Annotated in this window: 56 protein-coding genes and 1 rRNA gene; 36 read left to right on the forward strand and 21 right to left on the reverse strand. The window is 38.0% G+C overall.

Translation table 11 applies throughout. The features are described from left to right. Positions 1 to 723: ISL3 family transposase (locus ABE34_RS20275; RefSeq protein WP_197144231.1), on the forward strand; the 723-nt coding region annotated here is incomplete at its 5' end. 137 nt (positions 724 to 860) lie between these two features. Here the strand turns inward: ABE34_RS20275 and ABE34_RS20280 are convergent. Beyond that, positions 861 to 1,196 carry a YuzD family protein gene (locus ABE34_RS20280; RefSeq protein ID WP_197144251.1) on the reverse strand — a complete coding sequence of 112 codons (336 nt, stop codon included), beginning with the start codon at positions 1,194 to 1,196 and terminating at the stop codon, positions 861 to 863. Between the two features lie 83 nt (positions 1,197 to 1,279). Between ABE34_RS20280 and ABE34_RS20285 the strand changes: the two genes are divergently transcribed. Continuing rightward, positions 1,280 to 1,516: a NifU family protein gene (locus tag ABE34_RS20285; protein WP_010857481.1), complete on the forward strand. Its 237-nt coding sequence runs from the start codon at positions 1,280 to 1,282 to the stop codon at positions 1,514 to 1,516. Between the two features lie 49 nt (positions 1,517 to 1,565). Here the strand turns inward: ABE34_RS20285 and ABE34_RS20290 are convergent, their stop codons facing one another. Continuing rightward, positions 1,566 to 2,258, reverse strand: a complete 693-nt coding sequence (locus tag ABE34_RS20290) for a DUF2225 domain-containing protein (protein ID WP_079561503.1) — start codon at positions 2,256 to 2,258, stop codon at positions 1,566 to 1,568. Between the two features lie 328 nt (positions 2,259 to 2,586). Between ABE34_RS20290 and ABE34_RS20295 the strand changes: the two genes are divergently transcribed. After that, the gene (locus ABE34_RS20295; protein WP_197144252.1) at positions 2,587 to 2,961 is read left to right on the forward strand and encodes a HesB/IscA family protein; all 375 of its coding nucleotides are present in this window, start codon (positions 2,587 to 2,589) and stop codon (positions 2,959 to 2,961) included. A 1,300-nt stretch (positions 2,962 to 4,261) separates the two neighbouring features. Further along, positions 4,262 to 4,567 carry an NUDIX hydrolase gene (locus tag ABE34_RS20300; RefSeq protein ID WP_197144253.1) on the forward strand — a complete coding sequence of 102 codons (306 nt, stop codon included), beginning with the start codon at positions 4,262 to 4,264 and terminating at the stop codon, positions 4,565 to 4,567. Between the two features lie 50 nt (positions 4,568 to 4,617). Here the strand turns inward: ABE34_RS20300 and ABE34_RS20305 are convergent, their stop codons facing one another. Next, positions 4,618 to 5,109: a CarD family transcriptional regulator gene (locus tag ABE34_RS20305; protein ID WP_197144254.1), complete on the reverse strand. Its 492-nt coding sequence runs from the start codon at positions 5,107 to 5,109 to the stop codon at positions 4,618 to 4,620. Positions 5,110 to 5,253: 144 nt separating this feature from the next. Between ABE34_RS20305 and ABE34_RS20310 the strand changes: the two genes are divergently transcribed. After that, entirely contained in the window at positions 5,254 to 5,697 is a 444-nt protein-coding gene (locus tag ABE34_RS20310; RefSeq protein WP_197144255.1) for a MarR family winged helix-turn-helix transcriptional regulator, read from the forward strand. Between the two features lie 111 nt (positions 5,698 to 5,808). Here the strand turns inward: ABE34_RS20310 and ABE34_RS20315 are convergent, their stop codons facing one another. Further along, positions 5,809 to 6,294 (reverse strand): hypothetical protein, encoded by a 486-nt coding sequence (locus tag ABE34_RS20315; RefSeq protein WP_197144256.1) that lies wholly within the window; start codon positions 6,292 to 6,294, stop codon positions 5,809 to 5,811. 178 nt (positions 6,295 to 6,472) lie between these two features. On the opposite strand from ABE34_RS20315, the gene ABE34_RS20320 reads away from it, so the two are divergent. From ABE34_RS20320 to ABE34_RS20340, 5 genes are all read left to right on the forward strand, one after another. Continuing rightward, a complete protein-coding gene (locus tag ABE34_RS20320; RefSeq protein ID WP_197144257.1) occupies positions 6,473 to 6,970 on the forward strand; it encodes an NUDIX hydrolase in 498 nt (165 codons plus the stop codon). 23 nt (positions 6,971 to 6,993) lie between these two features. Then, positions 6,994 to 8,745, forward strand: coding sequence for a sensor histidine kinase (locus ABE34_RS20325; protein WP_197144314.1), 1,752 nt, complete (start codon positions 6,994 to 6,996; stop codon positions 8,743 to 8,745). A gap of 4 nt (positions 8,746 to 8,749) precedes the next feature. Continuing rightward, positions 8,750 to 9,496, forward strand: coding sequence for a LytR/AlgR family response regulator transcription factor (locus tag ABE34_RS20330; RefSeq protein ID WP_197144258.1), 747 nt, complete (start codon positions 8,750 to 8,752; stop codon positions 9,494 to 9,496). Positions 9,497 to 9,614: 118 nt separating this feature from the next. Next, positions 9,615 to 11,408 carry a carbon starvation CstA family protein gene (locus ABE34_RS20335; protein ID WP_197144259.1) on the forward strand — a complete coding sequence of 598 codons (1,794 nt, stop codon included), beginning with the start codon at positions 9,615 to 9,617 and terminating at the stop codon, positions 11,406 to 11,408. A gap of 638 nt (positions 11,409 to 12,046) precedes the next feature. Further along, complete coding sequence (locus ABE34_RS20340) at positions 12,047 to 12,376, forward strand: YuiB family protein (protein WP_197144261.1); 330 nt, start codon at positions 12,047 to 12,049, stop codon at positions 12,374 to 12,376. A 313-nt stretch (positions 12,377 to 12,689) separates the two neighbouring features. On the opposite strand, the gene ABE34_RS20345 is transcribed toward ABE34_RS20340, so the two are convergent. Then, positions 12,690 to 13,172, reverse strand: coding sequence for a divergent PAP2 family protein (locus ABE34_RS20345; RefSeq protein WP_197144315.1), 483 nt, complete (start codon positions 13,170 to 13,172; stop codon positions 12,690 to 12,692). A gap of 113 nt (positions 13,173 to 13,285) precedes the next feature. On the opposite strand from ABE34_RS20345, the gene ABE34_RS20350 reads away from it, so the two are divergent. From ABE34_RS20350 to cysI, 7 genes are all read left to right on the forward strand, one after another. Beyond that, positions 13,286 to 14,794, forward strand: coding sequence for a leucyl aminopeptidase (locus ABE34_RS20350; RefSeq protein WP_197144263.1), 1,509 nt, complete (start codon positions 13,286 to 13,288; stop codon positions 14,792 to 14,794). Between the two features lie 67 nt (positions 14,795 to 14,861). Beyond that, on the forward strand, positions 14,862 to 15,068 hold the full coding sequence (locus ABE34_RS20355; RefSeq protein WP_197144264.1) for a uroporphyrin-III methyltransferase: 207 nt from the start codon (positions 14,862 to 14,864) through the stop codon (positions 15,066 to 15,068). A 277-nt stretch (positions 15,069 to 15,345) separates the two neighbouring features. Next, on the forward strand, positions 15,346 to 16,122 hold the full coding sequence (gene cobA / locus ABE34_RS20360; protein ID WP_197144266.1) for a uroporphyrinogen-III C-methyltransferase: 777 nt from the start codon (positions 15,346 to 15,348) through the stop codon (positions 16,120 to 16,122). Between the two features lie 12 nt (positions 16,123 to 16,134). Next, complete coding sequence (locus ABE34_RS20365) at positions 16,135 to 16,875, forward strand: sirohydrochlorin chelatase (protein WP_197144268.1); 741 nt, start codon at positions 16,135 to 16,137, stop codon at positions 16,873 to 16,875. Next, the gene (locus ABE34_RS20370; protein ID WP_079561519.1) at positions 16,875 to 17,024 is read left to right on the forward strand and encodes a YezD family protein; all 150 of its coding nucleotides are present in this window, start codon (positions 16,875 to 16,877) and stop codon (positions 17,022 to 17,024) included. The genes ABE34_RS20365 and ABE34_RS20370 overlap by 1 nt, the downstream gene beginning before the upstream one ends. Before the next feature lie 271 nt (positions 17,025 to 17,295). Continuing rightward, positions 17,296 to 19,083: an assimilatory sulfite reductase (NADPH) flavoprotein subunit gene (locus ABE34_RS20375; RefSeq protein ID WP_197144270.1), complete on the forward strand. Its 1,788-nt coding sequence runs from the start codon at positions 17,296 to 17,298 to the stop codon at positions 19,081 to 19,083. A gap of 75 nt (positions 19,084 to 19,158) precedes the next feature. Further along, positions 19,159 to 20,880: an assimilatory sulfite reductase (NADPH) hemoprotein subunit gene (gene cysI, locus ABE34_RS20380; protein WP_197144275.1), complete on the forward strand. Its 1,722-nt coding sequence runs from the start codon at positions 19,159 to 19,161 to the stop codon at positions 20,878 to 20,880. A gap of 555 nt (positions 20,881 to 21,435) precedes the next feature. On the opposite strand, the gene ABE34_RS20385 is transcribed toward cysI, so the two are convergent. The 4 genes from ABE34_RS20385 to ABE34_RS20400 are packed head-to-tail and all read right to left on the reverse strand — an operon-like array spanning position 21,436 to position 25,302. After that, entirely contained in the window at positions 21,436 to 22,506 is a 1,071-nt protein-coding gene (locus tag ABE34_RS20385) for a sulfate/molybdate ABC transporter ATP-binding protein (RefSeq protein ID WP_197144277.1), read from the reverse strand. A gap of 16 nt (positions 22,507 to 22,522) precedes the next feature. Continuing rightward, the gene (cysW, locus tag ABE34_RS20390) at positions 22,523 to 23,398 is read right to left on the reverse strand and encodes a sulfate ABC transporter permease subunit CysW (protein WP_197144278.1); all 876 of its coding nucleotides are present in this window, start codon (positions 23,396 to 23,398) and stop codon (positions 22,523 to 22,525) included. A 9-nt stretch (positions 23,399 to 23,407) separates the two neighbouring features. Then, entirely contained in the window at positions 23,408 to 24,241 is an 834-nt protein-coding gene (gene cysT / locus ABE34_RS20395; protein ID WP_197144279.1) for a sulfate ABC transporter permease subunit CysT, read from the reverse strand. Between the two features lie 11 nt (positions 24,242 to 24,252). Continuing rightward, positions 24,253 to 25,302, reverse strand: coding sequence for a sulfate ABC transporter substrate-binding protein (locus ABE34_RS20400; protein WP_197144281.1), 1,050 nt, complete (start codon positions 25,300 to 25,302; stop codon positions 24,253 to 24,255). A gap of 472 nt (positions 25,303 to 25,774) precedes the next feature. Between ABE34_RS20400 and ABE34_RS20405 the strand changes: the two genes are divergently transcribed. The 6 genes from ABE34_RS20405 to ABE34_RS20430 all read left to right on the forward strand — a co-directional run bounded on the left by ABE34_RS20405 (position 25,775) and on the right by ABE34_RS20430 (position 30,448). After that, on the forward strand, positions 25,775 to 26,476 hold the full coding sequence (locus tag ABE34_RS20405; protein WP_197144283.1) for a phosphoadenylyl-sulfate reductase: 702 nt from the start codon (positions 25,775 to 25,777) through the stop codon (positions 26,474 to 26,476). 12 nt (positions 26,477 to 26,488) lie between these two features. Continuing rightward, complete coding sequence (locus tag ABE34_RS20410) at positions 26,489 to 27,553, forward strand: inorganic phosphate transporter (protein ID WP_197144284.1); 1,065 nt, start codon at positions 26,489 to 26,491, stop codon at positions 27,551 to 27,553. 49 nt (positions 27,554 to 27,602) lie between these two features. Next, positions 27,603 to 27,851, forward strand: coding sequence for a hypothetical protein (locus ABE34_RS20415; protein ID WP_197144286.1), 249 nt, complete (start codon positions 27,603 to 27,605; stop codon positions 27,849 to 27,851). Between the two features lie 137 nt (positions 27,852 to 27,988). Continuing rightward, entirely contained in the window at positions 27,989 to 29,128 is a 1,140-nt protein-coding gene (gene sat, locus ABE34_RS20420; RefSeq protein ID WP_197144287.1) for a sulfate adenylyltransferase, read from the forward strand. After that, positions 29,125 to 29,718: an adenylyl-sulfate kinase gene (gene cysC, locus ABE34_RS20425; protein ID WP_197144288.1), complete on the forward strand. Its 594-nt coding sequence runs from the start codon at positions 29,125 to 29,127 to the stop codon at positions 29,716 to 29,718. Before sat ends, cysC begins: the two co-directional genes overlap by 4 nt. Positions 29,719 to 29,977: 259 nt before the next feature. After that, entirely contained in the window at positions 29,978 to 30,448 is a 471-nt protein-coding gene (locus tag ABE34_RS20430; protein ID WP_197144290.1) for a GNAT family N-acetyltransferase, read from the forward strand. Positions 30,449 to 30,493: 45 nt separating this feature from the next. Here ABE34_RS20430 and mnhG read toward each other — a convergent pair whose 3' ends face one another. From mnhG to ABE34_RS20465, 7 genes are read right to left on the reverse strand one after another with little or no spacing between them, the layout of a single operon-like run. Continuing rightward, positions 30,494 to 30,862, reverse strand: coding sequence for a monovalent cation/H(+) antiporter subunit G (mnhG, locus tag ABE34_RS20435; RefSeq protein WP_079561531.1), 369 nt, complete (start codon positions 30,860 to 30,862; stop codon positions 30,494 to 30,496). Continuing rightward, the gene (locus ABE34_RS20440; RefSeq protein ID WP_132361711.1) at positions 30,846 to 31,127 is read right to left on the reverse strand and encodes a Na(+)/H(+) antiporter subunit F1; all 282 of its coding nucleotides are present in this window, start codon (positions 31,125 to 31,127) and stop codon (positions 30,846 to 30,848) included. The genes mnhG and ABE34_RS20440 overlap by 17 nt, the downstream gene beginning before the upstream one ends. Then, entirely contained in the window at positions 31,124 to 31,603 is a 480-nt protein-coding gene (locus ABE34_RS20445) for a Na+/H+ antiporter subunit E (protein WP_197144292.1), read from the reverse strand. The genes ABE34_RS20440 and ABE34_RS20445 overlap by 4 nt, the downstream gene beginning before the upstream one ends. A 4-nt stretch (positions 31,604 to 31,607) precedes the next feature. After that, positions 31,608 to 33,095, reverse strand: a complete 1,488-nt coding sequence (locus tag ABE34_RS20450) for a Na+/H+ antiporter subunit D (protein WP_276569521.1) — start codon at positions 33,093 to 33,095, stop codon at positions 31,608 to 31,610. Beyond that, positions 33,088 to 33,429 carry a Na(+)/H(+) antiporter subunit C gene (locus ABE34_RS20455; protein ID WP_053593262.1) on the reverse strand — a complete coding sequence of 114 codons (342 nt, stop codon included), beginning with the start codon at positions 33,427 to 33,429 and terminating at the stop codon, positions 33,088 to 33,090. The genes ABE34_RS20450 and ABE34_RS20455 overlap by 8 nt, the downstream gene beginning before the upstream one ends. Next, positions 33,429 to 33,851: a Na(+)/H(+) antiporter subunit B gene (locus tag ABE34_RS20460; RefSeq protein ID WP_049669152.1), complete on the reverse strand. Its 423-nt coding sequence runs from the start codon at positions 33,849 to 33,851 to the stop codon at positions 33,429 to 33,431. Before ABE34_RS20460 ends, ABE34_RS20455 begins: the two co-directional genes overlap by 1 nt. Continuing rightward, positions 33,838 to 36,252, reverse strand: coding sequence for a Na+/H+ antiporter subunit A (locus ABE34_RS20465; RefSeq protein WP_206700738.1), 2,415 nt, complete (start codon positions 36,250 to 36,252; stop codon positions 33,838 to 33,840). The genes ABE34_RS20460 and ABE34_RS20465 overlap by 14 nt, the downstream gene beginning before the upstream one ends. A gap of 153 nt (positions 36,253 to 36,405) precedes the next feature. Between ABE34_RS20465 and ABE34_RS20470 the strand changes: the two genes are divergently transcribed. Then, positions 36,406 to 36,969, forward strand: coding sequence for a DUF5366 family protein (locus ABE34_RS20470; protein WP_197144295.1), 564 nt, complete (start codon positions 36,406 to 36,408; stop codon positions 36,967 to 36,969). A 122-nt stretch (positions 36,970 to 37,091) separates the two neighbouring features. Here the strand turns inward: ABE34_RS20470 and ABE34_RS20475 are convergent, their stop codons facing one another. Continuing rightward, positions 37,092 to 38,942, reverse strand: a complete 1,851-nt coding sequence (locus ABE34_RS20475) for a transglycosylase domain-containing protein (protein ID WP_197144297.1) — start codon at positions 38,940 to 38,942, stop codon at positions 37,092 to 37,094. A 765-nt stretch (positions 38,943 to 39,707) separates the two neighbouring features. Between ABE34_RS20475 and ABE34_RS20480 the strand changes: the two genes are divergently transcribed. Both ABE34_RS20480 and ABE34_RS20485 read left to right on the forward strand, forming a co-directional pair. Further along, on the forward strand, positions 39,708 to 40,295 hold the full coding sequence (locus ABE34_RS20480) for a peptidylprolyl isomerase (RefSeq protein ID WP_197144298.1): 588 nt from the start codon (positions 39,708 to 39,710) through the stop codon (positions 40,293 to 40,295). Positions 40,296 to 40,317: 22 nt separating this feature from the next. Beyond that, the gene (locus tag ABE34_RS20485; protein WP_053484185.1) at positions 40,318 to 40,530 is read left to right on the forward strand and encodes a hypothetical protein; all 213 of its coding nucleotides are present in this window, start codon (positions 40,318 to 40,320) and stop codon (positions 40,528 to 40,530) included. 253 nt (positions 40,531 to 40,783) lie between these two features. On the opposite strand, the gene ABE34_RS20490 is transcribed toward ABE34_RS20485, so the two are convergent. Next, positions 40,784 to 41,953, reverse strand: a complete 1,170-nt coding sequence (locus tag ABE34_RS20490; RefSeq protein WP_197144300.1) for a MalY/PatB family protein — start codon at positions 41,951 to 41,953, stop codon at positions 40,784 to 40,786. Between the two features lie 72 nt (positions 41,954 to 42,025). On the opposite strand from ABE34_RS20490, the gene ABE34_RS20495 reads away from it, so the two are divergent. From ABE34_RS20495 to yugI, 4 genes are all read left to right on the forward strand, one after another. Then, the gene (locus tag ABE34_RS20495; RefSeq protein ID WP_079561543.1) at positions 42,026 to 42,286 is read left to right on the forward strand and encodes a DUF1871 family protein; all 261 of its coding nucleotides are present in this window, start codon (positions 42,026 to 42,028) and stop codon (positions 42,284 to 42,286) included. 386 nt (positions 42,287 to 42,672) lie between these two features. Further along, complete coding sequence (locus tag ABE34_RS20500; RefSeq protein WP_197144302.1) at positions 42,673 to 43,221, forward strand: sigma-70 family RNA polymerase sigma factor; 549 nt, start codon at positions 42,673 to 42,675, stop codon at positions 43,219 to 43,221. Next, complete coding sequence (locus ABE34_RS20505) at positions 43,214 to 44,863, forward strand: hypothetical protein (RefSeq protein WP_197144303.1); 1,650 nt, start codon at positions 43,214 to 43,216, stop codon at positions 44,861 to 44,863. The genes ABE34_RS20500 and ABE34_RS20505 overlap by 8 nt, the downstream gene beginning before the upstream one ends. Positions 44,864 to 44,948: 85 nt before the next feature. After that, entirely contained in the window at positions 44,949 to 45,326 is a 378-nt protein-coding gene (gene yugI / locus ABE34_RS20510; RefSeq protein WP_197144305.1) for a S1 domain-containing post-transcriptional regulator GSP13, read from the forward strand. A 114-nt stretch (positions 45,327 to 45,440) separates the two neighbouring features. Here yugI and ABE34_RS20515 read toward each other — a convergent pair whose 3' ends face one another. Further along, positions 45,441 to 46,751, reverse strand: a complete 1,311-nt coding sequence (locus ABE34_RS20515; protein ID WP_197144306.1) for a sigma 54-interacting transcriptional regulator — start codon at positions 46,749 to 46,751, stop codon at positions 45,441 to 45,443. Between the two features lie 145 nt (positions 46,752 to 46,896). Here ABE34_RS20515 and pruA point away from each other — a divergent pair, with 145 nt between their 5' ends. The 4 genes from pruA (at position 46,897) to ABE34_RS20535 (ending at position 52,721) form a co-directional block, all read left to right on the forward strand. Beyond that, positions 46,897 to 48,441 (forward strand): L-glutamate gamma-semialdehyde dehydrogenase, encoded by a 1,545-nt coding sequence (pruA, locus tag ABE34_RS20520; protein WP_197144307.1) that lies wholly within the window; start codon positions 46,897 to 46,899, stop codon positions 48,439 to 48,441. Between the two features lie 294 nt (positions 48,442 to 48,735). Further along, positions 48,736 to 49,929: an ornithine--oxo-acid transaminase gene (locus ABE34_RS20525; protein ID WP_197144308.1), complete on the forward strand. Its 1,194-nt coding sequence runs from the start codon at positions 48,736 to 48,738 to the stop codon at positions 49,927 to 49,929. An 83-nt stretch (positions 49,930 to 50,012) separates the two neighbouring features. Then, positions 50,013 to 51,257 carry a Glu/Leu/Phe/Val family dehydrogenase gene (locus ABE34_RS20530; protein ID WP_197144309.1) on the forward strand — a complete coding sequence of 415 codons (1,245 nt, stop codon included), beginning with the start codon at positions 50,013 to 50,015 and terminating at the stop codon, positions 51,255 to 51,257. 300 nt (positions 51,258 to 51,557) lie between these two features. Next, positions 51,558 to 52,721, forward strand: coding sequence for an iron-containing alcohol dehydrogenase (locus ABE34_RS20535; protein WP_197144310.1), 1,164 nt, complete (start codon positions 51,558 to 51,560; stop codon positions 52,719 to 52,721). Positions 52,722 to 52,895: 174 nt separating this feature from the next. Here ABE34_RS20535 and ABE34_RS20540 read toward each other — a convergent pair whose 3' ends face one another. Both ABE34_RS20540 and ABE34_RS20545 read right to left on the reverse strand, forming a co-directional pair. Beyond that, on the reverse strand, positions 52,896 to 53,891 hold the full coding sequence (locus tag ABE34_RS20540; protein ID WP_197144311.1) for a cation diffusion facilitator family transporter: 996 nt from the start codon (positions 53,889 to 53,891) through the stop codon (positions 52,896 to 52,898). Between the two features lie 15 nt (positions 53,892 to 53,906). Beyond that, positions 53,907 to 54,626 carry an MgtC/SapB family protein gene (locus tag ABE34_RS20545; RefSeq protein ID WP_197144312.1) on the reverse strand — a complete coding sequence of 240 codons (720 nt, stop codon included), beginning with the start codon at positions 54,624 to 54,626 and terminating at the stop codon, positions 53,907 to 53,909. 284 nt (positions 54,627 to 54,910) lie between these two features. Here ABE34_RS20545 and ABE34_RS20550 point away from each other — a divergent pair, with 284 nt between their 5' ends. After that, positions 54,911 to 55,810, forward strand: a complete 900-nt coding sequence (locus ABE34_RS20550; RefSeq protein ID WP_197144313.1) for a DMT family transporter — start codon at positions 54,911 to 54,913, stop codon at positions 55,808 to 55,810. A gap of 286 nt (positions 55,811 to 56,096) precedes the next feature. Beyond that, positions 56,097 to 56,379 (forward strand): 16S ribosomal RNA (locus ABE34_RS20555); the annotation flags it as partial.

Here is a 56,379-nt window from a genome sequence, read left to right on the forward strand (position 1 = left end):
ACGTATCAGCTAATAATTGCGAATGCGGATACGCGCGAACCGATTGATATTTTACCGAATCGTAAAAAAGAAACAATAAAAAATTACTTAAGTCAGTATGGAGCAGATGTTGAAATAGTGGTCATGGATATGAATCCAAGTTTTAAAGCAGCTGTTCGTCAAGCGCTATGTCGACCTGTTATTGTGGCAGATCGCTTTCATTTTAGCCGTTATATCTATTGGGCAATGGATGAAGTGCGCCGACAAGTACAAAAAGAATGGGACAAATACAATCGTACAAAGTGTAAACGTATGCGTCATGTGTTTTATAAACGTGCATCTAAATTATCACCGAAACAACAGTGGTACTTACAGCGCTATACAGAAATGTCCGAAACATTAAAAGTAGCTCATGAATTAAAGGAAGCCTATTGTGAATGGTTTGATTGGGCAAAGACAAAGAATGATATCGTAGAAGTGAAGAAGCGATTACTAGCTTTTTACCGTAAGGTAGAAGAGACAAAATTACCAGCTTTCTTAAAAGCAATTCAAACGTTGAAAAACTGGCAAGTAGAAATACTAAATAGCTTTAGCTTTGGTTATTCCAACGGCTTCTTAGAAGGTATTAATAATAAAACAAAAGTGATGAAACGGAATGCATATGGCTTTCGACGCTTCGATCACTTTCGAGCAAAAATCTTATTAAATTTAAAGTATAAAGATATCGGGGTTCATCTGGGTTAACGTGCTAAATGATCACACCACCCCAACATTTGACTTAGAACCTATTTTTTCTATCAATTATGCCTCGGCATAACTGCAGCTTTCGCTACGCTTTCGCGCACATAAACAATGCGGCCAGGATCGGATTTGTGCTTGGATTAAACAGTTTCATCTGGCGTGAAACCTAGCTTTTCAAGTGCAGTAAATACAGGCTTTAGTTGCACATAGCCTTCGCCCACTACTTCATTATTTATAAGGACAAGCGGATAAAAAAATTCATCATCTTGAATGCGTGCAGCATAATCTTGATCGCGCTCATTCTCAATTGGTCCTTCGATATCGATATAGCGAATATCATATCCTTGGTTTGGATATTTTCGATCTATGGCTGCTTGTAGCCATTCATATGTATCTTTTGAAGATGGTGCATTAACACAGCTAGCGCAAATAACCTCTGTTCCGTAAATTTCAATCTGTGGTTTCGTTTGACTCATAGCATTTCCACTCCTCGTGATTCTATATTGGATTTTTTCTGTTGCTAACATTATAATCATTATAAGGAAAGGAGTCGAGACAAATGGCAGAAGCAACAATTAACGATCAAGTTCAAGAGGTATTAGATAAATTACGCCCATTCTTACTACGTGACGGTGGAGACTGTGAATTAGTAGATGTAGAAGACGGCATTGTAAAATTACGTTTATTAGGTGCATGTGGTAGTTGCCCAAGTTCAACAATCACGCTTAAAGCTGGTATCGAACGCGCATTATTAGAAGAAGTACCAGGTATTATTGAAGTAGAGCAAGTATTCTAAAACGACTAAAAAAAGTTCTAGCTGATTCATTCACGCTAGAACTTTTTTCTTATACTTGGCGAGCGTGTTCTTTTTCTTCTCGAATAATCGCCCATTGTTCCTTAGCCATATCAATGATCTTCGCTTCTCCACCAACACTTTGCTTTTCAATGACCTTTGAGAAGAAGCGAGTAGCATTTTCTAAATCACCGATGCGTCGTGATAGTTCAGCGATCATATACATAATTCGTACATCTGACATTTGAGTAGAGCTGTAATCCTCATTTGAATAAGAATCCATATAGTAATCTCGGGCCATTGTCATAAAACGCTGCTCTTGGCCTTCGTTTTTTAGTGAACGATATAGCCATGCAAGACGTAATGTAAGCCCAGCTATAGCAACAAATTTCTCTTTTTTAATCGTACCGCAAAGGAACGCTAATTTATAAGCTTGTATCGCTTGGAATACAGTACGTTCTCCCTTAAAATCATGGTGTACCCATTTTTCTGTAATTTGTATGCGAATTTCATCTTGCGTGCCAGGGGCGAAATATTTTGAAAAGTCTTCTGTAAATGAAAAGCCGCAATGCTCACAAACAAATACATTATAATAAAGGGCGTTTACACCGTCTGCATAAATAGGGTGAAAATCTGTTTCTGTATGATCTACTTTAATGAATTTAGAGCGTACTTTTAATGTTGGAAATTCTTTTTTGCAATGAAGACATTGAATTTTTTTTTCGTAATAAGGTGAAATCTCCATATTTTATACCTCTTTCATCGAGTTATTACAACTATTATACCAATGATTATTTTATAAACATGAATAAAAATTACTATTAATGTGAAAAATATTAGAATTTTTACTAATATCAGCTTTATCACTGACGCTTCGCTATATAATGCTTTTAACCTTCGTTCATCTATAACGCTCATCCCCGAGGAGTAGCCCAGTCTCCAATCCTCAGCATACGTTTTAACAAATGTCATCCTATCTTTTAGTGTTGTGCCAAAAATCCTCTTGGAGCTGAATATTTGTCATACAATAGTCAAAATTGATATGATAATAATTAAGAAGGAAGGTGATTGGGATGACAAGTTTAAAGCAAGTAATTGAAATTACTGAAGCGGCTGTCTTTCATATTAATGAAATGATGGAGCACAATGAAGAGCAAGGTGCGTTTTTACGTGTAGTTGTTAATGGTGGCGGATGCAGTGGCCTATCATACGGTATGCATTTTGATCAAGAGAAAAAAGAAGATGATTTTGAAGATGTACAACATGGTTTAACAATTCTTGTTTCCCGTGAAGATGCGCCGATTATAATGGGGACAAAAATTGACTATAAACAATCGCTAATGGGCGGTGGCTTCACAATCGATAATCCAAATGCTATCGCATCATGCGGCTGTGGCACGTCTTTCAAAACAGCAAAGCGTGAAGGTACACCTGAAATTTGTGATTAAAAAGTAAATGTCTAAATGTTGAAATAGGGTTGTAAATAACAGCAGAAATTGATGTGTACACAATCCTTGAAATGTGTAAACACAACCGTAAAATGACGTATTTAGGATTGTAGATACCAAGCCTTTTTGATTTGTATGTTGCGAAAACATAACGAATTGAGGAGGCTTTTTAATTTGGGTTTAAAAAAGAAGAAACGAACAACTAATGTAAAATGGCAATGGGCAAGGAATACCCATCTATAATAGGTAATAACGAATGCGCACTTTAAAGTAACTCAAAAACATTATATTATTTTATAATCATGAATTATTGTGTGGGGTAGTAATTCCATCAATTCTTCTTTTTTTCTTATGGCTCCTTCAACATTGACAATAAACAAATCTAACACCTTTTTATATAACTGAAAATTCTGTTTATATAAAAATAACATAGTAAAATGTAATTTGGAAGTTAATTAGCAAATGTGTAGAGAAGAGATTAAACCTTACCATAAACTTTTCATTGGAGTGACATTAATTTTTCTACGAGCATGCAATCGTTTTAGGGCATAATAAAAGGACTCGCAAACCTGAAAATAAATCATACAAATGCAAGTCCTATTCTTAAATATCCTGTTAGTTCAATAATATTTCTTTTTTTTCGCTGCGAATGGTAAATCAGCTAAAACAAAAATGAATGATATAAATAATGGTTTAAGTACAATATTGTAAAAAGTTATTTCTGATGGTTCTTTTACATAGTAAAAAATAAAGGCACAACAACTAATTAGAATGAAATGAAAGAGAAGAAAAAAGAACCTCTTTCTTTTATCCTGCTTATTTAACTTTCTAAAATTTATTATTGTTACGGTTACTATATAAATAATGAATAAAACAAGAAAAATTAAATAATACAATATAAACTTAGCTGCAAATACATTTCCAATATCCTTATACGCAATAAATAATGTAATGATCATACCTACAAAAACAACCATATAGATAATGATTGTAAAAATGCTTTTCTTCAATTAATTGATACCTCGAAATTCTTATGTATTACAACTAGTTTCTCAAAAATCTGCAATTTTGTTAACTAGTAAAATAATGAATTTAAGTGCTACCTTCATTCGCTTGTGGCATTTATGATTAAAAACTCGAATTTAGTGATAAGTTTCTTTTATTTTGAGTTGTAGTAAATCCGAATTTTTTTGTATGGACGAGGAACTAAATATTCATTAATGGGGGTGGTCATTTGTGAGACGAAAAGCTGTCGTAGCCATTAGTATTGTGATAGTCATTTTTACTGCAATGGGTTTATATGTATACGAGCGAGACAAGGTTAACATTTAAAGAAACCGCTATTAGGGAAGTAAAAGAGGAAACTGGTATTGATATCGAAATTCTAAAATTTTGTGGTGTTTCACAAGAATTAAAAAATAGTGTTTGTAATATGTGGTGGTTAGGAACTTCTATTGGCGTTGAATTACAAACGAGTTGTGAAAGTTTAGAGGTTGGTTTTTTTGACGTAGAAGAGGCTTTAGTATTAATAGAAAATCAAAATTTAAAAAAGGAATTATTACATTGCTTAAACAATGAGGCAGAACCTTTTTATATTTATTTTTAATAAGAAACAAGCCACGATTATTTCTAATCGTAGCCTTATAAATATCACAATTAGTGAAGCTGTGTTAATACATAATCATAAATCTCATCGGAAGATTTATTAAGAGCTATAGAAAACTCTGAAAAGATAGTATCCTGTAAAGATTGCAATGTTTTTTCTTCCTGGTTAGGGAATTTTTTTTCATTAGTCTTATATTCGAGCTTTTTTCGTAACAATGTGTTTAAAAGCTTTGCTTGTTTTTGGCGATTGCCGGATTTAATGATTTCTAAATGAAATCTCATTCGATGTGTATTTTGTTCAATCCATTCCACACCAGGTGATGTGAATGAATGTAAAATACTAAGGGCTTCTTCTTTTTTAATAATATCTCTAAGTTGTTTTTTAGAATTGTCAATAGGGGTACGAATGATTAATTGCGGTTCATTTAGTGGTTGTAAAACGTAATAAGATTTAGTAATGTCGTTAAAGGTTTGTTCACAGATATCTTCAATAGAACAAAGTCCATGTGATGAGTAAATGACTACATCGCCAACGTTGTACATATATATCCCCTCCAACAAACTTTATTGTCAACTAAGTTGACTAAATTTATTATAAGCAATTAAATGATTTTTGTCAACTAAGTTGACGATTGCCGCTGTTTTTTGTATATTAATAACGAAAAAAATGAAATGAAGGTGAACTAGTTGAAGGACGAATTGCAGAATCGAGATGTCATTGATTTGCTGAGCGAACGTCACGAACTACTTCGAAGACTTGCGGAAGAGAAGTGGAATAAGCATAACGATATTTATATTTCAAATTCAGAATGGTATATTCTGGGGATGATTTATAAAAAACAACTTACGATTTCAGATGTAGCTAAAAATGTTAAATTTTCAAGACAAGCAACCCATAAAATAATAAAGAGTTTGGAAGTTAAAGGGTTGGTGACAGTTACGAGTGTAGAACATAGTAAAAAACATAAAGCTATTCGTATGACTGAATTTGGTGAAGATTGCTTTGAAAAAAATCAATATTGTAAAGCAGAAATAGAAAAACAACTGGTCAATACAATTGGAGAAGATCAGGTCATCCGATTAAAAAAAATATTAAAGCTTAATTGGGATATGGAGCAGCTGGAAGCGTAAGTAGTCGTTGTTTAGGTATGGAAAATGTTTGGAACACAGCTTATAACATGAAAAGGTAGGGTACTGTCTTAAGCCACTTTCGTTCTACTAGAAAGTGGCTTTTTTTTTCTCCTATGGACCAAAACCAAATTGTCCATTTTCTCTAATGGCAAACTTTTCGTTGTTTTTCGCTTGGAAATAATAAGTGCCTACTGTACCTATTTCATACCCATAAATGACTTCCTTAATATCCTGCCATTCATATGTGGTTTTATGGAGATGTTCTTTGAAAACAATTTGTGTATTTTGTATAGCGATATAACTTAAAACAGAAAAATAGCATAAAACCAGACTGCTCACGATTGTTATAATCGTAATCAAATAAGTGTATTTATTTCTTTTGAAACTAAGTATGATCAACGTTAAAATGATTAGTGTAATTGCTAGGAGAAGCATAGTGAAGTTGCTTATTGGATTGATCAGCACGATATTATCACTACTGTAATAAAACGTTTGGGAAGCAGTAAGTGGCAACATGAAAACTATGATGGGCGATAGTAAAAGCAACGCTATCGCAAAAATAAAAAGCTTTCCATTAAGTGATAATTCGTTTAACATAAAAATTCCTCCTTTAAATAGAGTGAATATTCTATGTTTTAACTAGTGTAACATACTTACAAAATTGGCGTACATGTATACTTTATGTTTGAGAATGTAGAATAACCATAAAATTCTGAATTAATACTTCTATATATGGAAAATAGGTCGTTATAATAGTGATATAGAGGTGAAGAATATGAAAAAAGATAGAGGGAAAGTTTGGTTGGGCGTTGCGGGGGTAACTGTAAATGACTTAGGCCAATGGCTAGTTGTTAAAAAGGCATATAGCGGATTAAAGGGAAGATGGTCATTGCCGGCTGGTTTTGTCAATGCTGGTGAAACAGTTGATGAGGCTGTTGTTCGCGAATTAAAAGAAGAAACGGGTATTGATTGCTATGTATCAGGCTTAATTGGTTTTCGGACGGGTGTGATTCGTGGTGATATTAGTGATAATATGGCGATATTTTATTGTCGGATGAAAGATGAGCAACAGAAGATTTGTATTCAGGAAAAAGAATTATTAGAAGCGAAGTGGATGTATCCGAAGGAGCTAGCTCAAGATGAGATGACATCAGTGATGTTAAAGGAAATGGCATCCAACCAATTTGAAAAGCACCAACTAGAGGGGATTGAAGGTATTAATCCAGGAGATGTCTTTGGCTATTCCTCTTATAAATTGTTCTTTAAAAAATAGAGCGACAAAGGAGGGGGCCTATGATGGAGCTTTTTTTGTTTATGTTAGAGCGTGTAGGGCTAATCATTGTGTTTGCCTTTTTAATGTCAAGGTGGCGCCTCTTTCGGGGAGTGCTCTTTCAGGATCAAGGGGTTCAGGAAAAAACTTGGCTCATTGTTATTTTTAGTGCTTTAAGTATAGTGAGCAGCTATACAGGGATAAAAATTGAAAGTGGGTCCATTAATCCTTTAAATCAAATGATACATAGCACTATAAATGCGGAGGAGGCAATTGCGAACACGAGGCTAATTGGTGTAGCAATTGCGGGTATTTTTGGTGGGCCACTTGTTGGCGTTAGTGTGGGGATTATTGCGGGGATTCATCGTATTACCCTTGGGGGTTTTACAGCGGTTGCCTGTGGTGTTTCGACTATACTAGCAGGATTCATAACAGGTGGTTTAAGTAGGCAATTAAAAATACGTCAAACTTTCTCCTATAAAAAGGCTATTATGATCGGAATTTGTGCAGAGACTTTACAAATGATTGTTATTTTAATAATAGCAAAGCCTTTTGAACAGGCTTTACAATTAGTTTCTTTAATCGCGCTACCAATGATTATTATGAATGCCCTTGGGATTTTAATATTTTTCATTATTATCAAAACGTTTATTGATGAGGAAGAGCGCACAAAAGCATTACAAACACATCAAGCATTTTCAATTGCGCAACAAACAATCGAACATTTTCGTAAAGGGTTAAATGAAGAATCATGCCGAACGGTTGCGGAGATTATTAAAAGAGAGATTAAGGTTGAAGCGGTCGCGATTACAGATACAAATGGAATTTTAGCACATGTAGGAGTAGGCGAGGATCATCACGTCATTCATCAAGAAATAATAACAGCTTTAACGAAGCGAGTATTAGTAGAAGGACGCATCATTACAGCGACGTCCGCAAAAGAAATCAATTGTCCACATGAAGATTGTCCGCTAAGTGCTGCGATTGTCTTACCATTAAAAGTACAGCATAAAACGGTAGGTACCTTAAAGCTATATTTTATTAATGTTTCTTCATTAACAGGGGCGAAAAAGGAGCTAGCTGAAGGTCTCAGTCGACTATTTTCCTCGCAGCTTGAATATGCTGAAATTGAGCAGCAAAGAAAGTTATTAAAGGATGCCGAGATTAAAGCGCTACAAGCACAGGTTCACCCTCATTTCTTTTTTAATAGTCTCAATACTATTTCAAGTCTGATCCGAACGGATGCTGATGAGGCTAGAGCTTTATTGATAAAGCTTAGTACGTTTTTCAGAAGTAATTTGCAGGGAGCTCGCCAAATGCTGATTCCGTTAAAAAATGAAATTGATCATGTGGAGGCTTATTTGTCGATTGAACAAAAAAGATTTCCAAACCGCTATGATGTGAAGTTTCACTTGGATGAATCATTGTTTGACGTACAAATCCCCCCGTTTACGTTACAGCCACTTGTTGAAAATGCCATTTATCATGCCTTTAAAAATCGTAAGGAAGGCAAAATTGACGTAAAGGTACAACGAATCAATAATAAGTTATTACTGTTAACAGAGGACAATGGCTGTGGGATGAGAGAAGAGCAGATTAAACAGCTTGGCAAAACGATCATGCAATCTGAACAAGGAACTGGGACAGCCTTATGGAATATTTATCAGCGTATTCATGAAATTTACGGAAGTGATGCAGATTTTCATATTTCAAGTACGTTGGATGTTGGCACGAAAATTATGATACAGCTGCCATTAAAAGCCACAAGATGGGAGTAGAGAAATGTTAAATGTCTATATTGTAGATGATGAGCCGCTAGCAAGGGCTGAATTGCGATATTTATTGGAGCAAACAAAGTTAGTTCAGATCATTGGTGAATCGGATGATCTGGAGGAAATACTGTTGGATCCACAGTTTGAACAGATTGATTGTGTGTTTTTAGATATACAGCTTGGCGCTAACAATGGCCTAGAATTGGCAAAACAATTGCAACTAAGCATACGTAAACCTGAAATTATTTTTGCTACTGCTTATGATGAGTATGCTTTGCAGGCATTTGAAGTAAACGCCTTTGATTATATTTTGAAACCATTTGAACCAGTGCGTGTACAAAGTGCTGTTGAAAAGCTAGTGGCTAAAAGAAGGGCAATACAGGCTAATACGATGGAAAAATTAAAGGATTTACAATTGGACAAGCTTGATAAATTAACAGTTTATGTGAATGATCGGATTTTACTTATTAAAATTCAAGAAATTTTATATTGTACTTCTGAAGATAGTAAGACGATTGTGGTCACTGAGAATGGGAGATATTTTGCTTCAGAGTCCTTAGCTGCTTTGGAGAATAAACTTACTTTAAAAGGTTTTGTGCGTGTCCATCGGGCATTTATCGTCAATCTAGAGCATATTGAAGAGCTTGAGCCTTGGAGTAGCTCAAAGTACAATTTGATTTTGCATAATAGGCATTCGATACCTGTTAGCAGACTTTATATGAAGGATGTGCGAAAGATATTTCAGCTATCAAAATAACTGCATTTCAACAGTAGATAACACCCTTTCAACTTGGAATTCTGACATTTTGGTGAATTTTATGAATAATTGTTCAATTCGTTTGCTATGATGTGGAAAACGTAAAAGGAGTGATAACATGAATGCTATTACAATTGTAATAGGTTCCATTTGTGTACTGATGATTAGCTATCGTTTGTATGGCATATTTTTCACAAAGAAAGTACTGAAGATAAAAGATGATACGCCCACCCCAGCACACGCTATGGAGGATGGTAAAGACTATGTTCCGACGAATAAATGGGTGACATTTGGGCATCATTTTGCTGCGATCGCAGCAGCTGGACCGTTAGTCGGACCTATTTTAGCTGCACAATTTGGCTATTTGCCTGGGCTCCTTTGGCTGTTAATTGGTGCGGTAATCGGTGGTGCAGTACATGATGCAGTAGTGTTATTCGCTTCAATGCGCCATGGTGGAAAGTCTTTATCTGAGGTCATGAAGAAGGAATTAGGACCTATTGCAGGATTCTGTACAGGCCTTGCCATGCTTTTTATTATTACAATTACAATGGCCGGGCTATCGATGGTTGTCCTTGGTGCGCTAGAGCGAAATCCATGGGGAACTTTTGCGGTAGGGATTACTATTCCAATAGCGATGCTTGTTGGTATTGCTTATCGTAAAACAGGAAATTTAATAGTTACATCGACAGTTGGCTTTATTTTGCTGATGATCGGTGTATTTCTTGGACCGATGATTCAAGGAACAGCATTTGGCGATTTTTTAACGTTTGACCGTGATACTTTAGCTATTATTTTACCGATTTATGCATTCTTTGCAGCGGCATTACCTGTTTGGCTCTTATTAGCGCCGCGTGATTATTTAAGTAGTTTCATGAAAATTGGTGTATTTATTGCTTTAATCATCGGGGTCTTTTTCGTTAACCCAGTTATTCAATTCCCGCCAATTACGGAGTTTATTCATGGTGGTGGCCCAGTAATTGCTGGCCCAGTATGGCCATTCGTCTCTATCACAATTGCCTGTGGGGCTATTTCTGGCTTCCATGCTTTTGTAGGCTCTGGGACAACGCCGAAAATGATTGATCGCTGGGAAGATATTCGCATCGTCGGTTTTGGTGCGATGCTCGTAGAATCTTTAGTAGGGGTAATGGCTTTGATTGCAGCAACAGCCCTTCATCCAGCAGATTATTTTGCGATTAATTCAGCCCCAGCAGTCTTTGCTACATTAGGAATGGAGCCTGTTCATTTACATGCTTTAGCTGAAAGTATCGGGATGGATTTAGAAGGACGTACAGGAGGAGCGGTAACGCTTGCAGTTGGGATGACTGATATTTTCACAGGGATTCCTTGGTTTGCTGAACTATCTTCTTATTTCTATCAATTCGTAATCATGTTTGAAGCGGTCTTTATTTTAACAGCTATTGATGCTGGGACACGTGTAGCGCGCTATTTAATCCAAGATTTTGGTGGCAATGTATACAAGCCACTGAAGCGTACAAATTGGATTCCGGGTACAATCTTTGCAAGTGCACTTGCATGCTTTATGTGGGGCTACTTATTGTATTCAGGAGATATAAGTTCAATTTGGGTATTATTCGGCGTTTCGAATCAGTTGATGGCAACAATCGGTTTAGTATGTGGTGTAACAATCGTATTAAAAGTTGCAGATAAGCGAATCTACGCCTTAACATGCTTTATCCCATTAGCCTATTTATATGTCACTGTAAATGTAGCAGGCTTTTGGATGATTAAAAATGTATATTGGAATACAGCGGCGGCTGGTTACAATATGTTAAATGGTATATTGTCAGTCATTATGTTAATGTTAGGCTTTATCATTGTTATTGCTGCTATTAAAAAATGGGCAGAGCTTTGGAAGTCACCAAAGTTTTTATTATCGCAAACAGCTTCATAATGAAAAGCGAGAAACTATTGAAAATTAGTTGTATACTAGTTTTCAATAGTTTTTTATTGGCTGATCATCAAGAGGTGTGGATGACTTTTGTTAAAACGTCTATTATGTAAATAAGTTGATCTTCGTTACGGCTTGGCGACTCCTCGGGGATTAGCGATATAGAGGAACGAAGGCTAAAAGCATCACGTCCTGTGATAACGCCTTCGTGACCAACATCCTGCTGTTGCCGCTGCTGTTGCCGCTGCCGCTTCGCTTTCGCGCAGATAAAACCCTTTTGCTGTCGCTGCGCTTTCGCACAAACAAAACCAAAACCCTATGCTGCCGCTACGTTGCACTCCCGCTTTCGCGCAAAAGACATCTGTTGGCCCGAGACCCTGCAGCGAAGCGGATGTTTTCTGTGCGAAAGCGTAGTGCAACGTAGCGACAGCAACAAAGCGGCTCATCGGAACGCCCCCAGGAAGCTTGCTCTGTGCGAAAGCGAAGCGGCAGCTACAAAGCGCCCAGTCGGAACGGAAATCAACCCCACGTTATGGTGAGGATTCCTAAATATGACGAACAAGCGAAATCAAGGGTATGTTCATTGAAAGCGTTGTAGTAATCATGTAAACTAATGAGAGGAAAACGGAGGTTGTACATACATGGGTGGTTCAGTTTCAATAGTGCAGTTAATCATTTCAATTTTGTTATTTTTCGTTATGTTCTTTGGTATTGGATTTTTATTGAATATGCTTCTGCGAATGACATGGTTAATGGCAATCGTGTATCCAATTGTTGTTATTTTTATTGTCGATGATGTAAGCTTTTTAGATTATATTTTCAAGCCAGGTTCTGCATTTCCAGCACTTTTAGATAAGTTACAAGCATTGCACCTTGTTGATGTGTCCATCTTATCGGGTGGCTTTGCTGGTTCAATTGTTGCGGGAATTGTCATGATTTTTTTACGTAAAAGCGGTTATCGAATGTTTTAACTTCTTTCAGAAGGTGTCTAAACACCAACTGAAAGAAGTTAAAGTCTCCGGTGGATGTCACGGAATCGGAAATGAGTTCGCAAAGGATGTTAGCCTAAAATCATCGCATCCATGAGATAATGGCTAACTGACCTGCATCGTGCAGGCCTAAGCACAAAACCGATTCCGGACGCAATTATGCCGAGGCATAATTGATCTTCTTTCAGCAGATGCTTGGGCATCTGCTGATTTTTTTATTGAATTTTTCTGATAAATCTTGAAAAGCTTCCGATAAATAAAAAAATACAGCCTCGGCATGAGGATGTGTCTATTTTTACAAAATAAACTGGTATGTGATGATGGCGATGAAGATTCCAGTTAATGCCCCAAAAAATACCTCGCTCCGTTTATGGCCTAGTAATGTTTTTAGCTCCTCCATTTTTTCTTGGCCATCCATTTGCGGCCATTTCTTTAAATCATGAAGCAGTGTTTCAAAGTCCTTTCGTAGTTGATTTAATACTGCTGCATGTTGACCTGCCTGGAAACGTACTCCACTCGCATCATACATGACGATAAATGAAAACATAGCGGCTACGGCGAAAATTGGGGAATCTAATCCTGTTTCATAGGCTATAGAGGTTGTTAGTCCTGTTACGGAAGCGGAGTGTGAACTAGGCATACCCCCGGTGGAAGTAAATAATCCCCAGTCAATCTTTCGAGTCATTAAAAAATGAATAGGGATTTTTATAAACTGTGCGAAGAGAACAGCAAAAAGGGCAACGAGTAAAGGGGTATTTTGAAGTAAACTCATGAGCATCACAACCTTCACTTATAATTGCTTTTATTATAACATTCATTATTTTCTAAAAGCCAAATATTACGCGTTTTCTGAAATTTAGGTATAATAGAATACTGAATGGAGGAATGTACATGCATATTGTAAAAGAAGCAAAAACATTTGAAACGATTTCTACGGAAGTGTTAGTAGTAGGCGTCCCTAAACATCGTGAACAAATGCAGGAATGGGCAAGCTTTTCATCATTTTATGGAGAATCCATTGATGCGTGGATTAGTGCAGGGGATGTATCTACTGCGTTAAAAAAAATGACGAAATTGCCATTCCTGAAGAGCCATGCAAATCTTAAACGCATTTTATTTGTTGGTTTAGATGACCGTAAAGACTTAACAGAAGGCGATATTCGTGCAGCATTTGGGTTGCTTGGCAAGGAACTAAGGGCCTTAAAGGTTAAAGAATACTCCATTTGGCTTGAGTCGTTTACGACAGAATCGATTACTGTAACAGATGTTGCATTTTTAGCTGGTGAAGGAACAGGTCTTGGTTATTATGCAATTCCTCATTATAAAACAACATCAAATGAAGTAGATAAACGTATTGACACGGTGCATCTTGTAACTACTGCTAATGATTTAGATGAAGTGGTGGCAAGCTTTGGGGTTGGTGCTATTTATGCAAATGCTGTAAATGAAGCACGTAACTTAATTAATTTACCACCAAACTTACTGACAGCGACAGACTTAGCAAATTACGCAGAGTCCCTTGCAGTCGAGTACAATTTTGAAGTGGAAATTTTAGATAAAGCACAATTAGAGGAGCTTGGAATGGGCGGTATTTTATGTGTCAATCAAGGCTCCCGTGAAGAACCTCGTTTAATAACATTAAAATATAAAGCGACTGAAGATTTTGATGATCCAATTGGTCTTGTCGGCAAAGGGGTTACGTATGATACAGGTGGCTATTCCTTAAAGCCAAAAGATTCAATGGTAGGCATGAAGGGCGATATGGGCGGTGCTGCAGCTGTGCTAGGTGCCATGAAAATTATTGGTGAATTACGTCCTAACAAAAATGTCTTAGCTGTTATTGGCTCTACCGATAATATGGTATCTGAAACAGCATTTAAGCCAGATGATGTTATCACGACATATAGTGGTAAGACGGTCGAAGTGTTAAATACTGATGCGGAAGGACGCTTAGTGTTGGCAGACGCTACTACATATGCTAAACAACAAGGAGCTACTTCCTTGATTGATGTTGCAACGTTAACAGGTGGAGTAATTACAGCACTTGGTATGGATAAAACGGGTGCACTTTCTAATGACGATGAATTCTTTGCAGCTTTCATGGAAGCCGCAAAGGAGACGGATGAATTTGTATGGCGCATGCCTTTAACAGAAAATGATAAGAAACGAATTCGTAAATCAGACGTCGCTGATTTGAATAATTCTCCTGGTCGAGATGGTCACATGATTTTTGGCGGAGGCTTTGTTGGTGAGTTTGTAGGTGATACACCATGGATTCACTTAGATATTGCAGGAACGTCAGATGCGATGGCTGTACATGACTTAGGTCCAAAAGGTGGTACAGGTGTAATGGTACGCACACTTGCAAACTTTGTGCAACGTTTAGGAGAAGAAAAATAGAATAGGCAATGGACGTGTGATATATGCATCCCCCTACATACGATAGAGTAAAAAAGGGAGGAAGCTTATGACATTCTTCGGAGGTTATCCAGGAGGTGGCTTTTGGCCAATCGGTGGGCCGTTTTTGGGAGGGTTTTTAGGAAGTTTTCTTGGATCACAGTTTGGCCCATCTCCATTTTATCCGCCGTTCTATCGCCCATTTCCACCGTTCTACCGACCAGGTCCACCATTTTTCCGACCAGGTCCACCGTTTGGAGGGCATCGTAGATATTAATTCGAATAAAATAGATCTCAAAAAACCAGATGTCAGTAAGCGACGTCTGGTTTTTTCTTAATAGGTTAAATAAATATCATATTCTATGTATTAAATAAAGTGTTGACAGAATATACTAAATTATTTATTATTCTTATTGTATTAGTAAGAATTAAAATTAAATACGTAGCTGACTAGTAAACTAGAGGCTCTTATTATTCACAGGCATTGCTTTTGCCTATGGATAATTTGAGTCTTTTTTTTATCTCTAAGGAAAAACGAAAGGGAGTGAAATCAAATGGGGAAAGTTTTTATAGTGGGTGCTGGACCTGGTGATGTTGATCTTATCACAGTAAAAGGATTAAGGTGTATCGAATGTGCTGATGTCATTCTGTATGACAGACTCATTAATAAGACACTACTGTCCTATGCTAAACGAGAGGCTAAGCTCATATTTTGCGGTAAGCTACCACAGCAGCACGCCATGATTCAAGAGCAAATTAATCAAGCACTTGTCAGCTATGCACAGCAAGGATTGATTGTGACGAGATTAAAGGGAGGAGATCCATTCGTTTTTGGAAGAGGAGCTGAGGAAGCAGAGGTGCTAGCGCAGCATAATATTCCATTTGAAGTAGTACCTGGCATCACTTCAGGGATAGCGGCGCCGGCATATGCGGGAATTCCTGTTACACATCGTGACCTTAGCTCAAGTTTTGCGATGGTCACTGGGCATATGAAAGAGGGCAAGGATGATGGAATCCAATGGGAAAGTCTTGTGAAAGGGATTGATACGATTGCTATTTATATGGGGGTCAGTAACCTTCCTTATATCCGTCAGCAACTGCTTAAGTATGGGCGAGATAAGGAAACCCCAATAGCGCTCATCCATTGGGGTACATTTTCTCAACAAAAAACAGTCACAGGGACTTTAGCTAATATTGAAGAACTATTTCAGCGAGAAAATATTCAAAATCCAAGCATAATTGTAGTAGGAAAAGTTGTTACTTTGAGGGAAACCATTCAATGGTTTGAACAAAACATTCCGCAGCCACAGTTAGCAGAAGTTTCTGTGTAAGGATGTGGGTTCATGCAAGCCATTTTATATATCGCTCATGGAAGTAGAGTAAAGGCGGGAGTGGAGCAAGCTGTTACCTTTCTGAAGGGCGTACAACAAGAGATTGAAATACCGATTCAAGAAATTAGTTTTTTAGAACTCGCTACTCCGACAATTGCTGAAGGTATTGCGAGCTGTATTAACCAAGGCGCTACAGCTATAGCGATCGTGCCTATTTTATTGCTTGCCGCTCAGCATGCAAAGCACGATATTCCAATTGAGATTGATAAAGCAAAAGAACAGCATCCACAAGTGCGATTTACATATGGTGAACCACTTGGGGTCCATGAATTATTAATTGATACATTACAGACTAGAATATTAGAAACAAGATGCGCTACTAACGATGCAAGTGTTTTACTTATAGGTCGTGGGAGTAGTGATCCTGCAGTAAAGAGTGATTTAGCCAAAATTGCAACAAGATTACGTGATAAATACGCTTATGAAGCTGTAGACACGTGCTTTCTATATGGCATGGGTCCTACGTTTGAAGATTGGTTACAACAAGAGAAATATAGGGGCAATCAAGTATTTATAGTGCCGTATTTGTTGTTTACGGGGATTTTACGCCAAAGCATAACAAGGCGATTACAAGATTATGAGAATAAGAACGTTATTTTATGTGAAAGTTTAGGCTATGACGACAATGTAAGGGAAGTTTTAGTGGAACGTATTTATCAATTATTAAAATTTACTAAGAAAGGTGTTTTGTAATGGTAGATAAAAGGACTGAAAATGTAAATCTAGCATTAGATAATGTACGCCAAATTTTAAATACTGTGAACCACGGATCAATTACATTGATTGTGCAAAATTCCTATGTGGTTCAAATTGAAAAGAAGGAAAAAATACGACTCCGATAATTTTAACTTTTAACAGTGGGTGTGCAAACAACTGTACCTGTCGCTACGCTTTCGGTACAAAAGACATCCGCTGAAATAAAGGAACTCAGTCTAAGAACGCCACGTCCAGTTGTGTGAAAACGAAGCGACAGCAATAGGATTATATCTGTGCGAAAGCGAAACAACAACAACATACTGAGTGACCAACATCATGCCGAGGCATAATTGATCTTTTTCTAGCAAGGCAAATTATCAACAGAAGAAAATGATACGAATACGTGAGGTGGCAAGGTTGAAACTACAAGTAGTAAACAGTCCATTTAATGAGGAGCAGGTAAAGCTGTTAAATGAGCTGCTCCCTCAATTAACTGGAGAACAGAGGATTTGGTTAAACGGTTTTTTAAGTGCACCACTAGCAACTAGTAATCCAGTTGTTGAGGAAGTAACACCGATAGTAAAAATAATCACCAAAACAGTAACGATTTTATATGGTTCACAAACAGGCAATAGCCAGGGGTTAGCTGAAAAATATGCCGCAGCCTTGAAAGACAATGATGTGGACGTAACAATTGCATCGTTAGCAACGTTTAAACCAAATAATTTAAAAAAGGTAACAAATCTTTTACTTATTGTTAGTACGCATGGGGAAGGGGATCCGCCTGATCAAGCGATACAGTTCTACGAATTTTTGCATAGCAAGCGAGCTCCAAAGTTAGAGCAACTTCATTATTCGGTGCTAGCCTTAGGCGATAGCTCCTATGAATTTTTCTGTAAAACAGGAAAGGATTTTGATGAACAGTTTGCAAAATTAGGAGCAACTCGAATCGTACCTCGCACAGATTGTGATGTAGATTATGATGACACTGCAGCACAATGGTTCTCAGCTGTTCAGAAGGAGTTGCTTCAACAGACGGATGCAGCTGATATAACGACTACACAAAATAAAATAGCGCAAGGAGACACTACATATTCTCGAAAAAATCCGTTTTATGCAGAAGTACTTGAAAACATTAATTTAAACGGTCGCGGATCAAATAAAGAAACACGTCATATTGAATTATCCATCGAAGGTGCAAATTTTTATTTTGAACCAGGAGATAGTATCGGTATTCAACCGGAAAATGATGAAAAGCTAGTCGATGCTTTAATCACAGCGTTACAGTTTGATCCACAAACTGTGGTAAACGTCTTTGAAGAAACACTGCCATTAAAGGATGTATTGCAAAAAAAACTAGAAATTACAGTGTTATCTAAGCCATTGTTAAAAAAAATTGGTGCCTATACGGTCCATCAGGAATTTACAAAGCTATTAGAAGACTCTAATTCTTGGAAGGACTATGCAAAAGGAAGAGATTTACTTGACGTTGTGGAAGACTTTGCACCATTTATATGGGATGCGCAGCAATTTGTAGATTTACTACGTAAAATACCAGCACGTCTTTATTCCATTGCTAGTAGTCAAAAAGCAAATAGTGAAGAGGTACATTTAACAATTGGGAAAGTAAGCTATGAGACGAATGGACGTCAACGTCTTGGCGTTTGCTCAGGAAGCGTAGCAGAGCGTATTCAAATTGGTGACACATTACCGGTATATGTTCATAAAAATCCAAACTTTAGACTACCAGAGCATGAGGATACACCGATTATTATGATTGGTGCTGGAACAGGTGTTGCCCCGTATCGTTCATTTTTAGAGGAGCGTGAGGAATTAGGAATCGGAGGGAAAGCTTGGCTAATCTATGGTGATCAACACTTTGTCACAGACTTTCTTTATCAAACAGAATGGCAACGTTGGCTTTCTTCAGGCACACTAAGTCAATTGCATGTCGCTTTCTCACGTGATACAGATAGAAAAATATATGTTCAACATAAAATTGAGGAAAATGCTGTTGCTTTTTATGAATGGCTAGAGCAAGGAGCTGTCATTTACGTCTGTGGCGATAAAGAGTCGATGGCGGCTGATGTTGATGCAACAATCCATCGCGTTATTGAACTACAGGGACAAAAAACGCCAGAGGAAGCTAAAGCCTTTGTCAATGAACTAAAACAGCAGAAACGCTATCAACGTGACGTTTATTAACTACCTTCGGCAATGTTTTCTGTAGCGATAGCTTCAATTCTGCCGAGGAATAATTGATTAAAGGAGCGATAACAAATGACAGGAAAAATTATTTTACCTCCACAACCGGGGAAGCCTAGTGATGTAGAGCGTATTAAAAGCGATAGTAATTATCTACGCGGAACATTAGAGCGTACGATGAACAATCCATTAAGTTCAGGTATCCCAGAGGATGATAACCGTCTAATGAAATTCCATGGTAGTTATTTACAAGACGACCGTGATCTTCGGAATGAACGCCAGCGTCAAAAGCTTGAGCCGGCCTACCAATTTATGGTGCGTGTACGTACACCGGGCGGAGCAGCCACTTCAGCACAATGGCTAGTAATGGATGAAATGGCGAGAAAGTATGGTAACGGCTCATTAAAATTAACGACACGTCAGGCATTTCAAGTGCATGGCATATTAAAATGGAATGTTAAAAAATATATGCAGGAAGTCAATGAGGTGTTATTAGATTCTCTTGCTGCCTGCGGAGATGTCAACCGTAATGTGATGTGTAATGTGAATCCAAATCAATCCGCATTACATGAAGAAATCTATAATTGGTCTGCCAAATTAAGTGAGCATTTACTACCTAGAACACGAGCTTACCATGAACTATGGCTAGATGGCGAAAAGGTAGTTGATAGTCAGGATGAAGAAGTTGAACCGATATACGGTGCGCAATATTTGCCACGGAAATTTAAAATTGGTATAGCGATTCCGCCAAGTAATGATGTGGACGTATTCTCACAAGATATAGGGCTGATTGCAATTGTGGATGAGGGTAGGCTAGTAGGCTTTAACGTAGCTGTTGGTGGAGGAATGGGCATGACACATGGTGATCATGAAACATATCCACAGCTCGCTCGCATAATTGGCTTTATCACACCTGATAAACTACTGGAAACAGCGGAGAAAATTATTACGATTCAGCGCGATTATGGGAATCGTTCGGTTCGTAAAAATGCACGTTTTAAATATACAATTGATGCAAGAGGACTTGAATGGTTTAACGAAGAACTAACTCGTCGTCTAGGTTGGACTATCCAAGAGGCCCGTCCATTTACTTTTAATCGCACGGGTGATGAGTTTGGTTGGATTAAAGGTGCAGAAGGTCAATGGCATTATACATTATTTATTCAAAATGGTCGTATTAAGGACTTTGAAAATTATGAGCTGTTAACAGGATTACGTGAAATTGCGAAAGTGCATACAGGTAATTTTCGCTTAACGCCAAACCAAAATTTAATGATTAGTAATGTAACGCCGCAAAAGAAGAAAAAAATTGCTGCTATTATTGAGCAATATAACCTTACAGATGGAGCGCACTATTCTGCATTGCGCCGAAATTCGATTGCTTGCGTATCATTACCAACATGTGGTTTAGCTATGGCAGAAGCCGAGCGTTACCTGCCTTCTCTAATTACAAAAATAGAAACAATTATTGAAGAAGCGGGCTTAAACGATACAGAAATCGTTATTCGCATGTCAGGCTGTCCGAATGGTTGCTCGCGTGCAGCTATGGCTGAGATTGGGTTTATTGGTAAAGGTCCAGGGAAATATAATATGTATTTAGGAGCAAGTTTTACTGGTGATCGTCTCAATAAAATATATCGTGAAAATCTAGGCGAGGAGGAGATATTAGCGGAGCTTCGTCCAATTCTGCTCCACTATGCGAAGGAACGTCTAGATGGCGAGCATTTCGGTGATTTTGTTATTCGTGCGGATTATGTAACAGCTGTTCACGATGGACGAGATTTTCATCATAAATAAAATAATAGCCCTGTAGCAAATTTTCTCTGCTACAGGGCTTATGTTGTGGAAAAACTAGTGTGTTAGAAATTAAGATGTCATATTAAATAAATTAAGTCTCTTCTACAAATGAGGGTTGATACATTGCTGAAGTTCCGTTTTATCACTATAAATTGGAGTGACATGCCAGAAGATACACGCTATGTGAAGTGGTTTCGTTCCGGCTGAGCGACTCCTTGGGATCAGCAATAGAGGAACGAAGGCTAAAACCATCACATCCTGTGATAACGCATTCGTGACCACCATCCTGCTTTTGCCGCTGTCGCTTCGCTTTCGCGCAGATAAAACCCTTTTGCTGTCGCTGCGCTTTCGCACAAACAAAACCAAAACCCTCTGTCGCTACGTTAGCACTACGCTTTCACGCAAAAGCCCCAAGCGGCTCATCGGATGCCCCCAGGAAGCTTTGCTCTGTGCGAAAGCGAAGCGTCAGCCGGAACGGAAATCAACCCCTCGTTTTGCTGAGCCATACTGTATTTAATATGTCACCAACACAAAGAGCCGTGTAGCAGAAATCCTTTATATGGAAAAATCTTCGGGGATAAAGACTTTTAATTGCTTTGGTTTGACAAATACTTGGTCACCAACCTTAAGCAGAAGATTAGTAAATTGTTCTTTAGTCAGTTCTGCCTCTAAAAATTCATCTATATCTTCACGACGTAGCTCAACCTGCACGATAGGTCCGAGTAAATGAATATGGCTTACCTTGACGGGGACAGTACCAGATATATTCATTTTCTCAATTTGAATATCATGGGGACGTACATATCCTACTGCATGATCCTCTGTGTATACCTGTGCGTCAGGTACATCAATCGCAAATTCACCATGCAGGAGCTTACCATTATGTAACCGTCCTTTAAAGAGATTCACATTACCTAAAAAATCATAAACAAAAGGGCTATTTGGATTTGTGTATACGTCGTCTGGGCTACCGATTTGCTCTATCTTGCCGTTGTTCATCACGACAATTCGGTCTGCAACATCAAGTGCCTCTTCCTGATCGTGTGTGACAAAAATACTTGTAATATGAAAATCATCGTGAAGCTTTCGAAGCCAACGACGCAATTCCTTGCGTACCTTAGCATCCAGTGCTCCAAAAGGTTCATCTAATAGAAGCACCTTGGGCTCCACGGCGAGAGCTCTAGCAAGTGCAACTCGCTGACGTTGCCCACCTGAAAGTTGTGTTGGATAGCGATCGGCAAAATTTTCTAGTTTGACGAGTCTTAGAAGTTCCACCACTTTGTTCTGTATTTCTAATTTAGATGGTCTTGTTTTACGAGGACGTACTTTAAGACCGTAAGCGACATTATCAAAAACGGTCATATGGCGAAAAAGTGCATAATGCTGGAATACAAAGCCTACATTGCGCTCCTTTGGGTGGCGATTTATCATCGATTGACCGTCAAATAAAATCTCTCCAACATCTGATGTTTCAAGACCAGCAATAACGCGTAGTAACGAAGTTTTGCCAGAACCAGATGGGCCGAGAAGGGCAACCAGTTCACCTGATTGAATATGAAGAGAAACATCTTCTAAAGCTTGAAAGGAACCGAATTTTTTGGATACATTTTTAATTTGGATGCTCATGCTGACAATACCTCCTTTAAGCAGATTTTGATTTCCAAGCAACAATATCTTTAACGATAAGTGTAATAATAGCGATCACGCTCATAAGTGAAGCAACGGCGAAGGCTGCTGCAAATTGATACTCATTGTATAAAATTTCAATATGAAGAGGCATTGTATTTGTCATTCCACGAATATGCCCTGATACAACAGAAACTGCCCCAAATTCACCGATTGCCCGAGCATTACAAAGTATAAGGCCGTACAATAAGCCCCATTTGATATTCGGCAATGTCACATAGCAAAATGTTTTAAAACCATTAGCACCAAGTGAAATGGACGCCTCCTCCTCGGAAGTACCTTGTGTCTGCATAAGAGGAATGAGCTCCCGCGCCACAAAGGGCAATGTGACAAAGACAGTAGCAAGGACAATACCAGGTAGTGCAAAAACAATTTTTATGTCATGTTCAAATAGCCAATCACCAAATAGTCCCTGTGAGCCAAATAACAAAATAAATACTAAACCTGCAATAACGGGAGATACAGCAAAAGGAAGATCCACAATTGTAAGAAGTAGATTTTTCCCTTTAAAGTTGAACTTTGTTAAAGCCCAAGCAGCCATAACTCCAAAGATTGCGTTTAATGGTACGGCAATCGCGACGACAGTTAAGGTTAACTTAATGGCCGCCAATGCATCTGGATGTGTGATAGCTGCTACATATACGTCTACTCCTTTTTGAAAGGCAGTGAAAAAAATCGATACTAGTGGAAGCACAATGAAAAATGCTAAAAAAGCTAGCGCAATAAATGTTAGCGTATATCGGACAAAACGTGGCTCTTGTAAAGCAGCAGACTTTGTCGCTGCATTATTTTTTTCAGGAGCAACTTGCTGAATAAATGTAGATTGTTCCATAAATACCTCCTAATGTACAAAGCGACGATTTGCCAACCATTGTATTAAATTAATGCTAAATAATAGAATGAAGGACGTAACCAGCATGACCACTGCAATAGCAGTTGCACCAGCATAGTCATATTGCTCGAGCTTAGTCATAATTATTAAAGGCGTAATTTCAGTCTTCATCGGCATATTACCGGCGATAAAAACAACAGAGCCATACTCTCCTAGTGCACGTGCAAAGGCTAATGAAAATCCTGTTAAAATGGCAGGAGCAAGCTCTGGAAAAATCACTTTACGAATGGTTTGTAGGCGAGTTGCTCCAAGGCTTGCTGAGGCTTCCTCAACCTCAGCACTAATATTTTGTAAGACAGGCTGCACAGTACGAACGACGAATGGTAGCCCGATAAATGTAAGGGCAATGATAATGCCGAGTGGCGTAAAGGCAATTTTAAAATTAAAAAATTGACCAATCCAACCATTTGGCGCATAAAGTGACGTTAAGGCAATTCCTGCTACAGCAGTTGGCAAAGCAAATGGTAAATCGACAAGTCCATCGATGATTCGTTTAAACGGAAAGCGGTAGCGTACAAGCACCCATGCAATGATTGTGCCAAAAATAACATTTAATAAACCCGCAGCGAGTGCAGTACTGAAACTTACCTTATAGGAAGCGACAGCACGAGGAGCGGTCACAATATTAACAAACTCTGCCCAGCTTAAGGACATTGTATGAATAAAAATCATCGATAGCGGCAATAAGACTAGCAAGCTAACGTATAACATCGTATAGCCCAGAGAAAGGTGGAAACCTGGAATAATGCGGCGTGTTTTTTTATTAACAGTTAAACTACTCATAACATGCCTCCTTATTGAGGTACATAAATTTCATCGAATGTACCACCATCTTTAAAATGCTTCGCTTGCGCTTCTGCCCAACCACCAAAATCATCGATTGAAACGAGTTCAAGTTTTGGGAATTGCTCTTGATATTTTGCTAGAATTTTTTCATCTCGTGGTCGATAGTAATTTTTTGCAGCAATTTCTTGACCACGCTCACTATATAAATGCTTTAAATAAGCCTCTGCTACTTCGCGTGTACCTTTTTTATCAACGATTTTGTCAACGATTGCCACAGGTGGCTCAGCTAAAATACTTAAAGAAGGTGTAATGATATCAAACTCGTCACCCAATTCATGGAGCGATAAATATGCTTCATTTTCCCATGCAATTAAGACGTCACCAATTTTACGTTCAACAAATGTTGTTGTAGCACCGCGTGCACCAGAATCCAGTACTTCTACATTGCTATATAGAGTTTTCATAAATTCTTTTATTTTTGCCTCATCCTTTTTATATAATTTCCCTGCATAGGCCCAAGCGGCTAAATAATTCCACCGTGCACCACCAGACGTTTTAGGGTTTGGTGTGATGACAGATACATCGTCTTTTATTAAATCATCCCAGTCTTTAATGCCCTTTGGATTGCCTTTGCGTACTAAAAAGACAATAGTAGATGTATAAGGTGTAGAGTTATTTTCATATTCTGTTTGCCAATCTTTATTTAATAGGCCTCGAGCTTGTGCAATCTCATCAATATCGTAAGCTAGTGCTAGTGTAACAACATCTGCCTCTAGACCATCAATCACAGCTCGCCCCTGTTTACCAGAGCCCCCATGTGATTGTTTTATCGTTACATCTTGATCGGTTTCATCCTTCCATTTTTTTATAAAATCTTTGTTGAATTCCTCGTAAAGCTCACGTGTTGGATCATAGGATACGTTTAATAGTTCTACAGATTTTTTTGTATCCTGAGCATTTGTATTCTTTTCAGAAGAGCTACTGCCGCAACCGGTTAATGTCAGGGCTAATGCAGATATAAGTGTTAACGATTGGAGAAAATGTTTTCTTTTTTTCATGAAATTACGCTCCTTTTTGATTTAGAAAATACAAAAGACCATCTACCAGAACGAATAATAATCGTCTTAAGTAGATGGCCTTCAGATCCTCTGATCAGCATTTTTATATTGGATTGATTCAAAGCTTAGTTATACATTAAACATATATTACCTATTAGTCAACAAGGAATTAGAAGTGCTTCTTTTGATTATCATCATATGCAAAAATACAGTATAAAAATTTGGGCTCATTGAAAAAATTTTTTGTAAAAAGCCTAGTTGACTACTAGGTGTACTTTAGTATATATTTGGTAATAAGAAAAATGATTGTAGAACGAGGTAGCCAATACTAGTGAACAATTATAGAAGTGGGAAATTTCTGTAGCTGAAAGAATTTAATAATAAGCTGGCTAGTCAAACTAGAGGCGTTTTAACGAAGACATGTATATATGTCTTTCGTTAGAACGCCTTTTTTCGTTATGAGGGGGATAATATGTTAACATATGCAACTTGGCATGAGCCAACATTGAATTTTCAGGTAGACGAAACTTATAAGGCGGCACTGGAGGTTTTACAGTGGAGCTATGCTGAATATGGCGAAGATATCGTCTATGCTTGTAGCTTTGGGATTGAGGGAATTGTCTTAATTGATCTTATTTCAAAGGTGAAGCCAGATGCTACGATTATCTTTTTAGATACAGATGTTCATTTTAAGGAAACATATGAAACGATCGATAAAGTAAAAGAAAAATATCCGAAGCTGAACATTATTATGCAAAAACCAGCACTTACACTCGAACAACAAGCAGCTCAATATGGTGATGAATTATGGAGTTCCAATCCAAACAAATGCTGTGAAATTCGCAAGATTGTGCCGTTACAGGAAGCGTTAGCGGGCGCAAAGGCTTGGATATCAGGCTTGCGTCGTGAACAATCACCAACCCGTCAAAATACGAACTTTATCAATCGTGACGATAAATTTCAGTCCATTAAAATTTGTCCACTCATTCATTGGACATGGAAGGATGTCTGGCGTTATGTCTCAAAGCATAGTTTACCGTACAATCCATTGCATGACAGAGGCTATCCAAGCGTCGGCTGCGAGCACTGTACAAAACCGGCATTTACAATGGATGATTTGCGTTCAGGCAGATGGCAAGGGTCTGGTAAAACTGAGTGTGGATTACATGAGTAAAGGAGTTTTGCCATGCTTGAATATGTAGCAATAGCGATTAGTTTATTTTTTGCGATGAATATAGGTGCTAGTGGAGCGGCAGCCTCAATGGGCGTTGCTTACGGTGCAGGTGCCATTAAAAAGGCTTGGCAAGCATTGCTCATTTGCTCAGTGGGTGTTTTTTCTGGGGCAGTTCTTGGAGGTGGAGAGGTAGTAAAAACAATCAGCTCCGGCATAATGCCACAAGAGTACATTACGGTAAAGATTGTCATTATTATTTTAATTTCTGCAACGAGCTCACTATTTTTCGCCAATCTTTTAGGCATCCCATTATCAACGAGTGAAGTGACAGTTGGAGCAGTTGTAGGTGTAGGAATTGCCTACAAAGTGTTATACATTCAATCATTACTTGTCATCATATTATTTTGGGTAATAGTTCCAATTGTAGCGTTTGTCATTGCATTTGTCTCTGGGAAGTGGCTGTATAAATTACGAGTTAAAGGCTTGCTAAAAGATCATCCAATATTAACGATTCTCCTTGTGTTCGCTGGATTTTTCGAAGCATTTTCAGCAGGGATGAATAACGTAGCAAATGCAGTTGGACCTCTTGTAGGTGCAGGGATGATGAGTGTAACAACAGGAATATTGCTTGGTGGGGCATTTGTGGCGCTTGGCTCAATGCTTCTTGGAAAACGAGTGCTTGAAACAAACGGTAAAAAAATTATGCGCTTTGAGAAGGAAGAAGGGGTACTAATATCGAGTACAGGTGCACTCCTAGTCGGTGTAAGCTCTATTTTTGGACTTCCCGTGCCATTAACACAAGTAACATCCTCTTCGATTATTGGGATGGGGATGGCCAATAACGGAAAACAAATTTTCCATAAGCATATTGTGAAAAAAATAATCCGTATTTGGATTGTCTCGCCAATCTTTTCTTTAGCCATTTCTTATTTTTTAGTACAGCTATTTTTAGAAAAAGATTTCTATACCATCATATTAATTGGCAGTATTATTGTTGGAACGCTTGGTGTCATCAGCTTAATGCGAACAATGCGTGAAGAAGAGCGCTCAATATACGATGCGGGTGAAGGAATTTAAATACTTGGATTACTTTTGAGGGAATGAAGGGGAGCTGATCAAATCAGAGGTGACCCTGATCACTTATGAAGTGGAGCTGATCAAATCAGGGGTGACCCCGATCACTTATGAAGGAAAGCTGATCAAATCAGAGGTGACCCCGATCACTTATGAAGGAAAGCTGATCAAATCAGAGGTGACCCCGATCACTTATGAAGGAGAGCTGATCAAATCAGAGGTGACCCCGATCACTTATGAAGGGGAGCTGATCAAATCAGAGGTGACCCTGATCACTTATGAAGTGGAGCTGATCAAATAAAAGGAACGCGATCATCCCTATAAGGCAGGAGATCAATCGCAGAAGCCTCAAATTGCTTATGATGAAAAATCAATAAAGTGCGTAAATAAGCTTAAATATAAAACTGAGTATTTTAATAAAATTAGGAGGAGATTTTGATGAGTTTACAACCACATGGTGGACTATTAGTGCAAGCCTTTAATCCAGAGAAGGATGTAACGCATATAAATAAAGTTATTGAGCTAGATGCCATTGCACTTAGTGATTTAGAGTTAATTGCTATTGGTGGTTACAGTCCAGTTGAAGGCTTTTTAACGCAGGAAGATTATGAATCAGTTGTTGAACATACACGTTTAGCGTCAGGCGTGGTATGGAGTATTCCGATTACATTACCTGTAGCAGAGGATATAGCGTCAACATTGCAGCCAGGTGATGAGGCAAAATTAGTATATGGTGATGCTGTTTATGGCGTAATTGAAGTAGCTGATATTTATGAGCCCAATAAACAGAAAGAGGCATTGTTAATATACGGCACGGAGGATTTAGAGCATCCAGGTGTTAAAAAGTTGCATGAACGTCCAAGTATTTATGTGGGCGGAAAAATTACATTAGTAAAACGTCTAGAGCAAAAGTTCCCAGCCTATTCATTTGATCCGTTTGAAACACGCCAGCTTTTTGCAGAAAAGGGCTGGAAAACAATTGTTGGCTTCCAAACGCGGAATCCTGTACATCGAGCACATGAATATATTCAAAAGGCTGCACTTGAAACAATTGATGGATTATTTTTAAATCCGCTAGTTGGGGAAACGAAATCAGACGATGTTTCAGCAGCAATTCGCATGGAAAGCTACGAAGTTTTACTGAAAAATTATTATCCTGAAAATCGTGTGCAATTAGGGGTGTTTCCAGCTGCCATGCGTTATGCAGGACCAAAGGAAGCTATTTTCCATGCACTTGTACGAAAAAATTATGGCTGTACACACTTTATCGTTGGGCGAGACCATGCAGGTGTTGGCGATTACTATGGTACATACGATGCACAAAAAATCTTCGAACAATTTACGGAAGACGAATTAGGAATTATTCCATTAAAATTTGAGCATAGCTTCTATTGCAACAAATGTAAGGGAATGGCAACGACGAAAACTTGTCCACATGAAAGCTCAGCGCATGTCATTTTATCGGGTACTAAGGTTCGTGAAATGTTGCGTAATGGCGAAGTGCCTCCTAGTACATTTAGCCGTAAAGAGGTTGTAGATGTATTGATTAAAGGAATGCGTAAGGAGGTTTTAAAATGAGTTCAAATATCGTTTGGCATGAAGCTTCCATTACGAAAGAGGAGCGCCGTACACAAAACAAGCATCAAAGCTTTATTTTATGGTTCACCGGTTTATCAGCATCTGGAAAATCCTCTGTGGCGAATGCATTTGCACGTCGACTCTTTGAACGTGGCAATCAAGCATTTGTCTTAGATGGTGATAATGTTCGCCATGGCTTAAATAAGGATTTGGGATTTGATGAAGCTAGTCGAAAGGAAAATATACGACGAATTGGAGAAGTATCTAAGCTTTTTGTGGAAAATGGACAAATTGTTCTAACTGCTTTTATTTCACCTTACCGAGAAGATCGTCAAGTTGTCCGTGAGCTTGTGGAAGTTGGGGAATTTATAGAGGTGTATGTGAAGTGTTCTGTTGAAACGTGTGAAAGGCGTGATCCAAAAGGTCTTTATAAAAGAGCGCGAAATGCGGAAATTCCAAACTTTACTGGGATTAGTGCACCCTATGAAGAACCGGAAAATCCAGAAATTATTTTAGACACAGAACTTAACTCTATAGAAGAATGCGTAGACCAGCTAACAGACATATTAACTTCAAAAGGATATATTTAGGCTTATCAACCACACGTTATAGTGATGTGTTTATATTTAATAAATTTGCTTTCATAAAGAATCTGCTTACTTTTGAGGAGGCAGATTTTTTTAATGCCTTCAGCGGGTGTACAAACAGCCACTGAAAGAACAAAGCCGGTTCTGGAAGCAATTATGCCAAGGTACAATTGATTGATTTAGAAACCTTCCTATTTTTTATACAATATTTCCAAATGTTGTGAGATGATTAAATCACCAAACATTATAGGAGATGATAGAAATGAGCATACATATTCAACTATTAACCGAGGATGTTATAAACCAGAAATTATTAAATGAAATATTGGAACTTTGGAATGAAAATGCCATAGAAACTGCAGATTGTGAATTGGAGGAAAGTGAAAGGAAGGGAATTCAAGAACAGCTAGAACAATATATTGAATCAAAATATGGGGCCATTTATATAGCAACGAATGAAAATAATGAAATGATTGGTTTTGGAATGGCTTCTATTAAAAGGGATTTTATTTACGATATGAACTATGGTCAAATAGACGAAGTTTATGTAGTACCAGTATACAGAAGACAGAAGGTTGCTAAACGTTTAGTAGATGATTTAGTGAATTGGTTTAATGACGAGCATGACACTTCGGTAGTAAATGTTTATGTAGATTTAGAAAATGACTTAGCACTAAATTTTTGGGAAGGTATTGGTTTAGAAAAAGAATTTTTTATGCTATCAAACAATTAAAAAGTGGCCAATGAAGTCTATTCATTGGCCACTTTTTTTGAAAAGTTATTTAATGCCTTGTTCCTTTTTCATTCGATCAATTTCAGGACCAAGCTCGTCGTGTATTGTGCCTTTCCAAGGCTTTACACCAGCGATGTATGAGGAGCGGGTCATAATATGCCCTCCAACAGGACCTGTGATGAACAGGAACAGTATACCAAGCAAAATGCGGGGGTTAAAGTGATCTTCAATGAGCCAGAAGTGAAAGAATACGCCAATAAGTACGCACATGACACCGAGCGTTGCACTTTTTGAAGCAGCGTGAGCACGTGTGTACAAATCGGGTAAACGGACAAGACCAATGGCTGTCACGACAATAAATAACACCCCTATAGAAATGAAAAAGATAACTAAACTATTAGCGAGAATTGTCACGTTTAATGATATCTCCTTTCTCTATAAATTTAGAGAAAGCAACAGTACCGATAAACGATAAGATCGCTAACAATAATATAATCTCTAGGAAGAAGCTTGTTTCAACCAATACTGAAAACAGTGCAATTAGTGAGATGACTGATACACCCAATGAATCCAATGCTACCACACGATCGGATGCAGACGGTCCTTTAACCATTCGATAAATGACTGCAATCATTGATAAGCAAATCACTACAATCGAAGCAATAATAAACGTTGTCATGATTTACTCACCTCCAATATCGCTTTCTCAAATGAATCTCGAATTGCTGTAATGGCTTCATCGACATCACTCATGTCGATCGCATGTACATACAAAGTTTTGGCATCATCTGATACGTGCACTACTACAGTACCAGGTGTTAACGTAATGAGACTCGATAATAACGTAATTTCCCATTCTTGTGTTAAAACTGTAGGATAGGCAAAGAACGCAGGTTGCATATCCAACTTAGGCTTTAAGACCACTTTAAGAACTTGTATATTCGCTAACACAAGCTCCTTTAAAAAGAGTAAAGTTAGTTTAATGATTGCCCATATACGATAGACGTAAAGACGGGTAGTAAAAAATCTACGCATCATAATGAGTAATACAATACCGAGAATGAACCCAATGATAAAGCCTGTTGCTGTGTAATTAGAAGAAAGGAACATCCAAACGAAGGCAAGTGCAAAATTTAAAATAATTTGAAATGCCATATTTCTAATCCTCCTTCATTACAGCATCTATATAAATAGATGGATCACTTAATAGTTTTGCTGCATCGTCCATAAATGGTGTAATCCATTCAGAACCAACGCCATACGCTACTGTAATGAGCACTAGAATAACAGTAGGCACGAATAGTGTATGATAGACTTTTTTATCGACAGTACTTGTCGTTTCTTTTTCCTCACCCCAAAAGGCATAAAGGAAAATACGAATAACTGACAATAACACGAGAAGTGACGAAGCTAAAATAAAAATACTGCTCCAGTTACTGCCTGCTTCAAAGCCTCCCTGAGCAATTAACAGCTTTCCGACGAAGCCACTAAGTGGGGGAATCCCTGCTAAACCAAATGCTGCAATTAAATAGAACCAACCGAGGGCAGGGTATTTATTCATTAGACCGCCCATTTTTCGTAAATCAGATGTGCCCGTAATGTAAATCACTATACCTATCAACATAAAGAGCGCTGCTTTTATAAGCATGTCATGAATTAAATAGAACATGGCACCTTTTAGGGCGATTTCATTCATTTGAGATACACCGAATAAAATAACACCTACAGCAATGACGATATTATAGATAATGATAAGCTTCACATCGTGATAGGCAAGAGCACCGATACAGCCCGCAATAATTGTTGCAACTGCTAATGCCATTAGTAGATCATGCGTATATGATAAATCATGAACGAAGAACAATGTATATGTTCGAGTAATTGCGTAAATGCCAACCTTTGTTAATAGTGCACCAAATAGCGTTAGCACTGGTATTGGAGCTGCCGCATAAGAAGTTGGAAGCCAGAAATATAGAGGGAAAATAGCCGCTTTTAACCCAAATACCATTAAAAATAGTACAGCTATAACCGTAACAATACCTGGCTGATTAATGTCAGCAATTTTTACTGCAATATCTGCCATGTTTAATGTACCTACTACTGAGTAAAGGAAGGCAACTGTTATAACAAATAATGCAGATGAAATAACATTAATTAAAATATATTTAATGGAACCTTTAAGCTGTCCTTTTTCGCCCCCAAGAACGATGAGCAAATAAGAGGCCATTAACAATACCTCGAAGAATACGAAAAGGTTAAAAATATCGCCTGTTGTAAATGCCCCGTTAACCCCAGTTAAAATAAACATGATCCCAGGATAATAGAAGAAGCGTTCACGTTCCTTCGTGATGGAACCAAAGCCATACCAAACAACAAAGATGGCAATCAGTAGCGTTGTTGTGACAAGTAGTGCGGACACCATATCTGAAACCATCGTTATACCATACGGCACAGGCCAGTCCCCGAACGTTACCTTTTGAATACCATCATTTTTCACCTTTATTAGCAGTGAAACGGCTGATATAAGTGCAAGTCCTATCCCTAGTAATGCGAATGAACGTTGGTATTTTAAATTTTTTTGCCCAAACATTAAAATCATGCCGAAGAAAAACGGGATGATGATGGGCAGTAGAAGGAAGTTATTCATCCTCATCACTTCCTCTCATTAAGCTTATATCATCTGTCTCGAGTTCTTGGTAAGAACGGTAAGCAAGTACAAGGAAGAAAGCAGTTACCCCAAAGCTAATAACAATCGCAGTTAAAATAAGCGCTTGTGGTAATGGGTCTGCAAAAGTTTTTGCCCCTTCCTTTAAAACAGGTGGCGCTTCTCCACCAAGCCCGCCCATCGTTAAAATGAGAAGATGAGCACCATGACTTAAAAGACCTGTCCCGATAATAATACGCAATAAGCTTTTGGATAAGATTAAATAAACCGCTGCCATAAACAAAAAGCCTATGACAAACGCCATAATTATTTCCATTATTCATCCTCCCCAATCGTTTGAATAATGGTCATCGTAACGCCGACAACAACCAAGTAGACACCGCTATCAAAAAGCATCGCTGTGTGTAATGACTGTTTGCCTAGAAGTGGTAAATCGAAATAATCAAAGAAGTGTGTGAAAAACGGTTTACCTACAAACATTGGAAAAGCGGCTGTTGCTAGGGCTAGAAGTAAGCCAATTGCAGTTAAATACGTATAATTTATTGGTAAAACCTTACGAACTGTATTTAAATCAAAGGCAAGGACTAAAAGTACGATAGCACTCGATGTTAAAAGTCCACCGACAAAGCCGCCCCCAGGTGTGTAATGACCAGCAAGGAAAATATGAATGGAGAAGAAGAAAATAATGAAGAATACAATTTTTGTTGTAAATTGTATAATGACATCATTTGTTTTCATGCGATTTCTCCTTTCTATTCATGCGTAGCTTGATCATTGCTAAAATAGCCATTCCAGCAATACTTAGCACTGTAATTTCAAATAATGTATCAAAGCCACGGTAGTCTACTAAAATTACATTGACAATGTTTCCACCGCCAGCTTCTGAATAAACTGTTTCCTCATAATACTTCGAGATCGTTGGAATCAATTTTTGTGAATGTGCAGACAGCGCTATAAGCGTAACCATAACACCGACAGCAATGGAAACAATTGCCCGATTCAATTGGAACCTCATGCGCTCTTCTCGTTTTCCAAGCTTCGGCAGATGATAAAACGCTAGTAAAAATAGCGCAACAGAAATCGTTTCAATGACAAGTTGTGTTAATGCTAAATCAGGAGCATTAAAAATAACGAAGAATAATGCTACTGTGTAGCCGACAGCACCAAGACCTATAATCGCCGTTAAGCGTGACTTTGCCAGAATTGTAATAGCTGTTCCAATGACTAATACTACGACTAAGATGATTTCGTAAGGACGAATAGGTGCAGTATCTTGGAAGGAGACTGTAAAGGCCTTCTTCACAAATAAAGAACCTATGACAATCGCTGCAATACTACTAAACATATATAGCAGGTAATGACGCATAGAGCCTGTCATATATAGACGTGATACACGATTTAATCCTACGTCCAGTCCAAGCATAATCTTGTCGTATGCATTATTCAATGTTAAAAATCGTGGGGATTTTTGATAAATACCCTGCCATTTCGGTAATGATACAAACAATAGAACCCCAATAATTACTATGCCAAATGTCATGATTAATTCAGGTGTAATTTCACCATGCCAAGCCGCCACATGAATATTAACATCCTTTGGTGAATCATATAAGAATGGCTGAATAGCTTGTACTGCTGGCTTTACAAAAGTATCCCCTACTAGGTTCGGAATAAAGAATATTGTTACCACTAATGCTGCTAAAATCATAGGTGAAATCAGCATGCCAATCGGTGCCTCATGTGGTTTATGAGGTAATTTCTCTGGTGTATATTTACCAGTAAATGTTCTGAAAACAAAATAGAAGCTGTAGACAAATGTGAAAATACTAGCAACCCAAGCGACAATCGGGAAGAGTGCTCCCCATGTGTCAAAGCCAAAAAAATCAAAATTTTGCAGTGCAAGCATTGCTGTTAAAAACATTTCCTTACTTAAAAAGCCGTTAAATGGCGGTAGACCGGCCATTGATAAGCTTCCAATTGCCGCGACTGTAAAGCTAAGCGGCATAATACTCATTAAGCCACCGAGCTTACGAATATCACGTGTACCTGTTTCATGATCGACAATACCTGCAATCATAAATAAGCTTCCTTTAAATGTTGCATGGTTGATCAGGTGGAAGATCGCAGCAAAAGCAGCAAATTTAATCGTATCTGTTGCCCCATTGCCGTGAAATGCTAAGGCACTAGCGCCGAGCAATGACATAATAAGGCCAAGCTGACTCACTGTAGAGAACGCAAGGATTCCTTTTAAATCTGTTTGCTTCACAGCAAAGAACGAACCCCAGAATAGTGTTAAAATACCTACGCCTGTAACGAGCCATACCCAAAGCTCAGAAACTGCGAAAATTGGTGTAAAGCGTGCTACTAAATAAATACCTGCCTTTACCATAGTTGCAGAGTGAAGGTATGCACTTACTGGTGTTGGCGCTTCCATTGCATCTGGTAACCAAATGTAGAAAGGGAATTGTGCAGATTTTGTAAATGCGCCTAAAAGTATTAAAACGAGTGACCAAGTGAACATTGGATGCTGCACTAAATTAGGTGCCATGACAATAAGTTCACGGATAGAATACGTTCCTCCCATTAAATACAGAAGGATGAATCCCCCTAACATCATTAAGCCGCCGCCTACTGTAATCATCATCGATTTAAGTGCACCAAAGCGAGATGCATCACGAGAATACCAGTAGCCAATTAGTAAAAATGATGAAATGGATGTTAACTCCCAAAAGAAGTACAAAGAAATTAAATGATCTGACTGTACTACTCCTAGCATTGCGGTCATAAATAGTAATAAGTAAACATAAAAATTATGTAATCTTTCTTTATGTTTGTCTAAGTAAAAAATAGAGTAAAGTACGACTAACGAGCCAATTCCGGTAATTAGTAATGAGAATAGCAAGCTAAGTCCGTCTAAATAAGAAACGACGGAAATATCAAGCGATGGAATCCAAGGAAGCTCTTCAAGAAAAACTTTACCATCTGCTACTTTTGCGATATATGAGGCGTAAATAATCGCGAGTGTAGCAGGGACTGCAAGAACAAACCAGCCTGTGTGAATATTTTTAATGCGTTTATATAAAAATGGCACAAATATTGCAGCAAGCATTGGAATGAAAATATAAAGTACTTGTAACAAAAAAATCCTCCTTTATGCAAGTAAGTAGGTTAATTATAACGCACTTTTTGTATGAATGCATATGCACTCATAGGTTTTAGCTTGCGATAGTGGAAGAATTTTGGATATATTATAAATAAGAAGTTATCAATAAAAAAGAGGAAAAAAATTTTTATGAAAAACCCTTATATTTATGGTTATCTACCATTGATTACGATTTTGTTATTCAGTTTGACGTTTGGTATGTATGCTGTAAGTGAATCATTGCAGGTTTTTCATGCAATTGGTGTATATTCTGGCATGCGGGAGTTTTTATCCGATTTCGAGCTCCGTGTTTTTTTACTAATTATCTTTGCGGGAATCTTTTTTATGTTATTTTCAGCATTAAAATTAGTAGGGGAAACTATTCATGAGCTAGGAATGTTATTTTTCTCAAAGGATAATGATGGTGCGACAGTTCATCAAGCGCGAGGCGGATACATCATATTATTAGTTGGTGCAATATGTTCAGCCTTTGCTATTCAATTTATTTACGTTTTAGTAGGTATTTTTGTCTTAACCGTTTTTATCTATTTTATTTACCTTATCTATAAAATGAGTCATTTTATGTCGATGGGTGGAACGATTGGTTTACTAGTATTTGAGCTTTTTATGTGGACAATACTATTATCGCTATTAGTTTATGTTGTTTTAAAATTGTATAATGGCATTTTGGCAAGTTTACCGTTTGCGCATTAAATGCCTAGGCCCACATTAAGTATTTAGTAAATTACATAGTAACGTTAAAAAATGAAAGGAGCAGCCCTAGAGTGATGAATTTCACTCAGGGCTGCTCCTTTTCGTTGAGGATAAATGACTATTTACTGTAGTAAAACATTAAATAGTTGATGGTGAATCTTATAGTCTTCTAATCTTTCCATAGATTGTGGCTTATCATAGCCCAGCCAAACTGCTGCAGTGTATTCATCGTTTAATCCAGCAAGCCAGTAGTCGCGATAGTTGTTAGTTGTTCCTGTTTTCGCACCGATATAGTTACTTCTACTATAAACGCCTTGTCCTGTACCTCGAGTAACAACATCTGAAAGGATTGAACGCATATTCTTAACCGTTTTTGGCGACCAAATTTGATCGCGTGCTGGATCCCAGCTGTAAAGCTCCGTTCCATCAGCCGCTGTTACTTTACGGATGCTATGGGCTTGCACGTATGAGCCGTCTATAAAGCTTGTATAAGCGTCTGCTAGCTCAAGTGCTGTAACACCATACGTTAAGCCTCCCAAGGAGACAGCATAATTATGGTCTTTTGCCACGATGGAGCGGAAGTTAAAGCGATCCAAGTAACTAAATGCTGTATCAATTCCGACTGTGTTCAAGAGGCGGAGAGCCGATGTATTGTAGCTATATTGAAATGCTACTCGAATGGGTACATCACCGTATTTAAAGCCACCATAGTTTTGTGGACAAAATGAGCCGACACAATAACTGCCACCACTCACTATAGAATCAGGTGTGTGTGCTGTCGTTTCAAAGAAAGGTGCATATACCGCTAACGGTTTAAAGGCAGAGCCTGGCTGACGCGTACCTTGAAAGGCACGATGATATCCGAACTTTTCATAGTTTTTCCCTGCATAAAGACTAACAACTTCACGGGTTGTATTATCAATCACTGCTCCAGCGGCTTGTAATTTACCTGAGCCTAGGATGGCAGTCATTTTTTTCTCATCATGTGCTTGTTTGTCTGGATTCAGCGCAGTATGAATCGTTAATCCATTTTGAAATAATGTATTGAGTCGTTTGTCTAGCTGCGCTTTGATTTTTTTCTTTTCTTCTTCACTTTGTGTTTTTGCAAGACGATCTGCATAGCCTTCTTTTTCTGCAACTAACCATTTAAGCTCTTGTAGGACGTAAGTGCTGTACATAGGGTAGCTTTGCGCTTTATTCTTTACATTTAATGTTATCGTTTCAGCTTTATATGTAGTGGCATCTTCTTTTGTTATAGCGCCGCTCGTTGCGAGTGTATCTAATAACCGCTCTTGTCTAGCTTTTGTTTTATCAAAATTTTTTAAAGGATTATAAAGTGAGGGGTTATTTGGAATGGCCGCTATAAATGCAATTTCAGCTATAGATAATTCTTGGAGTGGTTTTTGAAAATAATAGGTAGCTGCTCCGCCGATTCCATAAACTTGATTGCTAAAATAGGCTTCATTTAGATACATCGTTAAAATCGCGTCTTTATCAAATTCTTTTTCAAGCTCATAGGAGTAAAAAACTTCTGTTAATTTTCGCTCATAAGTTTTTTCATCGGATAAATAACGCATACGAACGAGTTGTTGTGTAATAGTGCTGGCACCTTGAGACGTTGAATTTGTGCTTGAGTTAGCAACAACTGCACGGACGATAGCACTGAGGTCAAAGCCGATATGCTCATAAAAATGAGCGTCCTCACTTGCGATGAAAATTTCCTGGGCAATTTTTGGGACTTCTTGTAGTGTTAGAGGTCGCCTCCATTCGACATATTCCTCGCTAAACGTATTGCCGTTTTGATCAATAAGTGTTACTGGAAGCTGTGGCTGAACTTCCGGTAAGTGAATAGCGCTAGCAATTTGCTCCTCATGCGCTTGTGCCGCATGGATTTCCGTCCTAATATTTGTACTAATCCACCAAAGGACAGGTAAGGATAGTAAAATGATAATAAAACCAAAAGCCTTTTTCATGTGTGCCTCCACTCTAAATATGAGTCACTCAAAAGAATAACATATTTTGGATGGTTTCCAAATACTCGTTCCGACCTATTTGCATTTTTTTGGCTCTTCGGCAAAGTGGGGAGGTGATTTCCGTTCCGACTGGGCGCTTTGCCGCTGACGCTTCGCTTTCGCGCAGATAAAACATTTGCTGCCGCTTCGTTAGCACTACGCTTTCGCACAGAGCAAAGCTTCCTGGGGGCGTCCGATGAGCCGCTTCACTCGTGTTTCTAGCTCCAGGGTCTCGGGCCAACAGGATGTTGGTTACGAAGGCGTTATCACAGGACGTTATGCTTTTAGCCTTCGTTCCCCTATATCGCTAATCTCCGAGGAGTCGCCCAATCTCCACTACAATCACCCACTTCATATCACTCTATATAAAGTCATAAAACGATACCTTCAGTAAGAGTGTTTCTTCTGTGCAAGCAAAAGCGTAGCGTCAGCAACAACACGATGTTGGTCACGAAGGCGTTATTACAGGGCGTTTTAGCCTTCGTTTCTCAACTTGCTCGCTCCGGGGTCTCTTCTTTTACATCGTCCCTAAGAAGTCACCTAGTCGGAACGGAAATCAACCCCACGTTATGGTGATGATAAGCTAAAAAAATAAAAGTGCAAAAAATCGTCAATACTTTGGTGAAGAAAACCATTAAGAAGTATGTTAGACTAAAATGAGGTCAGAAATGATATTATTATCATTTTCATTGAAACTGAAATTTTACATTTAAAGGAGAGACTTCAATGTTTCCACAATTAACAACAGAAGTACTTGAAGGCGAAGTACTTGTAGAAATGAAAACAACATTAGGTGCCATCAAAATTAAATTATTCCCTGAGCATGCACCAAAAACGGTTGAAAACTTCTTAGGCCATGCAAAATCTGGTTACTATGACGGCATCATTTTCCACCGTGTCATCCAAGACTTCATGATTCAAGGTGGTGACCCAACTGGTACAGGTATGGGCGGCGAATCAATTTGGGGTAACTCTTTCGAGGATGAGTTCTCTGATAGCGTATTTAATCTTCGTGGTGCCCTTTCAATGGCAAATGCGGGTCCAAACACAAATGGTTCACAATTCTTTATCGTACAAATGAAGCACCTTCCAAGTGATATGCTTCGTCAATTACAAGGTGCTGGCTTCCCAGAAGAAATTATTGAAGCTTATGCTAAAAATGGCGGTACTCCTTGGTTAGACCATAAACATACAGTATTTGGTCACGTTGTTGAAGGAATGGACATTGTAGACAAAATTGCAGATGTAGAAAAAGACATGCGTGATAAACCAGTAGAAGATGTGAAAATCGAGTCAATTACAGTTTTTGAATAATAATTGTAAGGACGTGTAAAACATGAAACATTTAATGTATCAATTTTTATATTTCCCAGAAGATAAATCAGGCTATATTCCTGCAGCTTTTGAATTTTTAATTATGCTTATATTATGTATTGTTGTCTTTACTGTTTTCCGTAAAATTTCTAAGAAACAAGAAATGAAATCAAAGGAAATCGAAGCACGTATTCTTTCAGAGAAAAATAATACAAACAATCAGCAAAATATTTAAAAAACACGTTCGTGGAAAGCTATTTGCCTCGCAACCATTAGGGATTGCGGGGCATCATACTTTCTCGTTAATCTCATTTTAAAATTTTATCTTCGTTCCTTTCTTCAAATGCTTAATCTTCATATTAACCTCCATTCCGAATGCTTGTTCTTATTTTATGAAGAATTCGGACAGGTATCAACATTTATCTTTAACATAGCTAAAAAAGGATACCTCAAAAAACCTTGAGATATCCTTCACTATTTATTTCCTATTACTGAAGTGCTTGCTTAAAGCGCTGAACACCGTCTTTCACTGTCTCAAATGAGCAAGCAACGTTCATACGCAGGAAGCCGCGACCCTCTTCGCCATATTTTGTCCCTGGCTCTAATGCTAGTTTGCCATGTTCAAGCAGGTGTTGCATGAATTCATTTTCATCAAGTCCTAATTCTCGATAATCAATCCAAAGTAAATAAGTGCCTTGAGGTTTTGTAATATGGATCCCAGGTAATTGCTCTAATTCGGTAATCACATAGTCCATATTAGCTGAGATGTAAGGAAGCATTTCGTTTAACCATGGCGAACCTTCTGAATAAGCAGCTTGAAGTGCCACAGCGGCAAAAGTATTTAATGAGCCTTGCCCGCTAGCCATATGAACTGCTTCTAGTAACATTCGCTTTTTCTTATCTGTCACGATCATATAGGCAACTTGAATCCCAGCTAGGTTAAATGTTTTTGTCGGTGCCATACATGTAATAATACGATCAATTTCATCGCCAGCGATTTTTGCTAATGGTGTATGTTTTGAGCCATCCAACATTAAATCAGAATGAATTTCATCGGAAATAATTACTACATCATATTTAGCACATAGTCGTACAATTTCCTTTAATGTAGCTTCATCCCATACATAACCACCAGGATTATGTGGATTACACAATATGTATGCTTTCACATTTTGAGCAAGTGCTTGCTCAAAGGCTACAAAGTCATAGACATATGTCCCATCTTTTTCTACTAAAGGACAATTAACAACCTCTCGACCATTGCTTTTTGGGATGTTATAGAATGGTGGGTAAACAGGTGATGAAATAAGTACTTTATCTCCTGGATTAGTAAGTGCCATAATACTATCGGCTAAAGCAGCGACAACACCATTGCAGAAAACAATGGATTCTTTATCAATGTGCCAATCATGTTGAGTATTTTGCCAGTCTACGATTGCCTGTATGGCTTCATCGCTAACAAAGCTATAGCCGAATACAGTCTTTTCAGCATGCTCTTGCAGCGCCTTTGATACAGCTACTGGCGCAGCAAAATCCATATCAGCTACCCACATTGGGAGTATGCCTGAAGCATCTTGTAGCCCATATACGTTTTCCATTGCGTCCCATTTTACAGAGTTTGTACAACGACGGTTAATAGTTTGATCAAAAATAGACAAGCAAATCACTCTTTTCTTTTTTATTTACTATGGTATCATACGAGTATGATAAAAGGATAATAGGTGAGTATTTTGGAAAATATAAAAATGAATCAAGCAGCCGTACATCTGCTAGAGGAGTGGGATCCATTCCACTTAGGTCCAGATCATTATGATACTGAAACCGCAGATGTTGTAGCAGCATTGCAAGGTATCGATGATCCATCTGTTCTTGCAAAGGTTATTCAAGAAACATATGAGCATTCGTTTGAAGAATGGATTCCGTATGAAGATTGTGTAGCCATTTCATACAAACTTATTGCGATAAAATTTGAAGCAAAATGCATTATTTAACTTTTTCAAAAGGTGAAAATACCTGAGTGACCAATATTGTATTGGCCTAACTTCTGGTGGATGCACAATTATATTTTTGCTTTTCTATAGAAAACGAGGTTGTCTTTCAATTATGAGACAACCTCGTTTTTTAGCTATAAAAATAAAGCTCTTTTATTTAAACAACGGTAAAATCTCCTGGATGAAAATAATTAATATCGCTATTGTTAAAAAGTCTACAAAGTCGAAAATGGTGCGATCTAAAATGCCGAATGATAGTGCACTTGGAATTTTGACCCGTGAAGTACAAGGGAATCAACCACACGGTATGAGGGTAATCCAAAATATATTTAAATATGTAACAATTGGTAGAAATAGTTCGTTACATATACAAAGGGGGGATGACTGTGACAGAAACCGAATTAATAGAACGGGCTCAGCAAGGAGACAAAAGCGCCTATATAGAGCTAATCCGAATACATCAACAAACAGTTGAAAAGTTTGCTTTTCAATGCGGCGTACATAGTAATGATTTAGCAGATGTTTCACAGGAGGTATTTGTGAAGCTCTATCGTTTTTTACATCAATTTAAGCAGGATCGTTTTACGACGTGGCTCTATAAAATCACATTGAATGCAACGCGTGATTATTATCGCAAAGAACAACGGGAGCAAGCAAAGGAAGAAAGACTAAGTGCACAGCAACAAATGCCCGCATCTTCAGCAGAAAAGCATGTCCTTAATTTTGAAGAGGATAGGCTATTACATAATGCTATTAATGAACTTGATGAAAAATATCGTTATCCACTTATATTATTTTACTTCCATGAATTAAAGTATGAGGAGATAGCAGAGGTACTAAATATTTCGTTATCAACTGTCAAAGTTCGTCTATTACGTGCAAAGGAAAAGCTCAAAGCGGTGATCATGCAGGAGGGGAGTGTTGAAAATGGATGATAAACAGTTTGAAAAACGAATGGAGCTTCTAAAAAAATCCTATGATCGCATGGAACCACAGCTAGATCCAGAAACCGTTTTCGCACAAATCGAAGCAGAAGATGCAACACAACAATCGCAAGAAACAGTAACAACACAAAAGCCCCCTTCAAGATGGCAAAAGTCCGCTGTCTGGATAGCATGCATTGCAAGTGTACTTTTAGTAGGTGTACTCGTTTCGTCGTATGTAATTAATCCTTCGATATTTGTTCAAACAGTTGAACAAGAACAAGAACAAGCATATGACGAATGGATTTCAAACTTTACAAAAGAATATAAAGAAAAACGTGAACAAATGCGCATGGAGCTCGACATTCCGGAAAAAGAGTTTAGTGAAATATCATTAGTTCAAACTACAGACAATGAAGTGGACTCATTACCTAAAAGAAAAGAGTTGTTTCAAGATGTACAGTACAGAAATGATAACTTTTTGAACAGTTTGGCAAAAAATATATTGGATAATCTACAAACGCCACGTGAGCAAATACAACTTATCGAAACTTACGGAAATCTTATGTCATTTGAAGAATCTTATTACTTTTATAGTAATTATTCTAACTCAGCAGAAGAGTTTGCAAGCTATTATTCTAATAAGCTTGCTCAGTATGAAAAAGTATTATCTCAGAAACCAAAAAGTCTTCCTGCAGATTTAAATAAATTAATTGCGTCAGCTAAAAAGCAATATTTTGAATTGCAATATAATGGGCAAAGTTATATTTTTCGACCTAATCCTGTATTCGGGAAAGATGCGCCCGAATATATTGAACGCCTTCACCCGAATGCATTAGGATATTTTAAATACCTGGCTACAGGCTCATTACTTGTTGGTGGAGATTTACTCTATTCTATAGAGGATTCTGCAAATATTCTGCGTCTCTACGAAAAAACACTTTTAGTGGATATTAATCCTACTGAGAATGAAAATTTTAACGTGTTACAGGGAGAGTTTGAAAATACATGGCTTGCCATTTTTAAAGGAACTGAAACCAATCCAATTCGTACAAAAACTGGTCAATTTAAACCTGAATATATGGATTTGTTAACTACAATTGCGAATGGCGGATATGGTGAGGCGATGCGCAAAACAGCACAATCAATACTAGATGAAATAAAGGTAACGGGACAATCTAAAACGCTAGAACAGTTAACAACATACGATATATGGATGGGAATTTTATATTTGCGAGAAGACACGTTTATGCAGACGGATGATGGAACAACTAGTATGGAGATTAATGAAGGTTGGATTGAGCAAACTAAATCTCTTTACGATGAGTATGTTAAAACGAAGAATAATGCAATTATAGAAACATTAAATCCATTTAATATCGTTAGTTTATTTTTATATGCTCATGGGGTCGGTGATCGTGACATAGCTCAGAGACTTTTAACTGATGACTTGGATATAAATACAGTTATACAGTTTGATGGGATGGGGAATTTTAAAGCTCTTCATGAAATGGGAGGCTCGTCACTTAGTATTAGAGCAAGTGTAAAAGGTGCGGCGCAAGGGGTAATTGGACAGCAATTATCCTTTGAATTAACCTCTATAGTAACCGAAAATGGTGAACAACATTACCGAATTAGTGCTATTAACGAATAGGGAGATTTTTTGCCCCACTTATTTACGTATGTTATAATTTATGGTGATATATACGTAGCAAACAAAAAGAAAGTGGGCAAAGTTTATGGAAAAAAAATATGAATTAGGAGACGTGTTGACCGGAAAAGTTACAGGTATACAGCCGTACGGTGCATTTGTTGCGCTTGATGAAGATACACAAGGCCTCGTACATATTTCCGAAATTACGTACGGCTTTGTAAAGGATGTTAGTGAATTTTTGTCAGTTGGGCAAGAGGTAGAAGTGAAGATACTAGAAATCGATGAGGATGCCGAAAAAATTAGTTTATCGATTCGTGCTTTGCAGGAGCGCCCGGCTACATTGCGTAAAAAAGATACACCACCACGTAAATCATTGCAGGACCGTGTAGATGAATCGGATGCGAATGGTTTTAATTCCTTAAAAGATAAATTACAAGACTGGATCGAGCAGTCAGGACAATAATTTTAGGTTGGTCTTGTACCTAACGCTGCTTTCGGTACAAATAAATGACTGCCTATTAATGCAAAAACGAGGATGCTTTCAAATATGAAGGTATCCTCGTTTTTTAATATTTTATTATAGCGAGTTTTTTATTTTTCGAATTCGGTACTGTAGGTTTTGACGACTCATGCCAAGTGCAGTAGCGGCCTTTGTAATATTGCCTTCATATAAATTTAAGACGTTTTGCACATAATAGGATTCGGCTTCACGTAAATAAGCATCGAGCGGCATAACATCATTCTGTTGCTGGAACATAAAAAATTCCGGCTCGTGATTAGATACGTCTTGCTGCTGTACTTTGAAGCGGAAATGCATAGGTAATAAATCTGAGGTAACCGTTGATTCAGTAGTCATAAACGACACCGTTTCATCTAGTAATAGCTCAAGCTCCTTTAAATTTCCAGGCCAATCATATTGCAAAAATAAATCCTGTACATCAGGTGATAATTCCGTGACATTTGAAGCGAATCGTTCTTGATGGCGGTTAAAGTAATCATCTACGAATGGAAGAATGTCTTCTTTTCGATCTGTTAAATTAGGAATGGTAATGGCCATTGTTGCAAAGAAATAATACAGTGATTTTGATAGTTTATTTTCTGCAATTAATGTAATGGGATCACTTCCTACACTGCCAATGAGCATGTATTTTGACTGTGGAAGAGACTGTAATACCTCTAATAGTTGCTCTTGAATGTCTAGACTTAAAAAATCAATGCGTTCAAAGAAAAAAGTGTATGCCTTGTCATCCTGTAAGAGCTCTTGTAATTTATCTAAAACAGATTGAGCAGAGCGACGACTCACTAGGGTTACAAATGCTTCAGAGTCTGTCGAAGCTGCATGATGTATACCCTCTGCTACTAAATCTTTTCCTGTACCTGATTCACCAATTAATAATACTGGTAATTTCACATCTGCTGCTTTTTTTGCATTTGCGATCACTTGTCGCATCGAATCAGAAACAGCTGTTATCATATCGAATGTTAAAGGTTCACCATATCGGCGAAGAGGCTGATAAACTAGCTTTTCTAGTGATGTAATGTCCCGAGCAAACTCGATAGCTCCAATTAGTTTATTTTCGACATATAGTGGAAAAGTATCGTTAATCGTTGTTATTTCATGACCATTTTTATTCCAATATGTTTGTTTTACATTAACTTCTTTTTTACCTGTTTGTAATACACGCATTAAAGTACTTTCATGCTGGCGGAAAGAAAACATTTCAATAACAGAACGATCGGCTAATTCATCAAAATGAAATCCTTCAATTTCTTTCATCTTCGTATTATAAATAATTGTTTTGCCAGAAAGGTCTACAGCGTGAATACCAACAGTTACATTTGTTGCAATAAACTCATAAAAAGGGAGTAAAGGTTCGGAATTTTTCATAAAATGTGCACCTCAAAAATTTTTTACTTGAAATATGCAACGAAATTTTGCATTATAATAAGTGTAAGAATATTCTAAACGCAAAGATATTTTGCGTCAACGTTTTTTGCACACTTAAAACACATCTCACGAGGGAGGATTTAGTATGATTTCATACAAACACGAACCATTCACAGATTTTACTCAAGAGGCAAATTACAACGCATATTTAGAAGCATTAAATAAAGTCGAAAGTTATTTAGGTCAAGACTACCCACTTATTATCGGTGGCGAACGTATTACGACAGAAGATAAAATCGTTTCATATAACCCTGCAAATAAAACAGAAGTAATTGGTCGCGTATCAAAAGCAAACAAAGAGCTAGCTGAAAAAGCGATGCAAGCTGCAGACGAAACATTTAAAACTTGGAAAAAAGTAGATCCAGCTATTCGTGCAGACGTACTATTTAAAGCAGCGGCAATTATCCGTCGTCGCAAACACGAATTCTCTGCACTTTTAACAAAAGAAGCGGGTAAACCGTGGGCTGAAGCTGATGCAGATACTGCAGAAGCAATTGATTTCTTAGAATACTATGGCCGTCAAATGCTACGTATTAAAGAAGGTCAACCTGTAGAGAGCCGTCCTGGTGAATACAACCGTTATGACTATATTCCACTAGGGATTGGTATTGTTATTTCACCATGGAACTTCCCATTCGCAATTATGGCAGGGACTACAGTTGCTGCTTTAGTAACAGGTAACACAGTTTTATTAAAACCAGCTTCAACAACACCTGTAGTTGCTTATAAATTTATCGAAGTGTTAGAGCAAGCTGGTCTTCCAGCAGGTGCTGTGAACTTTGTACCAGGTTCAGGTGCAGAAGTAGGTGACTACTTAGTTGATCATCCGAAAACACGCTTCATCAGCTTCACTGGATCTCGTGATGTAGGCTTACGTATTAACCAACGTGCATCTGTATTAAACGATGGTCAAATTTGGATTAAACGTGTTATCGCTGAAATGGGCGGTAAAGACACAATCGTTGTTGATAAAGAAGCAGATTTAGAGCTTGCAGCACAATCTATCGTAAAATCAGCATTCGGCTTCTCAGGTCAAAAATGTTCAGCATGTTCTCGTGCTATTATCGTTGAGGATGTATACGACACAGTTGTTAATCGTGTAATTGAGCTTACTAACACGTTAACAGTTGGTGATCCAACAGACTTCAAAAACTTCATGGCAACAGTTATTGACCAAGCGGCATTTAATAAAGTGACAGAATACATTGAAATTGGTAAAGGAGAAGGTCGCCTTGTTGCAGGTGGTACAGCTGATGATTCAGTTGGCTACTTCATCCAACCAACAGTATTTGCAGACGTAGATCCTTCTGCACGTATTATGAAAGAAGAAATTTTTGGTCCAGTTGTAGCAATCGCAAAGGCTAAAGATTTCGATCAAGCAATCGATATTGCAAATGATACTGAATACGGTTTAACTGGTGCGGTTATTACAAATAATCGTATGAACTTAGAAAAGGCTCGTGAAGATTTCCATGTAGGTAACTTATACTTCAACCGTGGTTGTACAGGTGCAATCGTAGGTTACCAACCATTCGGTGGCTTCAACATGTCAGGTACAGACTCAAAAGCAGGTGGCCCTGACTATCTACAACTTCACATGCAAGCAAAAACAACTTCAGAAATGCTATAAATTCTTTAGCAAACTGAAAGAAGTATAGCCCTCGGTGTATGTCACGGATTCGGTTTTGTGTAAGCGCAAAACTGAATCCGCCGGGGCTAATAAGAGAATCTGCGAAACTCCTCCTAATAAAGTAGGCCTAGCAAGAACCGCAGACGCTAACGGTGTAGCGGCTTACATAGGAGTAGCTAGGCAGATTCTTGATTTTTATATTCAGAAAATGCGAAATTGTCCTATTAAATTTACTTATAGAAAAACATAGTCTTCCATAGATATTTCATCATGAAAGTAAGGAGAGAATACTATATGACAAAAACAAAACTAGTTATTGAACAAACTCAAAATTTTGGTGCTGCAAACTATCACCCGCTACCAATTGTTATCTCGGAGGCTGAGGGTGCTTGGGTAAAAGATCCGGAAGGTAATAAATATTTAGATATGCTATCCGCATACTCTGCTGTGAACCAGGGTCATCGTCATCCGAAAATTATCGCTGCATTAAAAGAACAGGCTGATAAAGTAACATTAACTTCTCGTGCGTTTTATAGTGAAAACCTTGGTGAATGGTATGAGCTTGTTGGTAAATTAACGAATAAACAGATGGTATTACCGATGAATACAGGTGCAGAAGCGGTAGAAACTGCATTTAAAGCGGCTCGTCGTTGGGCATATGATATAAAAGGTGTAGAAGATGGAAAAGCTGAAATTATTGCATGTAATGGTAACTTCCATGGTCGTACAATGCTTGCTGTATCTTTATCATCTGACGAAGAATACCGTCGTGGCTTCGGTCCAATGTTACCGAATGTTAAGTTAGTCGATTACGGTAATCTAGAAGCATTAAAAGCTGCCATTACTCCTAACACAGCGGCGTTTTTAATTGAACCAATCCAAGGTGAAGCTGGAATCGTTATTCCACCAGAAGGTTTCTTAAAAGCTGCTCGCGAGTTATGCCGTGAAAACAATGTTTTATTCATTGCAGATGAAATCCAAGCTGGTTTAGCACGTACAGGTAAAATGTTCGCATGTGATTGGGAAGAAGTAGAGCCTGATATGTACATTTTAGGGAAAGCTTTAGGCGGTGGTGTATTCCCGATTTCTTGTGTAGCTGCAAATCGTGAAATTTTAGGAGTTTTCAATCCAGGATCACACGGTTCAACTTTCGGTGGTAATCCTTTAGCATGTGCTGTATCTATTGCTTCAATTAAAGTATTACTAGATGAAAAATTAGCAGAGCGTTCACACCAACTTGGTGAATACTTTAAAGGGAAATTAAGAGAAATTAATAACCCAGTTATTAAAGATGTTCGTGGTCGTGGTTTATTTATCGGAATGGAATTAACAGAGGCAGCACGTCCATACTGTGAAAAGCTTAAAGAATTGGGTCTATTATGTAAAGAAACACATGATACTGTTATTCGATTTGCGCCACCACTTGTTATTTCTCAAGAAGATTTAGATTGGTCAATCGAGCAAATTGAAAAAGTTTTTAATCTTTAACAAATTGTTCACATTTCAATTCGGAAGTATGTTACAATGATGCCGATATACTATCATTATAAAAACAAAGAGGCGATTTAATAATGTCTGAAAACTTAAATCTGTTCACATCAACTCAAGAAGTCATTCAAGAGGCTCTAAATAGACTTGGCTATGACGAAGCAATGTATGAATTGTTAAAAGAACCGCTTCGCATGCTACAAGTGCGTATTCCTGTGAAAATGGATGATGGTACAACAAAAGTATTTACTGGTTACCGTGCACAACATAATGATGCTGTAGGACCAACTAAAGGTGGAGTTCGTTTCCATCCGGCCGTATCTGAGGAGGAAGTTAAAGCGCTTTCAATGTGGATGACATTGAAATGTGGTATCGTGGATCTACCTTATGGCGGTGGTAAAGGCGGTGTCATTTGTGACCCTCGTCAAATGTCTATGGATGAAATCGAAAAATTAAGCCGTGGATATGTTCGTGCAGTTAGTCAAATCGTAGGACCAACAAAAGATATTCCTGCGCCAGACGTATTTACGAATGCACAAATTATGGCTTGGATGATGGATGAATACAGCCGTATGGATGAATTCAACTCACCAGGTTTCATCACAGGTAAGCCACTAGTACTTGGCGGTTCTCAAGGTCGTGACCGTGCAACTGCACAAGGCGTAACAATCGTTATTCAAGAAGCGGCGAAAAAACGTGGCATTGATATTAAAGGTGCACGCGTTGTTATTCAAGGTTTCGGTAACGCAGGTAGCTTCCTTGCGAAATTTATGCATGATTTAGGTGCAAAAGTAATCGGTATTTCTGATGCTTATGGTGCACTTCATGATCCAGAAGGTTTAGATATCGACTACTTATTAGATCGTCGTGATAGCTTCGGTACTGTAACAACATTATTTGAAAACACGATTTCTAACAAAGAATTATTAGAGCTTGACTGTGATATTCTAGTGCCAGCTGCTATCGAAAACCAAATTACTGCAGACAATGCAAACAACATTAAAGCAAACATCGTAGTAGAAGCAGCGAACGGTCCAACAACAGCTGAAGCAACTAGAATTTTAACTGATCGTGGTATTCTACTTGTACCAGACGTATTAGCATCTGCTGGTGGTGTAACAGTTTCTTACTTCGAATGGGTACAAAATAACCAAGGTTATTACTGGACAGAAGAAGAAGTTGAAGAACGTCTATACAAAAAAATGGTTGATGCGTTTGAAAACGTTTATACAACAGCGACAACACGTAACATTAACATGCGTTTAGCAGCTTATATGGTAGGTGTTCGCCGCACTGCAGAAGCTTCACGCTTCCGTGGATGGGTTTAATCAATATATATATGAATAACGAGTCACTCCTATTAATGGGGTGACTCGTTTCATGTTTTTGAAAGACTATTATATCAATGAAATTAAGGTGTCATTATAAATAAAGCAGGGGGCTCTTTGGCAAAATGAGAGGGTTGATTTCCGTTCCGACTGGGCGCTTTGGTGCTGTCGCTACGCTTTCGCACAGAGCAGAGCTTCCTGGGGGCTTCATAAGATTTATAACGAATACATTTTCAAAGTTTTATCTTTGCGTTCATTAACTAAAACATGAGAAAATCCAACTAGAAAGGGGCGGATTGAATGGATTCATTTACATTTTTTAATCCTGTGAAGTTGCATTTTGGTGAAAATGCACTTGAAAAGTTATTAAAAGAGTTAGCGCATCAAGGTAAAAAGGTATTGGTTGTCTATGGTGGAGGTAGCATTAAGAAAAATGGTGTATACAATGCTGTCATCGAGAAGTTACAAGAAGCAGATAAAACAATATTTGAACTAAGTGGTGTTGAGCCGAATCCACGTGTGGAAACAGCGAGACTTGGTATTGATCTTTGTAAAAAAGAAGGAATTGATCTAGTTCTAGCTGTTGGTGGCGGTTCCGTTATTGACTGTTCTAAGTTAATCGTCGCTGGTGCAAAATATGATGGCGATGCTTGGGACATTGTAACGCGTAAAGTATTTGTACAGGATGCTTTACCGCTTGGAACGGTATTAACGCTAGCTGCAACAGGTTCTGAAATGAACTCAGGCTCTGTCATTACAAATGCGGAAACGGAAGAAAAACTAAGTTGGGGTAGCCCTGCTGTTTTCCCGAAATTTTCGATTTTAAATCCAGCGTATACAGTGTCAGTACCAAAAAATCATACAGTTTACGGTATAGTTGATATGATGTCGCATGTAATTGAGCAATATTTCCATAACACAACGAATACCCCGATTACAGATGAAATGTGCGAAGGAGTATTACGAACAGTTATTACAACAGCTCCTAAATTAATAGAAGATTTAGAGAATATCCAGCTGCGTGAAACGATTTTATTAGCTGGAACAATTGGGTTAAATGGATTCTTATCAATTGGTTCTCGAGGTGATTGGGCGTCACATAATATTGAGCACGCTATATCTGCAGTATACGATATTCCGCACGCTGGCGGTTTAGCGATATTACAACCACATTGGATGCGTCTAAGTGTACCTGTGAATCCAGAGCGTTTTGCAGGTATTGCAACACGTGTTTTCGGTGTCGACGCTACAGAAAAGACTCCAGAAGAAGTAGCATACGAAGGAATTGATCGTTTGTCGGCATTCTGGACTTCAATAGGAGCTCCGAGTCACCTTGCGGATTATGAAATCGATGATTCAAAATTCCATCAAATCGTAGAACATGCAATGCAAAATGGGCCTTTTGGAAACTTCAACAAGTTACAGGAAGAAGATGTACGAGCAATTTTGCAAAACTCACTTTAACCGAAAACGGATATGAGGCAACGCAGTCTTGATGTGCAGACTTCCTTATAAAAATCTTGATGTTACATTGAGTTGCTTAGAGACATCGTTCGATTGTATAAAAAATAGCCAACTGCCTGAAACCGGGCAATTGGCTATTTATCTTATTTAGAAAAATTATGTTGGATAATGATATTATTGTTTGGGTGTTGAGTGATCCGGTCTTTCACCAATATGCACCCAATTTTGTTCCCCGTCATCCTCATCATATAGAATGGCCACTTTTGATACGCCCTTCTGACTTAAAATGACCTCTGTTAAATGGTCGCGGACATCATCTAGAAAGGCAAGTGATAAGTTAGGGTCAGCTTCGGCAACTAATTCCACATGTAAAAATTCACCTTCTTTAACGACCTCTAAACGAACAATATCTTTGATGTTTGGGTCATCCATAACAAGGTGGGCGATATGATTTAGCATTTCTTCGTCTGTTTCGCCAATAACGCCTCGTGCATTATCAAGGAAAACTTTTGCTACTACATAGAACATCATAAAGCCGATAATCATCGAAACGAGCCCTTCTATATTTGCCCAGCCTGTAAAGTGCGCTATTAAAATAGCAGCGAAGGCCAACACGTTACCACCTGTAGCGACTAAGTCTTCCATAAACACTAATTTGGTTGCTGGTTTTGCGCGATTTAAATAGGGAAAAGCTTTAGGGATAGCTGTAAGAAATCCCGCTTTTTCTTGCCCAGTCTCATGTAGTATTTCAACGGCAGCTTTCGCAAGTACTGATCCTTCTAAAACGATACCGATCAATAATACGCCAAGTGCAATGAGCATTCCTTTAGATTCGCCAGCTGGGTGTATAAAATGATGCCAGCCTTCTTTTACAGTTTCATAAGAAAGGATTGCCACGATTATTACAGCAAAAAGACAAACTAAATTTACGATTCGGCCAAAGCCTCCAGGAAATTGTTTTGTCGGTGCTTTTTTCGAAAGCGCTGAGCCGATATAAACAAAAAATTGGTTTGCTGCATCCCCTAGAGAGTGCATCATTTCTGCAAACATGGCAACATTACCTGTAAAGAAGAAGGCGACGCCTTTAATAATTCCTAAAAAGGCATTGACAACTGCTGCCATCAAAGATGGTTTATTCCCGTTTTTTAATAGTTTTAATAGTTCTCCCACGAAAGAATCCTCCAACTAGTTTAAAATTTCCATTTCGATTTTTTCTATATAGGGTAGTGCTCGTAATGAACGATAAAATGACAGTAAGTTATCAGATACTATTAATGATAAACGTAAATCTAATTCGTGAAAAACATTATTATTATTTGAACCATCTTGAATGCGTATGTTTTCGATAATAATATTGTTTTCCTTTAAAAATTCTAGAAAAGACTCACTTTTTTCATCATTGTTAATCTGAACTTTCAATGATATCTCTCGCATACGAATTCTTTTTGGTCCTATTTTCATTAGAAACGGCGATAAAACCTCAATGCCGAAGACAATGATAATAACAGCTAAAGTAGCATCCATATAGAATCCTGCGCCGACTGCAATCCCTATCCCGGCAGCTCCCCAAATCATTGCAGCGGTTGTTAAACCTGAGATACTATCATTCCCGCGCCTTAAAATAACACCTGCTCCAAGAAATCCAATTCCACTAACAATTTGGGCAGCCAAGCGTAGAGGATCCATTGTAATATTGATTTCTGACCTTGGGGGTGTTGAGTAGGCGGTTTCAATCGAAATAATAGTTAATAAACAGCTAAATGTGGCGATGACTAAGCTCGTTTTTAATCCTACAGGCTTCTTTTTTAATTCCCTTTCGATACCGATTACTAAACTTAATGTGGCTGCAATTACTAATTTTATGCCAACTTCATATGTAATCATATTTCCAAATAAGGTTTCCATAAGTAACCCTCCACTGATATTTCGTATTGCTAAGAGATATGCAAGGTGTCATTATTATATGTACATTACTTTTTTGTATTGTACATCACGATAGGAATGAAGTATAAGTATTTTTTTATTTCTTTAAGCAAACGTTCTCGGTAGTGAAAGTAGCTACAGAAGTCTCTAAAGTTATAGGTGATTAAATAGATGGTGGTTGAAATCTCAAGTAGATATCACTTATAGCACCAAGTTGTAACCAGACGTATTTATGTCCGGGTAAAAATGATTGGAGGTAGGATTTAATGGAGAAACCAAAAATTCATCCATACATTCCTATATTTATTGGTGTTATTTCTGTATCCTTATCTGCGATATTTGTAAAGTTAGCAAATGCAGAGGCAGGGGTTATTGCGTTTTACCGGATGTTGTTTTCGGTATTAATAATGGCTCCTCTATTTTTTGGGAAGTACACGAATGAAGTGAAACAATTAAAAAGACGGGATTGGCTATTTTCTTCAGTTGCAGGCATATTTTTAGCGTTCCATTTTATTTTGTGGTTTGAATCACTCAATTACACTTCTGTAGCAAGTTCTACAGTTTTGGTTACACTACAGCCATTGTTTGCATTTGTAGGTACATATTTTTTCTTCAAAGAGAGCATTACTCTAAAAACAATACTTGCAGGCGCGATTGCTATTGTTGGTAGTATTTTAATAAGCTGGGGAGATTTTAAACTTAGCGGTACTGCATTTTATGGAGACATGCTTGCTCTTATTGCGTGTGCACTCGTCACTGCTTACTTTTTATTTGGACAAGATGTACGTAAGCGGTTATCTCTTGTGACATATACCATGCTTGTTTATGTTGTTAGTACAATTACGTTATTTATCTATGTTCTTATTAAAGGTGAATCGTTCGGTCCTTATCCAACTATGGACTGGATGTGGTTTATTTTATTAGCGATCGTGCCTAATTTATTGGGTCATACTCTATTTAATTGGTCTATCAAATACGTTAGTACAAATGTAGTCTCTATTGCGATATTATTTGAACCAATAGGCGCGGCCATTTTAGCTTTTTTCATTTTTAAAGAGTATTTAATAGCTACACAAATTATTGGTGGATTCATTGTTATAGTAGGAATTCTATTGTTTGTGGTCGATGAGAAAAAGATTTTTAAACTTTTTTCAAAAAAAGCTTGATTTTTAAATTGCTATATTATATATTATTACTTGTCCTTAACAAGAAGGACGACTTGAGATAAAGATTTGAAAAAAAGATTTTTGAAAAAGTTGTTGACTTCTTGTTGGAGATAAGTTAAGATAATAAAGTTGCTGAAAACAACAGCGACAAAATGAACCTTGAAAACTGAACAAGCAAAACGTAATCAATAAAGTTTTAAGTAGCTAACCTTGAGTTGGTGAACAAAGCAAAATTTTGGACATCAAACATGATGCCAGCAAAACAATTTGAGCTAATCAAATTTCTTTTATGGAGAGTTTGATCCTGGCTCAGGACGAACGCTGGCGGCGTGCCTAATACATGCAAGTCGAGCGAACAGATAAGGAGCTTGCTCCTTTGACGTTAGCGGCGGACGGGTGAGTAACACGTGGGCAACCTACCTTATAGTTTGGGATAACTCCGGGAAACCGGGGCTAATACCGAATAATCTATTTTACTTCATGGTGAAATACTGAAAGACGGTCTCGGCTGTCGCTATAAGATGGGCCCGCGGCGCATTAGCTAGTTGGTGAGGTAACGGCTCACCAAG

It is taken from the genome of Lysinibacillus sphaericus (assembly GCF_015844675.1).
Taxonomy (GTDB): Bacteria; Bacillota; Bacilli; order Bacillales_A; family Planococcaceae; genus Lysinibacillus; species Lysinibacillus sphaericus_E.

Coding starts and splice junctions, on each gene's coding strand:
- ABE34_RS20355 (WP_197144264.1), top strand. CDS start 14,862: ATGACATTCTTCGGAGGTTATCCAGGAGGTGGCTTTTGGCCAATCGGT.
- ABE34_RS20295 (WP_197144252.1), top strand. CDS start 2,587: ATGACAAGTTTAAAGCAAGTAATTGAAATTACTGAAGCGGCTGTCTTT.
- ABE34_RS20515 (WP_197144306.1), bottom strand. CDS start 46,751: ATGAAAAATTCCGAACCTTTACTCCCTTTTTATGAGTTTATTGCAACA.
- ABE34_RS20530 (WP_197144309.1), top strand. CDS start 50,013: ATGTCTGAAAACTTAAATCTGTTCACATCAACTCAAGAAGTCATTCAA.
- ABE34_RS20330 (WP_197144258.1), top strand. CDS start 8,750: ATGTTAAATGTCTATATTGTAGATGATGAGCCGCTAGCAAGGGCTGAA.
- ABE34_RS20325 (WP_197144314.1), top strand. CDS start 6,994: ATGGAGCTTTTTTTGTTTATGTTAGAGCGTGTAGGGCTAATCATTGTG.
- pruA (WP_197144307.1), top strand. CDS start 46,897: ATGATTTCATACAAACACGAACCATTCACAGATTTTACTCAAGAGGCA.
- ABE34_RS20545 (WP_197144312.1), bottom strand. CDS start 54,626: ATGGAAACCTTATTTGGAAATATGATTACATATGAAGTTGGCATAAAA.
- ABE34_RS20480 (WP_197144298.1), top strand. CDS start 39,708: ATGTTTCCACAATTAACAACAGAAGTACTTGAAGGCGAAGTACTTGTA.
- ABE34_RS20535 (WP_197144310.1), top strand. CDS start 51,558: ATGGATTCATTTACATTTTTTAATCCTGTGAAGTTGCATTTTGGTGAA.
- ABE34_RS20405 (WP_197144283.1), top strand. CDS start 25,775: ATGTTAACATATGCAACTTGGCATGAGCCAACATTGAATTTTCAGGTA.
- ABE34_RS20445 (WP_197144292.1), bottom strand. CDS start 31,603: ATGGCATTTCAAATTATTTTAAATTTTGCACTTGCCTTCGTTTGGATG.
- ABE34_RS20320 (WP_197144257.1), top strand. CDS start 6,473: ATGAAAAAAGATAGAGGGAAAGTTTGGTTGGGCGTTGCGGGGGTAACT.
- ABE34_RS20385 (WP_197144277.1), bottom strand. CDS start 22,506: ATGAGCATCCAAATTAAAAATGTATCCAAAAAATTCGGTTCCTTTCAA.
- ABE34_RS20450 (WP_276569521.1), bottom strand. CDS start 33,095: ATGAATAACTTCCTTCTACTGCCCATCATCATCCCGTTTTTCTTCGGC.
- ABE34_RS20285 (WP_010857481.1), top strand. CDS start 1,280: ATGGCAGAAGCAACAATTAACGATCAAGTTCAAGAGGTATTAGATAAA.
- ABE34_RS20400 (WP_197144281.1), bottom strand. CDS start 25,302: ATGAAAAAAAGAAAACATTTTCTCCAATCGTTAACACTTATATCTGCA.
- ABE34_RS20315 (WP_197144256.1), bottom strand. CDS start 6,294: ATGTTAAACGAATTATCACTTAATGGAAAGCTTTTTATTTTTGCGATA.
- ABE34_RS20485 (WP_053484185.1), top strand. CDS start 40,318: ATGAAACATTTAATGTATCAATTTTTATATTTCCCAGAAGATAAATCA.
- cobA (WP_197144266.1), top strand. CDS start 15,346: ATGGGGAAAGTTTTTATAGTGGGTGCTGGACCTGGTGATGTTGATCTT.
- ABE34_RS20455 (WP_053593262.1), bottom strand. CDS start 33,429: ATGGAAATAATTATGGCGTTTGTCATAGGCTTTTTGTTTATGGCAGCG.
- ABE34_RS20505 (WP_197144303.1), top strand. CDS start 43,214: ATGGATGATAAACAGTTTGAAAAACGAATGGAGCTTCTAAAAAAATCC.
- yugI (WP_197144305.1), top strand. CDS start 44,949: ATGGAAAAAAAATATGAATTAGGAGACGTGTTGACCGGAAAAGTTACA.
- ABE34_RS20365 (WP_197144268.1), top strand. CDS start 16,135: ATGCAAGCCATTTTATATATCGCTCATGGAAGTAGAGTAAAGGCGGGA.
- ABE34_RS20440 (WP_132361711.1), bottom strand. CDS start 31,127: ATGACAACGTTTATTATTGCTTCGATTGTAGTGATTTGCTTATCAATG.
- ABE34_RS20460 (WP_049669152.1), bottom strand. CDS start 33,851: ATGAAAACAAATGATGTCATTATACAATTTACAACAAAAATTGTATTC.
- ABE34_RS20340 (WP_197144261.1), top strand. CDS start 12,047: ATGGGTGGTTCAGTTTCAATAGTGCAGTTAATCATTTCAATTTTGTTA.
- ABE34_RS20370 (WP_079561519.1), top strand. CDS start 16,875: ATGGTAGATAAAAGGACTGAAAATGTAAATCTAGCATTAGATAATGTA.
- ABE34_RS20290 (WP_079561503.1), bottom strand. CDS start 2,258: ATGGAGATTTCACCTTATTACGAAAAAAAAATTCAATGTCTTCATTGC.
- ABE34_RS20475 (WP_197144297.1), bottom strand. CDS start 38,942: ATGAAAAAGGCTTTTGGTTTTATTATCATTTTACTATCCTTACCTGTC.
- ABE34_RS20280 (WP_197144251.1), bottom strand. CDS start 1,196: ATGAGTCAAACGAAACCACAGATTGAAATTTACGGAACAGAGGTTATT.
- ABE34_RS20430 (WP_197144290.1), top strand. CDS start 29,978: ATGAGCATACATATTCAACTATTAACCGAGGATGTTATAAACCAGAAA.
- ABE34_RS20550 (WP_197144313.1), top strand. CDS start 54,911: ATGGAGAAACCAAAAATTCATCCATACATTCCTATATTTATTGGTGTT.
- ABE34_RS20350 (WP_197144263.1), top strand. CDS start 13,286: ATGCATATTGTAAAAGAAGCAAAAACATTTGAAACGATTTCTACGGAA.
- ABE34_RS20335 (WP_197144259.1), top strand. CDS start 9,615: ATGAATGCTATTACAATTGTAATAGGTTCCATTTGTGTACTGATGATT.
- sat (WP_197144287.1), top strand. CDS start 27,989: ATGAGTTTACAACCACATGGTGGACTATTAGTGCAAGCCTTTAATCCA.
- ABE34_RS20345 (WP_197144315.1), bottom strand. CDS start 13,172: ATGCTCATGAGTTTACTTCAAAATACCCCTTTACTCGTTGCCCTTTTT.
- ABE34_RS20305 (WP_197144254.1), bottom strand. CDS start 5,109: ATGTACAACGTTGGCGATGTAGTCATTTACTCATCACATGGACTTTGT.
- cysC (WP_197144288.1), top strand. CDS start 29,125: ATGAGTTCAAATATCGTTTGGCATGAAGCTTCCATTACGAAAGAGGAG.
- ABE34_RS20410 (WP_197144284.1), top strand. CDS start 26,489: ATGCTTGAATATGTAGCAATAGCGATTAGTTTATTTTTTGCGATGAAT.
- cysW (WP_197144278.1), bottom strand. CDS start 23,398: ATGGAACAATCTACATTTATTCAGCAAGTTGCTCCTGAAAAAAATAAT.
- cysT (WP_197144279.1), bottom strand. CDS start 24,241: ATGAGTAGTTTAACTGTTAATAAAAAAACACGCCGCATTATTCCAGGT.
- ABE34_RS20525 (WP_197144308.1), top strand. CDS start 48,736: ATGACAAAAACAAAACTAGTTATTGAACAAACTCAAAATTTTGGTGCT.
- cysI (WP_197144275.1), top strand. CDS start 19,159: ATGACAGGAAAAATTATTTTACCTCCACAACCGGGGAAGCCTAGTGAT.
- ABE34_RS20470 (WP_197144295.1), top strand. CDS start 36,406: ATGAAAAACCCTTATATTTATGGTTATCTACCATTGATTACGATTTTG.
- ABE34_RS20300 (WP_197144253.1), top strand. CDS start 4,262: ATGTATACGAGCGAGACAAGGTTAACATTTAAAGAAACCGCTATTAGG.